At 52.0% G+C, this 56897-nt stretch carries 59 protein-coding genes and 4 pseudogenes (2 of these 63 running past the window's edge); 23 read left to right on the top strand and 40 right to left on the bottom strand.

Translation table 11 applies throughout. The features are described 5' to 3' along the window. Positions 1–229: the 3' portion of a M14 metallopeptidase family protein gene (locus tag IT774_RS16210; protein ID WP_195810690.1), read on the top strand. The gene continues 2387 nt to the left of window position 1, outside the view; 229 of the gene's 2616 nt are visible here — the last part of the coding sequence; its start codon lies beyond the left edge, outside the window; its stop codon occupies positions 227–229. Here IT774_RS16210 and IT774_RS16205 read toward each other — a convergent pair. Then, the gene (locus tag IT774_RS16205) at positions 226–948 is read right to left on the bottom strand and encodes a ComF family protein (RefSeq protein WP_195810689.1); all 723 of its coding nucleotides are present in this window, start codon (positions 946–948) and stop codon (positions 226–228) included. The two genes, IT774_RS16210 and IT774_RS16205, sit on opposite strands and share 4 nt — an antisense overlap. Positions 949–983: 35 nt before the next feature. On the opposite strand from IT774_RS16205, the gene bioH reads away from it, so the two are divergent. The 3 genes from bioH (at position 984) to IT774_RS16190 (ending at position 3024) form a co-directional block, all read left to right on the top strand. Beyond that, on the top strand, positions 984–1772 hold the full coding sequence (gene bioH, locus IT774_RS16200; protein WP_232365029.1) for a pimeloyl-ACP methyl ester esterase BioH: 789 nt from the start codon (positions 984–986) through the stop codon (positions 1770–1772). A 114-nt stretch (positions 1773–1886) separates the two neighbouring features. Continuing rightward, positions 1887–2159 carry a hypothetical protein gene (locus tag IT774_RS16195; RefSeq protein ID WP_195810687.1) on the top strand — a complete coding sequence of 91 codons (273 nt, stop codon included), beginning with the start codon at positions 1887–1889 and terminating at the stop codon, positions 2157–2159. Beyond that, on the top strand, positions 2122–3024 hold the full coding sequence (locus IT774_RS16190; protein ID WP_195810686.1) for a putative metalloprotease CJM1_0395 family protein: 903 nt from the start codon (positions 2122–2124) through the stop codon (positions 3022–3024). The genes IT774_RS16195 and IT774_RS16190 overlap by 38 nt, the downstream gene beginning before the upstream one ends. A 17-nt stretch (positions 3025–3041) precedes the next feature. On the opposite strand, the gene IT774_RS16185 is transcribed toward IT774_RS16190, so the two are convergent. Both IT774_RS16185 and IT774_RS16180 read right to left on the bottom strand, forming a co-directional pair. After that, on the bottom strand, positions 3042–5369 hold the full coding sequence (locus IT774_RS16185; RefSeq protein ID WP_195810685.1) for a Tex family protein: 2328 nt from the start codon (positions 5367–5369) through the stop codon (positions 3042–3044). A gap of 156 nt (positions 5370–5525) precedes the next feature. After that, complete coding sequence (locus IT774_RS16180) at positions 5526–5864, bottom strand: hypothetical protein (RefSeq protein ID WP_195810684.1); 339 nt, start codon at positions 5862–5864, stop codon at positions 5526–5528. A 259-nt stretch (positions 5865–6123) separates the two neighbouring features. Here IT774_RS16180 and arfB point away from each other — a divergent pair, with 259 nt between their 5' ends. Next, positions 6124–6534 carry an alternative ribosome rescue aminoacyl-tRNA hydrolase ArfB gene (gene arfB, locus IT774_RS16175; RefSeq protein ID WP_195810683.1) on the top strand — a complete coding sequence of 137 codons (411 nt, stop codon included), beginning with the start codon at positions 6124–6126 and terminating at the stop codon, positions 6532–6534. Between the two features lie 24 nt (positions 6535–6558). Here the strand turns inward: arfB and greB are convergent, their stop codons facing one another. After that, positions 6559–7044, bottom strand: coding sequence for a transcription elongation factor GreB (gene greB / locus IT774_RS16170; RefSeq protein WP_195810682.1), 486 nt, complete (start codon positions 7042–7044; stop codon positions 6559–6561). 175 nt (positions 7045–7219) lie between these two features. Here greB and IT774_RS16165 point away from each other — a divergent pair, with 175 nt between their 5' ends. Then, positions 7220–7579, top strand: a complete 360-nt coding sequence (locus IT774_RS16165; protein ID WP_218958925.1) for a hypothetical protein — start codon at positions 7220–7222, stop codon at positions 7577–7579. 158 nt (positions 7580–7737) lie between these two features. Here IT774_RS16165 and fkpA read toward each other — a convergent pair whose 3' ends face one another. Next, positions 7738–8511, bottom strand: a complete 774-nt coding sequence (gene fkpA, locus IT774_RS16160; RefSeq protein ID WP_195810680.1) for an FKBP-type peptidyl-prolyl cis-trans isomerase — start codon at positions 8509–8511, stop codon at positions 7738–7740. A gap of 267 nt (positions 8512–8778) precedes the next feature. Between fkpA and IT774_RS16155 the strand changes: the two genes are divergently transcribed. The 3 genes from IT774_RS16155 to IT774_RS16145 all read left to right on the top strand — a co-directional run bounded on the left by IT774_RS16155 (position 8779) and on the right by IT774_RS16145 (position 10835). Then, on the top strand, positions 8779–9747 hold the full coding sequence (locus IT774_RS16155; RefSeq protein ID WP_195812333.1) for a WD40 repeat domain-containing protein: 969 nt from the start codon (positions 8779–8781) through the stop codon (positions 9745–9747). Continuing rightward, positions 9740–9979, top strand: a complete 240-nt coding sequence (locus IT774_RS16150; RefSeq protein ID WP_195810679.1) for a SlyX family protein — start codon at positions 9740–9742, stop codon at positions 9977–9979. Before IT774_RS16155 ends, IT774_RS16150 begins: the two co-directional genes overlap by 8 nt. A 205-nt stretch (positions 9980–10184) precedes the next feature. Beyond that, a complete protein-coding gene (locus IT774_RS16145; RefSeq protein WP_195810678.1) occupies positions 10185–10835 on the top strand; it encodes a transposase in 651 nt (216 codons plus the stop codon). Between the two features lie 28 nt (positions 10836–10863). Here the strand turns inward: IT774_RS16145 and IT774_RS16140 are convergent, their stop codons facing one another. Continuing rightward, positions 10864–11982 (bottom strand): DUF748 domain-containing protein, encoded by a 1119-nt coding sequence (locus tag IT774_RS16140; protein ID WP_195810677.1) that lies wholly within the window; start codon positions 11980–11982, stop codon positions 10864–10866. A gap of 204 nt (positions 11983–12186) precedes the next feature. Further along, positions 12187–12393, bottom strand: a complete 207-nt coding sequence (locus tag IT774_RS16135) for a YheV family putative zinc ribbon protein (RefSeq protein WP_195810676.1) — start codon at positions 12391–12393, stop codon at positions 12187–12189. A gap of 191 nt (positions 12394–12584) precedes the next feature. Between IT774_RS16135 and IT774_RS16130 the strand changes: the two genes are divergently transcribed. The 4 genes and pseudogenes from IT774_RS16130 (at position 12585) to IT774_RS16115 (ending at position 16234) form a co-directional block, all read left to right on the top strand. Continuing rightward, positions 12585–14480, top strand: coding sequence for an ATP-binding cassette domain-containing protein (locus IT774_RS16130; RefSeq protein WP_195810675.1), 1896 nt, complete (start codon positions 12585–12587; stop codon positions 14478–14480). Beyond that, the gene (locus tag IT774_RS16125) at positions 14467–14961 is read left to right on the top strand and encodes a TIGR02444 family protein (RefSeq protein ID WP_195810674.1); all 495 of its coding nucleotides are present in this window, start codon (positions 14467–14469) and stop codon (positions 14959–14961) included. Before IT774_RS16130 ends, IT774_RS16125 begins: the two co-directional genes overlap by 14 nt. A 5-nt stretch (positions 14962–14966) precedes the next feature. Next, positions 14967–15982, top strand: a pseudogene (locus IT774_RS17950) (hydrolase). Between the two features lie 15 nt (positions 15983–15997). Beyond that, a complete protein-coding gene (locus tag IT774_RS16115; RefSeq protein ID WP_195810673.1) occupies positions 15998–16234 on the top strand; it encodes a YheU family protein in 237 nt (78 codons plus the stop codon). A gap of 41 nt (positions 16235–16275) precedes the next feature. Here IT774_RS16115 and IT774_RS16110 read toward each other — a convergent pair whose 3' ends face one another. Both IT774_RS16110 and IT774_RS16105 read right to left on the bottom strand, forming a co-directional pair. Beyond that, entirely contained in the window at positions 16276–16725 is a 450-nt protein-coding gene (locus tag IT774_RS16110) for a septal ring lytic transglycosylase RlpA family protein (protein WP_232365026.1), read from the bottom strand. Positions 16726–16742: 17 nt separating this feature from the next. Then, positions 16743–17285, bottom strand: a complete 543-nt coding sequence (locus tag IT774_RS16105; protein ID WP_195810672.1) for an outer membrane beta-barrel protein — start codon at positions 17283–17285, stop codon at positions 16743–16745. A gap of 514 nt (positions 17286–17799) precedes the next feature. On the opposite strand from IT774_RS16105, the gene IT774_RS16100 reads away from it, so the two are divergent. Together IT774_RS16100 and mdoH are read left to right on the top strand one after the other, a co-directional pair. Next, on the top strand, positions 17800–19332 hold the full coding sequence (locus IT774_RS16100; RefSeq protein WP_232365025.1) for a glucan biosynthesis protein: 1533 nt from the start codon (positions 17800–17802) through the stop codon (positions 19330–19332). After that, positions 19310–21238, top strand: coding sequence for a glucans biosynthesis glucosyltransferase MdoH (gene mdoH, locus IT774_RS16095; RefSeq protein ID WP_195810670.1), 1929 nt, complete (start codon positions 19310–19312; stop codon positions 21236–21238). Before IT774_RS16100 ends, mdoH begins: the two co-directional genes overlap by 23 nt. 86 nt (positions 21239–21324) lie before the next feature. On the opposite strand, the gene IT774_RS16090 is transcribed toward mdoH, so the two are convergent. The 3 genes from IT774_RS16090 to nudE are packed head-to-tail and all read right to left on the bottom strand — an operon-like array spanning position 21325 to position 23299. After that, on the bottom strand, positions 21325–21897 hold the full coding sequence (locus IT774_RS16090) for a YceI family protein (protein ID WP_195810669.1): 573 nt from the start codon (positions 21895–21897) through the stop codon (positions 21325–21327). A 4-nt stretch (positions 21898–21901) separates the two neighbouring features. Beyond that, positions 21902–22732 (bottom strand): 3'(2'),5'-bisphosphate nucleotidase CysQ, encoded by an 831-nt coding sequence (gene cysQ, locus IT774_RS16085; protein ID WP_195810668.1) that lies wholly within the window; start codon positions 22730–22732, stop codon positions 21902–21904. 3 nt (positions 22733–22735) lie between these two features. Then, on the bottom strand, positions 22736–23299 hold the full coding sequence (nudE, locus tag IT774_RS16080) for an ADP compounds hydrolase NudE (protein WP_195810667.1): 564 nt from the start codon (positions 23297–23299) through the stop codon (positions 22736–22738). 71 nt (positions 23300–23370) lie between these two features. Here nudE and yrfG point away from each other — a divergent pair, with 71 nt between their 5' ends. From yrfG to IT774_RS16065, 3 genes are all read left to right on the top strand, one after another. Further along, complete coding sequence (gene yrfG / locus IT774_RS16075) at positions 23371–24060, top strand: GMP/IMP nucleotidase (RefSeq protein WP_195810666.1); 690 nt, start codon at positions 23371–23373, stop codon at positions 24058–24060. Between the two features lie 4 nt (positions 24061–24064). Next, a complete protein-coding gene (yjjX, locus tag IT774_RS16070; protein ID WP_195810665.1) occupies positions 24065–24601 on the top strand; it encodes an inosine/xanthosine triphosphatase in 537 nt (178 codons plus the stop codon). Between the two features lie 193 nt (positions 24602–24794). Further along, positions 24795–26171 carry an NAD-dependent succinate-semialdehyde dehydrogenase gene (locus IT774_RS16065; RefSeq protein WP_195810664.1) on the top strand — a complete coding sequence of 459 codons (1377 nt, stop codon included), beginning with the start codon at positions 24795–24797 and terminating at the stop codon, positions 26169–26171. A gap of 54 nt (positions 26172–26225) precedes the next feature. Here the strand turns inward: IT774_RS16065 and IT774_RS16060 are convergent, their stop codons facing one another. The 14 genes and pseudogenes from IT774_RS16060 to gspC form a co-directional block, all read right to left on the bottom strand. Continuing rightward, positions 26226–26981, bottom strand: coding sequence for a type II secretion system protein N (locus IT774_RS16060; protein WP_195810663.1), 756 nt, complete (start codon positions 26979–26981; stop codon positions 26226–26228). After that, entirely contained in the window at positions 26978–27457 is a 480-nt protein-coding gene (gene gspM / locus IT774_RS16055) for a type II secretion system protein GspM (protein ID WP_195810662.1), read from the bottom strand. The genes IT774_RS16060 and gspM overlap by 4 nt, the downstream gene beginning before the upstream one ends. After that, positions 27457–28209: a type II secretion system protein GspL gene (gene gspL, locus IT774_RS17845; protein WP_269749778.1), complete on the bottom strand. Its 753-nt coding sequence runs from the start codon at positions 28207–28209 to the stop codon at positions 27457–27459. Before gspL (IT774_RS17845) ends, gspM begins: the two co-directional genes overlap by 1 nt. Beyond that, positions 28203–28655 carry a type II secretion system protein GspL gene (gene gspL / locus IT774_RS17840; protein ID WP_269749777.1) on the bottom strand — a complete coding sequence of 151 codons (453 nt, stop codon included), beginning with the start codon at positions 28653–28655 and terminating at the stop codon, positions 28203–28205. The genes gspL (IT774_RS17845) and gspL (IT774_RS17840) overlap by 7 nt, the downstream gene beginning before the upstream one ends. Then, positions 28655–29650 carry a type II secretion system minor pseudopilin GspK gene (gene gspK, locus IT774_RS16045; protein ID WP_195810661.1) on the bottom strand — a complete coding sequence of 332 codons (996 nt, stop codon included), beginning with the start codon at positions 29648–29650 and terminating at the stop codon, positions 28655–28657. The genes gspL (IT774_RS17840) and gspK overlap by 1 nt, the downstream gene beginning before the upstream one ends. Then, positions 29647–30288 carry a type II secretion system minor pseudopilin GspJ gene (gspJ, locus tag IT774_RS16040; protein ID WP_195810660.1) on the bottom strand — a complete coding sequence of 214 codons (642 nt, stop codon included), beginning with the start codon at positions 30286–30288 and terminating at the stop codon, positions 29647–29649. The genes gspK and gspJ overlap by 4 nt, the downstream gene beginning before the upstream one ends. Positions 30289–30291: 3 nt before the next feature. Continuing rightward, entirely contained in the window at positions 30292–30672 is a 381-nt protein-coding gene (gene gspI, locus IT774_RS16035; RefSeq protein ID WP_232365024.1) for a type II secretion system minor pseudopilin GspI, read from the bottom strand. Continuing rightward, a complete protein-coding gene (locus IT774_RS17945; RefSeq protein WP_332308864.1) occupies positions 30669–30920 on the bottom strand; it encodes a hypothetical protein in 252 nt (83 codons plus the stop codon). Before IT774_RS17945 ends, gspI begins: the two co-directional genes overlap by 4 nt. Before the next feature lie 41 nt (positions 30921–30961). Next, entirely contained in the window at positions 30962–31300 is a 339-nt protein-coding gene (gene gspH / locus IT774_RS17940) for a type II secretion system minor pseudopilin GspH (protein WP_332308863.1), read from the bottom strand. A 25-nt stretch (positions 31301–31325) separates the two neighbouring features. Next, complete coding sequence (gspG, locus tag IT774_RS16025; RefSeq protein WP_195810659.1) at positions 31326–31760, bottom strand: type II secretion system major pseudopilin GspG; 435 nt, start codon at positions 31758–31760, stop codon at positions 31326–31328. Next, the gene (gene gspF / locus IT774_RS16020) at positions 31760–32980 is read right to left on the bottom strand and encodes a type II secretion system inner membrane protein GspF (protein ID WP_195810658.1); all 1221 of its coding nucleotides are present in this window, start codon (positions 32978–32980) and stop codon (positions 31760–31762) included. The genes gspG and gspF overlap by 1 nt, the downstream gene beginning before the upstream one ends. Before the next feature lies 1 nt (position 32981). Next, entirely contained in the window at positions 32982–34547 is a 1566-nt protein-coding gene (gene gspE, locus IT774_RS16015) for a type II secretion system ATPase GspE (protein WP_195810657.1), read from the bottom strand. Positions 34548–34549: 2 nt separating this feature from the next. Next, a pseudogene (gspD, locus tag IT774_RS16010) lies at positions 34550–36600 on the bottom strand (type II secretion system secretin GspD). 16 nt (positions 36601–36616) lie between these two features. Then, a complete protein-coding gene (gene gspC, locus IT774_RS16005) occupies positions 36617–37573 on the bottom strand; it encodes a type II secretion system protein GspC (protein ID WP_195810656.1) in 957 nt (318 codons plus the stop codon). A 122-nt stretch (positions 37574–37695) separates the two neighbouring features. Here gspC and hslR point away from each other — a divergent pair, with 122 nt between their 5' ends. After that, positions 37696–38100, top strand: coding sequence for a ribosome-associated heat shock protein Hsp15 (gene hslR / locus IT774_RS16000; RefSeq protein WP_195810655.1), 405 nt, complete (start codon positions 37696–37698; stop codon positions 38098–38100). A 47-nt stretch (positions 38101–38147) separates the two neighbouring features. Beyond that, a complete protein-coding gene (hslO, locus tag IT774_RS15995) occupies positions 38148–39050 on the top strand; it encodes an Hsp33 family molecular chaperone HslO (RefSeq protein WP_195810654.1) in 903 nt (300 codons plus the stop codon). Between the two features lie 152 nt (positions 39051–39202). Here the strand turns inward: hslO and IT774_RS15990 are convergent, their stop codons facing one another. After that, a complete protein-coding gene (locus IT774_RS15990; RefSeq protein ID WP_195810653.1) occupies positions 39203–39706 on the bottom strand; it encodes a lactoylglutathione lyase family protein in 504 nt (167 codons plus the stop codon). 99 nt (positions 39707–39805) lie between these two features. On the opposite strand from IT774_RS15990, the gene IT774_RS15985 reads away from it, so the two are divergent. Beyond that, positions 39806–40699 (top strand): LysR family transcriptional regulator, encoded by an 894-nt coding sequence (locus tag IT774_RS15985; RefSeq protein WP_195810652.1) that lies wholly within the window; start codon positions 39806–39808, stop codon positions 40697–40699. A gap of 38 nt (positions 40700–40737) precedes the next feature. Here the strand turns inward: IT774_RS15985 and IT774_RS15980 are convergent. Both IT774_RS15980 and IT774_RS15975 read right to left on the bottom strand, forming a co-directional pair. Beyond that, a pseudogene (locus tag IT774_RS15980) lies at positions 40738–41843 on the bottom strand (NADH:flavin oxidoreductase/NADH oxidase). 75 nt (positions 41844–41918) lie between these two features. Next, positions 41919–43073: an iron-containing alcohol dehydrogenase gene (locus IT774_RS15975; protein ID WP_195810651.1), complete on the bottom strand. Its 1155-nt coding sequence runs from the start codon at positions 43071–43073 to the stop codon at positions 41919–41921. A 221-nt stretch (positions 43074–43294) separates the two neighbouring features. Between IT774_RS15975 and IT774_RS15970 the strand changes: the two genes are divergently transcribed. Next, positions 43295–44200 (top strand): LysR family transcriptional regulator, encoded by a 906-nt coding sequence (locus IT774_RS15970; protein ID WP_195810650.1) that lies wholly within the window; start codon positions 43295–43297, stop codon positions 44198–44200. Here IT774_RS15970 and IT774_RS15965 read toward each other — a convergent pair. From IT774_RS15965 to prmA, 11 genes and pseudogenes are all read right to left on the bottom strand, one after another. Next, a complete protein-coding gene (locus IT774_RS15965; protein ID WP_195810649.1) occupies positions 44183–45691 on the bottom strand; it encodes a serine hydrolase domain-containing protein in 1509 nt (502 codons plus the stop codon). The two genes, IT774_RS15970 and IT774_RS15965, sit on opposite strands and share 18 nt — an antisense overlap. An 80-nt stretch (positions 45692–45771) precedes the next feature. After that, a complete protein-coding gene (gene envZ, locus IT774_RS15960; RefSeq protein ID WP_195810648.1) occupies positions 45772–47091 on the bottom strand; it encodes a two-component system sensor histidine kinase EnvZ in 1320 nt (439 codons plus the stop codon). A 19-nt stretch (positions 47092–47110) separates the two neighbouring features. Beyond that, a complete protein-coding gene (locus IT774_RS17835) occupies positions 47111–47278 on the bottom strand; it encodes a winged helix-turn-helix domain-containing protein (RefSeq protein ID WP_269749776.1) in 168 nt (55 codons plus the stop codon). After that, on the bottom strand, positions 47278–47835 hold the full coding sequence (locus IT774_RS15955; protein ID WP_269749775.1) for a response regulator: 558 nt from the start codon (positions 47833–47835) through the stop codon (positions 47278–47280). Before IT774_RS15955 ends, IT774_RS17835 begins: the two co-directional genes overlap by 1 nt. A 915-nt stretch (positions 47836–48750) precedes the next feature. Then, entirely contained in the window at positions 48751–49653 is a 903-nt protein-coding gene (locus IT774_RS15950; RefSeq protein ID WP_195810647.1) for a phosphoribulokinase, read from the bottom strand. Between the two features lie 166 nt (positions 49654–49819). Further along, positions 49820–51108 (bottom strand): annotated as a pseudogene (gene purD / locus IT774_RS15945) (phosphoribosylamine--glycine ligase). A 16-nt stretch (positions 51109–51124) separates the two neighbouring features. Then, positions 51125–51937 carry a class I SAM-dependent methyltransferase gene (locus IT774_RS15940; RefSeq protein ID WP_195810646.1) on the bottom strand — a complete coding sequence of 271 codons (813 nt, stop codon included), beginning with the start codon at positions 51935–51937 and terminating at the stop codon, positions 51125–51127. Between the two features lie 176 nt (positions 51938–52113). Continuing rightward, complete coding sequence (gene purH, locus IT774_RS15935; RefSeq protein ID WP_195810645.1) at positions 52114–53712, bottom strand: bifunctional phosphoribosylaminoimidazolecarboxamide formyltransferase/IMP cyclohydrolase; 1599 nt, start codon at positions 53710–53712, stop codon at positions 52114–52116. Between the two features lie 84 nt (positions 53713–53796). Beyond that, a complete protein-coding gene (gene fis, locus IT774_RS15930) occupies positions 53797–54090 on the bottom strand; it encodes a DNA-binding transcriptional regulator Fis (RefSeq protein WP_018982332.1) in 294 nt (97 codons plus the stop codon). Positions 54091–54120: 30 nt separating this feature from the next. Continuing rightward, complete coding sequence (gene dusB, locus IT774_RS15925) at positions 54121–55119, bottom strand: tRNA dihydrouridine synthase DusB (protein WP_195810644.1); 999 nt, start codon at positions 55117–55119, stop codon at positions 54121–54123. Positions 55120–55338: 219 nt separating this feature from the next. Next, a complete protein-coding gene (prmA, locus tag IT774_RS15920) occupies positions 55339–56220 on the bottom strand; it encodes a 50S ribosomal protein L11 methyltransferase (protein WP_195810643.1) in 882 nt (293 codons plus the stop codon). Positions 56221–56446: 226 nt separating this feature from the next. Between prmA and IT774_RS15915 the strand changes: the two genes are divergently transcribed. Next, positions 56447–56897: the 5' portion of a substrate-binding periplasmic protein gene (locus IT774_RS15915; protein ID WP_232365023.1), read on the top strand. It continues 251 nt past the right edge of the window; 451 of the gene's 702 nt are visible here — the first part of the coding sequence; it begins with the start codon at positions 56447–56449; its stop codon lies beyond the right edge, outside the window.

Below are 56897 nucleotides of genomic sequence, written 5' to 3'. Positions count from 1 at the left end.
CTCACCGTTCACGACCCCGGCGGTTTATCAGAATGAGCCGCTGGTGGCGGGCTACAGCGCCGATGAACTGGTGTCGATGATAAGCAACAGCGCCGCCATCATTGCCGAACCGATGGGCCAGGGCCTGGTGGTGGGCTTTGTGGATAATGTGCATTTTCGCGGCTATTGGTATGGCACCGACAAGCTGATGAGTAATGCGCTGTATCATGATGGCCAGTTAAAGCGCTAACGGGCTCGTGGTGAGCGGGTGACTGCCAGCGTCCATACCTGAATATGCAGGTGTGGATGTTGGCGTCGTAGTAATCCCGCCAACGCATCGGCAGTACAGCCGGTGGTGATAACATCATCCACAATGGCGATTGAATGGACCCTGGGCAGCGGCTTAACGTTGAAGGCCTGGCGCAAATTCAGCAATCGTTGGGTACGGTTTTGCTGATGTTGCGGCTTTCCGGCCACCCGCTGCGCCCACCCGTAACCCACTTCCAGGTGCCATTTATTAGCAATGGCTTCAGCTACTATCTGCGCCTGATTAAACTGTCTTTGCCAGTAACCTGTCGCTCGTAATGGCACCGGTAGCAACAGTTGCGGACGCATACTCGCGACCTGGTGTTCAAGATATTGCCCGATAGGCCCGTTCAACCACCGACATAATGAGTCAACGCCGCGAAAATCCCGATTAAATTTAAAGCGTGGGATCAGGGTATCAAATGGCCACTCATAATAACCGCAGGCCAGTAAGCCGGTGTAGTGAGCATGACGAACATGCCGGGCTATTTCCGGGCGTAATAATAAATTAATGGGGCGCCCATCATGTTGAAAAAAACGTGTATCATGCTCACAGTAGCTACACACCGGTATGTGGCTGGGCTGTTTACACAACAAACAACACTGCCCCGGCAACAGACGTTTTAGCCAGGCTTGTGAGGCAAGATGGCATAAGTTTCTCATACTCATTGGTTCATTGTGTATTTAAGGACATGACTGTGGCTGAACAGAATAGCAATCCTCCTGCACTTATCACCCGTACCCAGGGCACAGGAAAAGATCTGGTTTTTTTGCATGGCTGGGGCATGAACAGCGGTGTGTTCAGCGAATTTGCGCCCTTGTTAACTGAGCACTTTCGGGTGACCACCATTGATTTGCCTGGGTTTGGTGAAAACCATCAGCGTGCTCCCACCTCATACACCATCGCCGGACTGGCCGACGCCATTCAACCTATGTTGCCGTCAAACAGCACCGTGGTGGGCTGGTCGTTAGGCGGTATGGTGGCCCAGCAACTGGCTCTGACTGCGCCTGAGCAGGTGCGCGCATTGGTCACGGTAGCGTCCACGGCGCGTTTTGTGGCAGGGCAGGGCTGGCCGGGGATCGCGCCTGAGTTGCTGAATCAGTTTGAGCAGGATTTGGTCAACGACTACAAAAAAACGCTGGAACGTTTTCTGGCTATCCAGGCCATGGGCAGCATCTCGGCGCGCCAGGACATCAAAACCATCAAAAGCTCCATGGCCGCTTATCCGGAACCGTCACAGCCTGCCTTAGCCGCCGCGCTGTCACTGTTATCCACCGAAGATTTGCGGAAGGACATTACCCGGATTAAACAGCCAACCCTGCGTATTTTCGGACGGCTCGACAGTCTGGTACCGGTCAGTGCCATTGATCACCTATGCGCCCTTCATCCAGCCTGCGATGCGGTGGTGCTATCTAAGGCCTCCCATGCGCCTTTTATTTCCCATCCTCAGCAGACTGCGCAGGTAATTCGCCAGTTTCTGGCCTAGCAGCGGTGGCGGCAACCCGGCTCAAACACAGATAAACTTTTACATTTTGCAAAGGCTGGTTAATAATTACACATCCACCAGGAGGATGATGTAGTGATCAGTTTAGGAACATCCATGGCCATGCCTGCCTTTGGTAGTGCACGACAGGCATTGGATAGCGCTTCACAGGAGATGTCTGAGGCGGCGCACAATATTGCCCGGCAAACCGGACAGTCCGCTGCTACAGACAGTTCGTCCGCGCCGGTCGCTGCCACCGGACCGGTAGCCGGGGGGCTTACCGACGATATAGTCGCGCTGCAATACAGCAACAGGCAGGGGCAGGCTGCCGCCCGGGTCTTAGAGGTCAGCAATGACACCCTGGGCCGACTTATCGATACGCTGGCCTGAAACGATGAATATTGTTACGCCGCTTCCCACTGCGTTGGCGTTGCCTACGGCCAATATGGCCACCGAAGCGGCGCGGCGTGACAACCTGCTGCGCGAATCGATTCCTGCCAACCCCGAGTCCGACAAAAATAACGCCCAAAAAGGCCTGGGCAGTGAGGGTGAACAAGCCCGCGCCTCCTTACAAAAGCAGGTAGCGGCGACTTATGACAAGCCGCAAAGCAACCCTGGCGCCGAGGCAAACACACCTAACGAACAACCAGAGCCAGACACTGCCGGTCAGCAAAGCAGTGGCCGTGACAGTGCCGAGCAGCGTCAGCAACAACAGGCGAAGGAGGCAAAAATAGCGGCGCTGAAGCAGCGCGATCAGGAAGTCCGGGTCCATGAACAGGCGCATGCCGTGGCGGGGGGGCAGTACGCCGGGGCCCCGAAATATGAATACACCACCGGTCCGGACAATCAACGTTATGTAACCGATGGCGAAGTGAGTATCGATGTAAGCGAAGCCGCAACGGCTCAGCAAACCATTGAAAAAATGCGCCAGGTACGCCGCGCTGCGCTGGCCCCGGCCGAACCCTCTATGCAGGATCGCACAGTGGCGGCGCAGGCGGCTGCTACCGAGCAGCAAGCACGTAGTGACCTGGCTGGTGAACTGGCAGCCAACCCGCAAAACCAGCGGCGGGCCGGGATGTTTAGTGATATCGATGCATGGGTAGACACCCTGACCCCTGCCGTCTCAGCGGCTATCTCACCAGAGCGTCCAGCTGATTATGATGAAACCAGCATGCAGGCACGGAGGCTGCTTATTCAGCAAACTTACCGCAATACTTATCAAGGGACTGACGCCGGCTTTACCGCCAGCGCCTAGAGCCTGACTACCGTGGTTTACTTGTCCTTGGCTTTAGCAAAAGCGTCGGCAAAGGCATTGCCCATCGCGCCATTACCAGGTTGACTACTACGCTGAGCTTTGGCCGCGGGCTTATTGCCACCTTTGGGTTTTTTACCTGCATTTTTGGCCGCCGGGCGTGCGGGTTTGGGCGCGCCAGGTGTGTCATCCAGGCGCATCGAAAAAGAAATGCGCTTACGGTCGGCATCCACTTCCATGACCTTTACTTTGACAATATCGCCGGCTTTGACCACTTCTCGTGGATCAGAGATAAATTTATCAGTGAGCGCAGAGATATGCACCAGACCATCCTGATGCACGCCTACATCCACAAATGCTCCGAAGTTCGCCACATTGCTCACCACACCTTCTAAAATCATACCCACGGTTAAATCAGCAATGGTTTCCACGCCTTCTTTGAAAGAGGCTGTTTTAAATTCGGGACGGGGATCCCGTCCCGGCTTGTCCAGCTCGCTCAAAATATCGCGCACAGTGGGCAGACCGAATTTATCGCTGGTAAACGCCGCGGCATCTAAACTCTTAAGCAGCTCGGTATTACCGATAAGGGCTTCCACTGACACCTGCGCTTTGGCGGTAATGGCATCGATAACCTGGTAGGACTCCGGGTGAACTGCAGATTGATCCAGCGGGTTATCGCCCTGATAAATACGCAGGAAGCCGGCAGCCTGTTCAAAGGCTTTGGGCCCCAGCCGATCTACCTTAAGCAGGGTTTTGCGGTTAGTAAACGCACCATGGGTATCACGGTACTGTACAATATTGTGCGCCAGGGTTTTGTTCAAACCCGAAACATAACTAAGCAGCGCCGGAGAGGCCATATTCAGGTCTACCCCCACCGCGTTTACACTATCTTCGATGACCCGGTCCAGCGACTTGCCCAGCTGGCTTTGGCTTACATCATGCTGATACTGGCCCACCCCGATGGCTTTGGGTTCAATCTTCACCAGTTCGGCCAGAGGATCCTGTAAGCGGCGGGCAATAGATACCGCACCGCGTAATGATACGTCCATATCCGGCAGCTCTTTTGAGGCCAGCTCGGAGGCGGAATACACCGACGCACCGGCCTCGCTGACCATCACTTTTTGGGCTTTGACGGTGTCTTCTTTTTTGAGCATTTCAGAAACCAGCTTATCGGTTTCCCGAGAGCCGGTGCCGTTACCAATACTGATCAGCTCGACCTTGTGCTGCTTACACAGATTGGCCAGCGTGCGTACTGATTTATCCCATGCATTTTGCGGGGCATGGGGAAAAATAGTATTGGTGCTGAGCACTTTGCCGGTCTTATCCACAATGGCGACCTTTACCCCGGTGCGTAAACCCGGATCCAGGCCCATGGTGGTTTTTGCTCCCGCCGGTGCCGCCATTAACAGGTCGTGCAGATTTTTGGCAAACACGCTAATGGCTTCGGTTTCGGAACGTTCGCGCAGCCCGCTAAATAGCTCGGTTTCCATATGCAGAGCGATTTTTATCTTCCACGCCCATTTTACTACCTGCTGCATAAAATCATCCGCCGGGCGGTTCCGGTGCATAATCTGATAATGCTGGGCGATAATCTGTTCGCAGTGGGAAGACGCCTGGGAATCCTGCTGTTGCGGATCGGCATTCAGCTGAATTTGCAGCACGCCTTCATTACGACCACGAAACATCGCCAGGGCCCGATGCGAGGGCACCGACTTCAGCTTTTCGGCATGGGAAAAATAATCTTTGTATTTTTGCGCCTGTTTTTCTTTACCGATGATGACCGAGCTTTCAATAAATGCCTGTTCGGTGAGGTACTGGCGGATTTTGCCCAGCAGCGCCGCGTCTTCAGCAAAACGTTCCATCAAAATAAAGCGCGCCCCTTCGAGCACGGCTTTGGTGTCAGCAAATTTTTGTTCCGGATTCAGATAGCGGGCGGCCAGCGCCTCAGGATCTTGCTGCGGATCTTCAAACAGGGTGTTCGCCAGGGGCTCAAGGCCAGCTTCAATGGCAATTTGGCCCTTGGTACGGCGACGAGGCTTGTAGGGCAAATACAAGTCTTCCAGGGTGGTCTTGCTGGCCGCATCGGTAATCTGTGCCTGCAGCGCTTCGCTCAGTTTACCCTGTTCTTCAATCGACTTAAGAATCACCTGCTTGCGATCTTGCAGTTCGCGCAGGTAGGTCAGGCGTTGTTCCAGATTACGCAGCTGGGTGTCGTCCAGGCCCTGGGTGGCCTCTTTACGGTAGCGGGCAATAAACGGCACAGTGGCGCCACTGTCCAGCAGGGATACGGCGGCGTCTACCTGAGCCGAATTTACCGACAGCTCATTGGCAAGAGTGTTTATAATCATAATGGTAATGCGATGCTCGTTTGACCATGCCAGTGATCAGCGATGCGCTGTGTCGGTGGCCCTGGTCCTGATGAATGAATGTGGCGGTCAGTATAGCATTGATGCCGGCTGGGAGAAGGGGCCGTGAAAATATCTGGTGGTCAAATCTGACCAGGACTACTTACCAAGGGAACAGGCGTGCAGATGGCGACTGAAATCGGCGGCAATGTGTTCGACCCGACTGATACAGTCCTGGGACGGAACACAGGATGTGCCCTGCAGTTGTGTTTCAAGTTCGGTCAGTGCTCGCAGAATGTGCGGTGCCGACAATGCACTGGCCACTTCTTTTAACATTGTAAGCTGGCTGCCCGCCCGCAAGCTATCCTGGTTTTTCAAGGCCAGCGTCAGGCGCACGATCAAAATAGGCAGACTGGTAGCAAACCGGGCAATCAGCTTTTCCGCCAGTTCCTTGTTACCATCCAGCCGTTGATAAAGCTCGAGGTCCTGCATGTTCATGGGTAATGTCATAAATGAGTTATCATACAAAACTATATAGATGTTTCAGCGCTTATTGCCGGCTGCCCAGTGCAACCAGTGCAGGCAAAACATTATTTTATTAAGTATATACAATATTATGAATATTGATGGTTTATCTATAGGACTTTTGGCGGTAATGACATCTTTAGTCGGCCATAGTGCGTAATAAAAGCAAATATGGGGCACTGTTCAGGCGCCGCCCCCCGCCATTGTCAGTAAGGAGTTAGCAGAAACCGTTATGATTGTGATCACGCCGTCGATTCGGTTAGAAGACCATGAAGTAGAGATGACTGCCATTCGGGCGCAGGGCGCCGGGGGGCAAAATGTGAATAAGGTCAATAGCGCCATTCATCTGCGCTTCGATATTGCGGCATCCTCGTTGTCAGACAACATCAAACAACGCCTGTTCAGTAAACACGATAACCGGGTGACGACCGAAGGCGTATTTGTCCTCAAGGCCCAAAATTACCGGACGCAGGAGCAAAACCGGCTGGATGCGGAAAACCGGTTGAAAGAATGGATCGCCAGCGCCCTGGTAGAGCGAAAAAAACGCAAGCCGACCCGCATTAGCAAAGGCGCAAAACGGCGCCGGCTGGAGGCCAAAAAACAGCATAGTCAACGCAAAGATATGCGCAAAAAAGTGCTATAGAGTCGAACGCTGAAGGGGATGGTTTCAGGCTTTATCGGTGGTGTCATACCAAATTCGTGTGATCCACCATTCAAAGGTACCTGCTTCGGTGGTCACGATCACCTCGTCATCTTCGGCTTTGCCAATCAGTGCCCGGGCCATGGGGCTATCGACCGAGATATAATCATTGCGCCCAAAAATCTCATCGTACCCGACAATGCGCAGGGTCAGGGTTTTATCCTGTTCATTTTCAATAGTGACCCAGGCCCCAAAAAATACCTTACCTTCTTGTTCCGGGTTATAGTCGACAACTTTTAAGTATTCCAGACACTTGCGTAGATACCGCACCCGCCGGTCAATTTCCCGCAGGCGTTTTTTGTTGTACTGATAATCGGCATTTTCGCTGCGATCACCCAAACTGGCCGCCCAGGTGACTTTACGGGTTACTTCAGGGCGTTCCTGACGCCACAGATAATCCATTTCTTCGCGTAATTTTAAATAGCCCTTACGGGTCACCAGCGGCGTTTTCACAATTATTTGCCAAATGTTAGTAATTCAACTAGATAGAAGATAGTAAGTGGCCCACGCTGCCGGATCAAGCTTGCTGGCTTAGAGGCGAAGCAAATGAAATGCGGAACATTCCTGTGGCGAACCGGTCTGATAAAGAGAAGATTATCTCTTAACCTCGTAAAATATGAGCATGACTATGGTGTGTGAACAATTCAAGGCTACCGGGTATCCAAAATCCCGGCCGGACCAAAAAAGTGGCCTGACCGTGATGGGCTTTGTACTGTTTTTAACCGGGGTAGTGTTTTTTGTGGCGGGGGTAGTGGATATTCTCAGTCGTATCGACAGCCTCAATACCGTCGTCCTATTGGTAGGCGGGCTGGTGTTGTACAAAGCAGGACATCGTATTTTACATCATTGCGCCACCTTGCGGGCTAAGCGGGAGCGCCGGGGCCCTCGGGCTTTAGAGCCTGCGGTAATTAGCCATTGGCTTTTTGTTCCAAAACGGTTTGAAGCAGTGCTGGTAAAGTCGTCTGGGAGGATTACACTGGTTAGGTGATTCGAAAACGGCATACGAATAGTTCCCATTACTATGGGAGCACGCGCTTTAAACCTTGTAGGCGTTTATGCACGTAGGGAACAGGCAGGCACGGATATGCCTTAAACGAAAAAGCCGACGCATGGCGTCGGCTTTTTTTCATCTGCAGCGCCTAACGATTATTCGCTGGCATTTTCTTCGCTGGCATCCTGCACCACTTCCAGCAACTCAACTTCAAAGATTAACGTAGAGTTAGGTGTGATGGCACCGGTGGCACGCTCGCCGTAAGCCAGTTCTGGCGGAATGACAAATTCATACTTTGCACCTTCCTGCATCAGTTGGACGCCTTCGGTCCAGCCAGGGATAACCCGATTCAGCGGGAACGTCGCAGGTTCGCCACGATCATACGACGAGTCAAACACCGTACCGTCGATCAAGGTACCTTTATAATGTACTTTTACCGTATCTTCCGCGGCCGGGCTCTTACCGTCACCCTGTTCCAATACTTTATACTGAATGCCCGATTCGGTGGTTTTTACACCTTCCTTATCGGCATTTTCAGCCATGTATTCCTTGCCTTTTTCAACATTTTGTTCAGCCTGCTCTTTGGCGGCAGCCTGCTGTTTTTCACGCAGGCTTTGTTCGCCTTCCTGGGCCAGCTGTTGAATTTCTTCTTTACTAAAGACCAGTGAATCTTCAAGACCGTCGTTAAAGCCTTTTTTCAGCGCTTCTTTATCAAGAGGGACACCCAGTTTTTCCTGCTGAGTTGCGCGGTTGTCAACATACAGCCCCATACTGGCGCCCATGGCATAGGCATGTTTCTGACTTGCCGTCATTTCTTCACCAGAAGATTCAGTAGCCTGTTCTTTTTCGGTTTTTTCGGCGGTATCGGGCTGACATGCAAACAGGCCCAATGCGGCAACTGTCGACAGGGCGACGAGCGACTTGCGCATAACGTTTCTCCATTTTCGTGAGTTTTATCTGCGGATCTGTCAGGTTCCTTTTGAAACGCATCAACAGACAACGCTTTTTCATACTGTTGTATACTGTGTAGGCGTGTGCGCCTGATTACAAGGGGGCACTATCATTTATCTTACCGGCCCGGTCTGTGACTCCGACTTCAAAGCTTTATTGTTGTGCTAAAAAGTCGATACACTGATGCAATACAACATTAATTCGGACGCCCTTACGACATGACTTATTTTGTTTTGTTCCCGCGAATGCTTTGGATAAGCGTATTACTGAGCTGGGTATGTGCCTGCTCAGTACCTCAAAGCGAGCCGCTGCAACAGTGGGAACATGCAGAAGCAGGAGCGTATGCAGCAGATATTTCCAGCTCGGGCCAGATCGCGGTAGTAGCCGGGATGAACAACACCATCAGTGTCTGGCAGGTGGGTGAGGCGGAGCCGGTGTATCAGTGGTCGCATCAGGGCGACACTGCCACCCTGATTGGTAATATACATATCGCCGCAGACGATTCCACGATTGTGACCGCCGACCGCGATGCCTTTGCTTTGTGGAGCATGGCCCAGGGCGACCCCATAGGGTTCTGGCGAATTGATGAGTCCAGTATCCGTGATGTTGCGGTGGCGAATCAGGGCCAGGGTGTGCTGGTGGGGCGGGGCAACGGCAAGGTGATGTATTTTGAGCCTGAAACCGGGCGGCGGATGGAGTTTTTAGGGCATCAGTCCAAAGTTAATAGTGTGGATATTTCGCCCAATGGTAAATACGCGCTCACCGGTGGTAACGACTATGTGGCGTATCTGTGGAGTACCGAAACGGGGCAGATTATTCATACCTTTAATCACCCCAGCCGGGTCACGCTGGTGGCGGTGGACGATAAGGGCCGGTACGCCTTTACGGCCGACAGCCAGCAAAAATCACAAATATGGAATTTGCAAACAGGTGCACCGGTCGCCAACTTACAGTATATTGCCCGCCAGAAAATATTTACCGATGCTGTCTTTTCTGATGACGGTCAGTATCTGTTGACCGGCTCACCGGCGCGGCGCATTTACCTGTGGGAGGTAAAAACCGGCGAACAAATCGGTGAATGGGCCGTGTCACCCCGCGACGGCGCTTCGATGCCCAGTGCCCTGGTGTATGCGGTGGCTTTTGTTAACAATAATACCGTGCTGTCAGAAAGCAGTAGCGGCTTTGCCGAGCTTTGGGAAATTGAACATGAATGAACTTAATCAGCAAGGCTTGTTGCGTCAGGCGCTACAGGCCATTGAAGATCTGCAAACGAAGGTGGCGTTTCAGGAGCATACCATTGATGAACTCAATGATGCCCTTACCAGTCAGCAATACCAAATGGAAAAGCTACAGGTACAGCTAAAGCATGTGCTGGATAAGGTTAAAGCGATGGAGCCGGACAATCTTGCCAAAATGTCTGAAGAAACCCCGCCGCCGCATTATTAATCACAGCAGCAACCGCTCAAAACCTAACAAAAAAGGCGTAGACCTAAAAAAACTAAATTAATTGCCTACAAAAGTCGCACAGGGCCATATCCTTGACTATATTTTTGTCATTCTTCTTGGATAAAAATACAAACACTATGGCCAGAAAGCTTCGCACCGCCCCCCGGGTATTCCACAGCATATTCATCGGGTTGCCCGTAGTGGGTTGGCAGTACTGGCAGATGATGATGACAAACAAATCTATCTGGCTGCTTTATCTGAGTACGCTGAACGCTACGAGGTTGCCATTCATGCCTGGGGCATGACCGCCACCCAGTTGCAAATTCTGGTTACCCCACAAACCAGTAACGGAATTTCCAGCATGCTACAGGCCACCGGGCGCATGTATGCTCAGCACTTTAATACTAAATATGATCATCGGGGCGGTATTTGGCAGGATCGTTACAAAGCGTCGCTGATTTTATCCGACGAATACTCACTGGCAGTCTATCGCTACATCGATCGGCTGATGTTTTGTTCGCAGCAATTACAGGAACAAACGCCACCTTCCCTGTATAGCAGCGCGCAGGAAAATAAATATGGTAGCGGTCAGTCCATCGTAACCCCTCACCCCAGTTATCAGGCCTTAGGCGACACGCCGTCACAGCGTCAGCAGGCTTACCATGCTTTATGCGCTACCCTGTTGCCGGCCGAACAGGTAGCCCAAATTGAAAAGGCCCTGCGTATGAGTCTGGCGTTAGGCGATGAGCACTTTATCAAGCGTCTGGAACATGTCACTGGCCGGCGGCTACTAGAGGGAAAACCCGGTCGGCCGCGCAAAACTCCGGCACGCAATAAGGTGCAGAACATCGCCTAGCCTGTAAACCAATATCCGCCCCCTGCCATCAGCTTTTGTCCGCAGGGGGTTGATTTTCAGACTCCTGTTTTTGCCTGGTGGCGTCTTCTAATTCTACCGATCCTTCTACCGTACCCTGGATGGCATTGATAAAAGCATTTTCAATAATAGCGCCAATGGCAGGCAGAATCGGGGTGTCAGGATCATCCAGGTTTCCACTGAGCTGGATTCTGGTGGCAATCTGCTCTTCTGACTGATTTTCAAAAATCTCGGCAATAAGCGCCGACCCCGCTTCTACGATGCCGGCAAAAAAGCCGTCATCGTCTTCAACGATATCGCCTTTCCAGGAAAACACGGTGACGTCATGCAAAATGGGCTTGATGTAGCCTTTAAGGTGACCATCGTCACTGGCCAGCTCGGCCGCCAGCTCCAGGGAGCCGGCTTCCAAATCAAATGGGGCATACGTATCCAGCAGGTTTTTGAAATTGACCAGTGCCACATTTTTGGCCTGCACATCAATATCAAAGGTGGGCTTGCGGGTGCTTGGGTCAAGCTTTGCGTTAAGCGCAAGGGTGCCCTGTTCGGCCGTGTTGGCCTGAAACTGAGCCCGGGCTACTAAGTCTTTTGACAGATCCCGGCTATTCACCAGATTAAACGCGGCGCCGTTAATGGCGTGCAGCGCCACTTCAATAGGTGGTGCCGTGTCGGGATTGTAAAAACCAATTCGGCCATTGATGATTTCCAGCTTATCAATTTGTAGAGGGAACAGCTGACTGGCCAGATTAAGCCAGTTTTCCGAAACACCCACCTGATCCTGGGAATCATCAGTGGCATCAATGAAATTAATTTCCGGCCGCCGCAGCGTAACGGTGCCCACCACGGCGCCATCCATCAGCGCCGACCAGAGCAGACTGAATTCTATGCTATCGGATTGGAACAGGGGGCGGGACAGTGAGCCACCCTGCTTGATAATGAGAAGGTTGTCGAGGCTGTATGCACCTTTCCATAGCATCAAATCAACATCGCCAACCCGACCCTGATACTCCCCAGGCTGGCTCAGCGTGCGGTTAATGTACCACTGCGCGGCATACGGTAAGGCTATCCGAATGGCCAGCACCACCAGCAGCAACCCTAACAATCCCTTTACCCAGCCGGAAACCCGTACCATGGCGTATGCCTTCAATAAAGCCTGTCTTGTTCGGATAAAATAGAAAGATACGTGCCAATTTGCCGTCACAGGGGGCAGCGTAGTAGCGACGATGCCTGGGATGATTTTACTCACGGCGCCGCCCCCTGAAGGTTGGCTCCAGCTGGGAGATAAGCGGCCCTCTGCTTGCAAAAATTACGTATTGCGAGCCTGCATGCGAAGGGGTTAACCGGGTTTGAAAATACCAATCACATCTTCGTTTTCACGGGTCGAAGACTGTACTTTTTCATCGGTCTGATTTTCCTGATAATCGCATTCCACACATTTTATTTTTTCCATGTTGTTTTCAAAATACAACATGATGGTGTCCAGCGCTTTGCAGTTAGGGCAGGTGGCCCCGGCAATAAAGCGGCGGCGATTTCGATTGGTCATAATGCCTCGGTAGTTATTTATTGCTGCCCAATTATACCGAAAACAACACGCGGATGCAGGGCCGATGGCATTAATCCTGAGTAACCTGGGTCACCGATGCATCCAATCTGGCACTACGGTGTATAAAACAAGCGTTTCCAACGGATTTTTGCTACGCTATTGCGCCCAAAATCCAGCAACCCGAATGGTTTATGATAAAGCTTTCTGATGTCACATTGATGCGAGGCAGCAAGGTTTTGCTTGAGCAAGCCAATGCCCAGATATTTCCCGGCCACAAAGCGGCGTTGATCGGCAGTAATGGCTGTGGAAAATCCAGCCTGTTTGCCTTATTACGTCATGAGCTGAGTCTGGATGCGGGCTCGTGCGATGTGCCTGCCCACTGGCGGGTGGTGAGTGTGGCTCAGGAAACGCCGGCGACAGAGCGGGCGGCCATCGACTATGTTATCGATGGCGACCAGCACCTACGCACACTACAGGCTCAGCTGGCCCAGGCCGAAAGTGACCACGACGGCGTGGCCATTGCCGCGTTGCATGGTCAGCTTGAACAAGCCGGCGCCTACGATGTTCAGGCCCGTGCCGCTACGATCCTGGCTGGACTGGGGTTTGCTAGCGAGCAATTACAAGCCCCGGTGACCGCTTTTTCCGGTGGATGGCGCATGCGCCTGAACCTGGCCCAGGCACTGTTGTGCCCCTCTGATTTGTTGTTACTGGATGAGCCCACTAACCACCTTGATTTAGATGCGGTTATCTGGCTGGAAAAATGGCTGCAGCGATACAGCGGCACCTTGCTGTTAATTTCCCACGACAAAGCGTTTATCGATACCACGGTGGGCCAGATCATCAGTGTTGAACATAAGCAGCTGGTGGCCTACACCGGTAACTACTCTTCATTTGAAGTGCAACGCGCTGAACGCGCCCGGTTGCAGGATATTGAATACAGTAAGCAGCAAGACAAAATCGCGCATCTAGAGTCGTTTATAAACCGCTTTAAAGCCAAGGCCAGTAAGGCCAAACAAGCCCAGAGCAGAATCAAACAACTGGAAAAAATGGAAACCCTGTTACCCGCGCACGCGGCCAGTCAGTTCAGTTTTGCTTTTGCCCCACCCACCGATCTGCCTAATCCATTGATTGCGATGGAACATGTGCAGCTTGGGTACGATGAAACCATTATTTTGCAGCAGGTGAAGCTGAACCTGGTACCCGGCAGCCGTATTGGTCTGCTGGGGCGAAATGGCCAGGGCAAGTCAACGCTGATCAAGTTGCTGGCAGGGGTACTTGACCCTATGCGCGGCGATTTCTCTATCGCCCAGGGGCTGAAGGTGGGATATTTTGCCCAGCATCAGCTGGAATATCTTGATCCTCAGGCGTCGCCGTTGTTGCATTTACAGCGCCTGGATAGCCGTGCCACCGAACAGCAGCTACGTAACTTTTTAGGGGGATTTGGTTTTAACGGTGATGAAGCGCTGAGTACCGTAGCCCCCATGTCCGGCGGTGAAAAAGCCCGCCTGGTGCTGGCGTTGATTGTGTATCAAAAGCCCAATTTATTGCTACTGGATGAGCCCACTAACCATCTTGATCTGGAGATGCGCTACGCCCTGAATGTGGCCTTACAAGGCTTTGAAGGGGCCATGGTGCTGGTCTCGCACGATCGCTATTTGCTGTCCTCTGTGTGTGAGGACTTTTATCTGGTGGACCGCGGTGAAGTGTCTTCTTTCGATGGCGACCTGGATGATTATCGCGACTGGATTTTAACCCAGCAAAACACCGAGACCCCGGTCAGCGACAAACCTAAAGAAGATCGCAAAGCCACCAAACGCAAAGAAGCCGAGTTCAGGCAAGCGGTGGCGCCCTATAAAAAAGCGCTTAAGCTGCATGAGAAAAAAATGGAAACCTGTTCTGAAGCGCTGCTTGAGGTTGAAGAGGCGCTAGGTGACAGCAGCTTGTATGACGACGACAACAAAAAGACGCTGATGCAATTGCTCGACAAACAAACGCAGTTGAAGCAAGCTTTGGAAGAACATGAAATGGCCTGGCTGGATGCTCAGGAGGCCATTGAAACCGCAAGGCAGGACTATGACACAGAATAATAATCTGACCGCCACCGATTTTTGGCGTTATTCCACCGGCGTTTATCGGGCGCCGCAGGCAGAAGCATTATGCCTGCGGCTGCAAGACACCGCGGGGGTCAATGTCAATATGCTATTAATGTTGTGCTGGTGCCTGGACCATCAGAAAATTGTGGTGTTAAAACAATGGCAGATTCTAAAAGCCGCCATTGCCCACAGTGAAGAGGGCTTGCAAAAGCACCGGTTGCATCGTAAGGCGGCTAAGGCCCCGTCGCATCCGGACCACGACAATTATGGCCGCTTAAAAGAACAGGAACTGGCGCTGGAGTCTGAACAACAGGCTGAACTGGTAAGCGCCTACAATAATATGACGGTGGAAGAGTCTGACATAACAGGAATTAATGTCAGTATCGTGGCATTTATTCATGCCTATCAACTGCGCAACAACGAAGCGGCCATCGATGATATTCGTGCTTTGCTTAAACTGGCATTGTCAGAATAGGTCCTATGCAACGAAAAAAACACCATCATGGTCACATCCATAAAAGCAGTTTTCGGGCCCCATGGTGGGCGCGTAACCGCCACTTGCAAACCATTTGGCCGCGGTTTATCCAAAAGCGGCTGCCCCTTGAATACACCATGGAACGGGTAACCTTACCCGATACCGACTTTCTCGACCTGGCGTGGGGGCCTGAACCGGCTCGTACCACCGGGGTGGTGGCAATGTTTCATGGTTTAGAAGGCAGTATCAGGTCGCACTATGCAAACGATATGATGGCAGCACTGAGCCAGTCAGGCTGGCAAGTAGTGATGATGCATTTTCGTTCCTGCAGTGGTGAGCCCAATCGGTTGCCCCGGGCCTATCATTCCGGGGAAACCGAAGATCCGACCTTTTTTTAGAACTGCTACAGCAGCGGTTTCCGGGGATTCCCAAGGTGGCGGTGGGGTTCTCACTGGGCGCCAATATGCTGTTGAAGTTATTGGGCGAAAATCCGGCACAAAAATGGCTGGATGGCGCGGTAGCGATTTCGGCGCCGCTGAAGCTGGATGAGTGCGCACGCAGCATTAACACCGGTTTTTCGCGCATTTATCAAAAATATTTGCTCAACAGTATGAAGCACACTCTGAAGCAAAAAATGGCGTTTATCGATTATCGTAGCCTTATTCAGCTGGGGCCCGATGAAGTAGATGCCATTGACAGCTTTGCCCGCTTTGACGATAAAGTCACCGCGCCCCTGCACAATTTTACCGATGCCCAGGATTATTACGAAAAGTGCAGTGCGTTTCACTACCTAAGCGCGATTCACTGCCCGACGCTGGTACTGCATAGTATTGACGATCCCTTTATGAATCATCTTATTGTGCCCCGGGAAGAAGAGCTGGCCAGCGCGGTGTCGGTAGAGCTTAGTGACCGGGGCGGCCATGTCGGCTTTATGCAGGGCAACATTTTGCGTCCCCAGGTATGGTTACAACAACGGGTGAAGCAGTTTTTTGAACAGTTTTTACCTACTCAGTCTGATTAATTAAGCAGGAGTTTTATGCTGATTCCCATTGATGAACTGTCGGCAGAAACGCTGCACAGTATTGCAGAATCATTTGTTCTTCGTGAAGGTACCGATTACGGCGAAGTGGAAGCCAGTTTTGACGAAAAAGTGGCGCAGGTGCTGGCGCAGTTAAAGGCAGGCGACGTGGTATTGGTTTACTCTGAACTGCATGAAACTGTAGATATTCGCTCTAAAGATGCCCTGCCGTTACCCGATGATGAAGACGCGTAACGTTTAATTATCCAGCGAACCACCTATTTATCCAGAGGGCATTAATTATCCAATGGCATAAGGGTGACCGGGATAACGCCCGCGCCAAGGGGACTTAACTGTGAAAAAGCGGCGCTGGATAAATCAATTATCCGGCCCGACACAAACGGTCCACGGTCATTAATACGCACCACCACACTGTTGCCATTGTGCGCATGGGTAACCCGGACCCGGGTGCCAAAAGCATAGGTTCGGTGGGCGGCGGTGAGTTCGCAGTGGTCAAACCGTTCACCACTGGCGGTGGTTCTGCCTTCAAAATAATGCGCATAATAACTGGCCTGACCCTGCTCAGCGTTAGCCGGAACAGTGACAGCAGAGGGTGATGAAGAGGCTGTGGACGCGGAGGACGCAGAGTTATAGGTGCTGCAGCCGCCGACCACCAGCATAGCAAGAAGGGCGGGTAACCGTAAGATGGTAATGAAGGTCATTGGCAATAAAAAGGCCGGTAGCATACCGGCCCCGACCTATTTTAGAAGGTGTAACGTGCGGTGACCTGAGTCATATCGACACTATCGATTTTTTCGTAGCTCACACCGGCCGCCCAGCGTGGCGCAAAATAATAATTGGCGCCGACTTTCACGGTGACATCGCCATCATCCACATCGTAGTAGCCGATTTCACCCATCAGCTCGACATCCTGAGCAACCATAGAACGCACACCGGTATTGACGCTATACCCATTTTCATCGTGCGCATCGGTATCAATGCGTTCGAAGTTGGCGCCGACATAGGCATCAGTGTTGCCATTTAACGGCATACGGTAACCCACACCGGCGGTCGCCATATTAATATCAAAGCCATTATCAGTGACATTGCTGTATTCACCGTTCAGATAAACATTATTTTGCAGCAAGTATTTAGCGTTTACGCTGGCACCGTCAAATTCGGTCGCATCCGTATCCAGAATGGTATAGCCACCTTCAACATAGCGCCAGTCTGGTGAGTCGGCCAGGGCAGAAAAAGACATAGAGCCCGCGATAAGTGCCGAAGAAAGCAAAATTGATTTGCGCATAACTACTCCTGAGAAAAGTGTCGTGTGTACTACACGAGTGAGTGTGTTGAAATAATCTAACAACCGATAGACCTGCAAGCAGTTTGCCAGCTTGCCTGACAGCGGTTTTTCAGCCCGTTTATATATAAATCAACTACATGAAATTCATCGTTATTTCGTTATCTTACGTATTCATCCCTAAATTGTAATTAATCGGTTTCCGGAGCTGACCGGCGCGCGAAAAGGTGTGTAAAGCTGTCGCTTATTTTCTACGTATTTTCATGGTTTTTGCAAAAGCATCAATAAGATATCGCTAATGCGTCAGACTCTGGAGGGGGCTATCAGACTCACCTTACTGATAGTTAACACATAACCATATTAAAGGCATAAATGCAGATTCAGCATTTGCACTATCGGTTCAGGCCATACAAAGGAGATTTCCATGCTGCGAAGCTTTTTCTCAGACATACCTGGTGTGCAGGGGCGCACAGTCCGCCAACAGTACCGCCAACCTCCGCCGCTAGCGGGGCTTGTTATGTTAGCGCTATGGGTCTGCGGGATGGGACCCGTCGCCGCCCAGAACGAGGAGGCGCTTAAACTGCCAACCAACCGACCGATCCTGATGTCAGTTATTGAACAGGCGAAAGCCTCGGCAGCTAAAGACTATCAGCCAGATGATCACGGACTGGATGAAAAGCTGAAAAATATGGATTACCAACCCTACCGCTCCATTCGTTTTGAGGCGGACAAAGCCTTGTGGCATGGCAAAAATGATTATGAGGTTCAGTTTTTCCATCCGGGTTTTTTGTATGACCAGCCGGTCACTATTAATGTCGTAGAGTATGATAATAGTCAGCATCAGCTTGATTTTGACCCTGCTATGTTCCGGTACGAACAACAGGCAAAACAATACAAAGGGCTGACCGATAAAGACAGTGGCTTTGCTGGCTTTCGGGTGCATTACCCTATTAAAAGCGATGAATATAAAGATGAGTTTGCGGTTTTCCAGGGCGCTTCTTATTTCAGGCTGGTAGGGAAAAATCAGGTCTATGGTATCTCTGCTCGTGGGCTGGCCATCGATACCGGTTTGCCCAAAGGCGAAGAATTTCCCAGCTTCACCCATTTCTGGCTCATCAAACCTCGCCCCGGACAACCCATCACGGTCTATGCACGCCTTGAAAGTCCTTCTGTAACCGGTGCCTATAAATTTGTGCTGGAGCCTGGCAAAGACACCCGCGCCCAGGTGAGTGCCTGGTTATTTGCTCGTCAGGATATTAAGAAGCTGGGGATTGCGCCCTTTACCAGTATGTTTTTGTATGGCGAGAATACCGAGCAGCGGCCGGATGATTACCGCCCAGAGGTGCATGACAGCGATGGGGTGTTGATGATCAACCATGACGGTGAGCAAATCTGGCGACCGCTGACGAACCCCGCCCGCCTGCAAATTACCTCGCTGGCAGATGCCCGGCCCAGAGGCTTTGGTATGTTGCAACGTGACGGTAACTTTGACAGCTATCTGGATGCCGAAGCCAACTATCATTTGCGGCCCGGGCTCTGGGTTACCCCCAAGGCCGGCTTCGAACAAGGCCGGTTAGAGGTGGTGGAAATTCCCACTGATGCCGAAATCCATGACAATATTGTGGCCTACTGGGTGCCGGAAAAGCCGCTTAAAGAAGGGCAAAGCCGTTACTTTTCCTATTCGCTTCGCACTGTAGAACAAGAGCCGATGCACTATGATAAAGCCGTGGTCACCCGTACCCGGCAGGGGGTCAGTCATCTGCCCGGTTTTGAATCTTCTGAAGAGCAAACCGTACGGCGGTTTGTAGTCGATTTCACGCTGCCCAGTGGCTTTAATCTGGCAGTGGACGATCTTAATCTTATTCTGGATGTAAATGGGGGCTCGGTAAAGCAGGCCCGCTTATTGAAAGTCAATAATAACAAGGCTATACGAGCCACATTTTTGCTGTTGCCCGACACCAACAAGCCAGTGGATATGCGTTTGTTTTTAAATCATAACAAACAGAAGATCAGTGAGGTCTGGAATTATGTCTACCAGCCGAAAAACTAAACCAGGCCAGTTCCGGGTACGCGGCCGGGGCTGGCGTATCGGGTTTATGACCTTGCTGACCCTGCCCACAGCCGCTTTGGCAATGTGGGCTCTGTTCGAGATATTTCGACCCAACCAGCTGACCTGGCTGGAACTGGGTCAGTTAGCCTTGTCACTGCCTTTGTTTGTGTGGCTATCGATGTCGTTCTGGACCGCGGTAATGGGGTTTGGGTTGAAGCTGTTCCATATTGACCCTCTGACACTGGGTCGTGCGCAGCCGTCACCGGCGGCTGACAAACCCCTGGCACATCGGCACGCGATAATAATGCCGGTCTACAATGAAGATACCGCGCGTATCATGGTGGGGTTTGAAGCCTGTGTCAGAGAGTTATTAGAGACTGACGAGGCGCAGCAGTTTGATTTTTACATGCTCTCAGATACTCGCGACCCGCACAAAGCCGAAGCCGAATTAAAAGCCTGGCAGCGGCTGTGCGAGCGGTTACCAGCGCATCAGCAGCAGTTATTTTATCGGCGCCGTGAAAAGAATATCGGACGCAAAGTTGGCAATATTACCGAGTTTTGTGAGCGCTGGGGCAGTTATTACGAAGCCATGATAGTGCTGGATGCCGACAGTGTGATGTCGGCCACCCGTATGCTGGATTTAGCCCGTCGAATCGAAATGAATCCTGACACCGCGCTGATTCAGACGATTCCCATGCCGGTACGCCAGCATTCATTTTTTGGCCGGTTTGTGCAGTTTGCCGCGCATTTGTACAGCCCCATGCTGGCCACCGGTCTGTCCTTCTGGCAGACCGACAGCGCCAACTATTGGGGGCACAACGCAATTATTCGTATTGCGCCGTTTATGCAGCATTGCGGCCTGCCCCGGGTACCCGGTCGCGCGCCGTTTGGCGGTGACATCCTCAGTCACGATTTTGTCGAAGCGGCGTTATTAAAACGGGCCGGCTGGCAGTGTTTTTTGCTGACCGACACCGATGGCAGTTATGAAGAAGTTCCGGCCAATATGATTGATTATGCAATTCGTGATCGCCGCTGGGTGCAGGGCAATATCCAGCATTTAGGATTGCTTGGGGTAAAGCAGCTAAAGCTGACTAATCGTCTGCATTTTTTATTTGGTGCCTTTGCGTATATTTCGTCTATTGTGCTGTTTGGCGTATTGGGGCTGGGCACCGCCAGAGCGCTGGTGCGCGCGCTTACGCCGCCGGATTTTTTTCTCTCGCCGTACCAGCTTTTTCCCACCTGGCAAATTGCCAAAGAAAGCATCATGCTGGCGACCCTGTGGGGGACCATTGCGCTGTTGTTTATGCCTAAATTGCTGGGCATAGTACTGGCGCTTATCCAGCGGCGAAAACACTTTGGCGGGGTGCTGCGGCTGCTCAAAGGCAGCCTGGTGGAAGTGTTTATGGCCATCTTAATTGCCCCCATTATGATGTTTTACCATAGCTTCTTTGTGCTGAGCGTCTTGATTGGCCATAAGGTGCGTTGGGAAGCCCAGGAGCGTGAAGGCCGCATGGTGCCGTGGCGGGATGCGCTGACCTATACCCGCTGGATGACCCTGCTGGCGCTGGCCTGGGGCGGTCTGACCGCCTGGTTTACCCCGGTTTTGTTCTTATGGCTACTGCCGGTGCTCACCGGCATGTTCATCGGAGCGGCAGTGATTCGTTATAGTAGCAGTGATGGACTGGGATTATGGAGTGAGCGCCACGGGGTGTTTGTGATTAAAGAGGAGCTGTCGCCTGATGGTTGCCTGCAACGGGTCGCTGCTGATTTGCCCGGGTTTTCACTACCTGACCAGCCAGCACGGGAACCGGCTTTACCTGCTGATCGCCGGCAATCTATGCCATTACAAAATCTGAATGCGGCGCCCCAGCCGATGCGGGCACCTGAAACTTCCCGACAGGCATAAAAAAGGGCCGGCTAAGCCCTGTCTAAGTCCCGGCCCTGATCTCGTGCGCCCAACCTTGGTGGGGCGTTATGTCATCTGTCTATGTGTTATTGCTGAGTAAAGGTCGCGGCAAAGGTCACCGGTACCGTCATGGTAATGCTTTCAAGCCCGGCGATGGACTGTAATGTTTTAACACCTTCGGTCAGTCCAAAGTCGCCCGCGGCCAACAGCGTGGGTTTTACCGTGGCCACCGTGAAGGTGGTGTCAGTCAAACGATTAATCATGACCGTAAAGGTCGTGGCTACATTTTTGCCTTGCAAATCAATGGCGCCTTCAATGGTTTTGATGGCACTGGTACCGGCAGCCATGGTTAAAACCGTTTCAGGTAAGGTGCCACTAAAGGTGGCGCTGGTATACTCGCTGGTATTAAACAACTTTGTTTGCATACGGGTATCGCGAATGTCGATGCCGGTCGCCACGGAAGCCAAATCGACCTGAATTTTCAGCGCGCCAGAGTCATCAACCGACCCTTCAAGCTGTTTAAACTCGTGTATTTCGGTTACCTGAGCATTTTTGGTGGATAAAAAATGCAGTTGCGAGTCATTGCTGTCGAGCTGCCAGGCAGCCAAAGCGGGTAAGGCGCTCAGGGTGCCCACGGCCACCATCAAGGATTTTAGCATAACGTTATTTCTCCTTTGTATATTGTACAATTTCCTGCCAGGGTACCCGCTGGTCCCCCATCACCACAAAGTCCGGGTTCTCCAGAGAATGGCGCTGATTGTAAGTTAGTGGCTCAAAATTCGCCGCTAAAATACGGCCGCCCGCTTCTTCTATGATACATTGTGAGGCGCCGGTGTCCCATTCGCCGGTAATACCAATGCGCATAAATACATCGGCTTTACCCTCGGCAATAAAACAGGATTTCAGGGAGCAGCTGCCCAGCGGCAAGGTTTGATAGGTCCGCTCCCGGGTCAGCTTTGATAAAATTTTGTCCCGCGACTGGCGCCGGCTAATGGCAATTTTCACCACGCTGCTGCCTGGATCATCAAGCTCACGAACCCGTATCTGACATTCCTTTTCCGGCGAGGCTTTAAACGCGCCCTGATCTTTGCTGGCAAAATACAGGGTCTGGCCCGGCGGCCAGTAGATCACACCGATAATCGGTTCATTGTTTTCAATCAAAGCGATATTAATGGCGAAATCACCGCTGCGCGCGATAAATTCCTGGGTCCCGTCAATGGGGTCAATCAGCCAGTATCGCGACCACTGTTTTCGTTCAGCCAGGCTGGCATGCATGTTTTCTTCGGACAAAATAGGAATGTCCGGGGTAGCTTCTTCTAACCGTTGGGTAATAATATCATTGGCTTTGTAATCGGCACTGGTGACCGGAGAATCATCCTGTTTTTGATACGCGCTAAAATCGCCTGAGTCATAAATATTCAGCACTTCGCGACCGGCTTCCACCGCCGCGGATTTAGCCAAATCCAACAATGTCTGCAGGGTATAGTCGGGCATAGGTTATTGCTCCTTAAGCCATTTTTTTGCTAAAAACAGCGCGGCGATGCAACGGGCTTCAATAAAGTCGGGGCGTTCAAGTAGTGCATCGAGGTCGCTGAACTTCCAGGTGACCACTTCCAGCGGTTCGGGTTCGTCGCCTTCTAACGATTTTTCATACAAATCCCGGGCCACCACAATGCGCATTTCAGAATTGAAAAAATTGGGAGCCATATTGACCGTGTGAATTTCCTGTAACTCATGGGCTCCGTAACCGGCTTCTTCCATCAGTTCACGATTGCCGGCTTCGATAGCATCCTCACCAGGATCGATCAGCCCTTTTGGAAATCCCAACTGGTAAGAATGGTTTCCCGCCGCGTACTCACGCACCAGAATAAAGGTGTCATGGTCGAGCATTGGCACAATCATTACCGCGCCGCGATGAGAGCCGGCCATGCGTTCGAACTGGCGGGTGGCGCCATTGGAAAACTCCAGGTCAACACGCTCAACCTTAAACAGATTACTTTGCGCCACAATTTCGCGATGATGAATGCGTGGCAGCACTTTGTCGGGATCAATTTTACTCATGTTTATCGTGGCTATCTTTCGCTATTATATGAAGGTCAGTTTAAAGCTTAATGTATCATAAGGAAAACCGCTTGCCATTTCTGCCCTGGAGCCAAATCGACACCGTTTTGCTGGATATGGACGGGACCCTGTTGGATCTGCATTTCGACTCATTTTTCTGGAAAGAACATCTGGTCCAGAAAGTCGCGCTTGCCAACAAACAAACGGTGGCGCAAGCAAAAGCCCGCCTGAGCCAATATTACCAGCAGGTCAGCGGCCAGCTACAATGGTATTGTCTGGACTACTGGGCCGCCAAACTCAATATAGATATTATGGCGGCAAAACACGAAATTGCGCATTTAATCAGTATGCGCGATGACACCATTCCGTTTTTAAACGCACTTAAGCAAAGCGGCCGCGAGGTGGTGCTGTTAACCAATGCCCACCCCGATAACCTGGCGCTGAAAGTAGAGCGAACCCAGTTGGATACGCATCTTGATACGCTGATATCGACCCATGAGTTTGGTGTCTCTAAAGAATCTCAGCAATTATGGCAAAAAGTTCAGCAGCGACTGCAGTTTGACCCCGCCCGGACGCTGTTTGTGGATGACAGTTTGCCGATACTTGCTGCCGCCCGCCAGTTCGGTATTGCTCATCTTCTAGCGGTGGCAAATCCAGATAGCCAAGTACCAGCCCGCACCATTACTGAATTTCCGGCCACCAGCGATTATCGTGAGCTGCTGGTGGATATTGTGCCCAGAGCAGTACCCACCAAGGTTTGACGTTATGCATTGTATTGTTGGCTCGGCCAATCCGGTCAAAGTAAATGCAGCCGCCGCTGCCCTGGAAAAAGTCTTTGAACAGAGCGTCACCACCGAGCGCCGCCCGGTAAGCAGTGGCGTATCAGATCAGCCTTTGAGTGAAGCCGAGACCCGTGAAGGGGCTCTGAACCGGGTCAAAGGGTTGCTACAGCAGGCGTCTGCACAAAGCTTTGACAATGACTGGTTTGTGGCCATTGAAGGTGGCGCTGCCGAGTTTACCGACGGGCCTGCTACCTTTGCCTATATGGCGATTTATCACCAGAGCCAGTGGTCGGTAGGTCGCAGTGCCAGCTTACCGCTTCCCCCTGCGGTATTTCAGGCGCTGCAACAGGGTGAAGAGTTGGGTGATGTCATGGATCGGCTGTTTCATACTACCAATATTAAGCAACAGGGTGGGGCGATCGGGTTGTTGACTCAGCATCAGGCCACCCGACAAGGTGTTTATGAAATGGCCATGATTCTGGCGCTGGCGCCCTTTACCCAGCCCGCCTTTTTTCTATGAGCTGTCGCCCCGGCGTGTGATATTTGCCTGTGGGTGTGAAAATCTGTCTACGCGCATGCTGGTTCAGGCGCTACTTTAATCGCTTTTTCACATTTAACTAGTTGATATTGAGAGGGTATTCCAATTGTCAGCGCAGTTGGTTTCGATGTTGCACCGTTATTTGATACATATTTTCCTAACAGGAGGCAAAACTATGTCAAATACCGTCGAAACCATTAATCCGGCGACCGAAGAGAAGCTGCAGTCTTATACCTTGCTTAGCAACGATGAAGCAAAACAGGCTGTAGATAATGCCCATGAGGCGTTTACTCAGTGGCGCAAAACATCAGTGTCGGAGCGCAGTAAATTATTAAACGCGCTGGCCGACAAAATTGATGAGCGGGCCGATGACATCGTAGAGCTGATGATCCAGGAAATGGGCAAGGTCAAAGCACAGGGCTATCAGGAAGTGGAGCTGTGTGCCAATATCTGTCGTTATAGTGCCGAACACGGTCCTGAGCAACTTAAAGATGAAAAACGTGCATATGAAGGCGGTAACGCCATTATTTCCTATCAGCCCACGGGTGTCATTCTGGGCATTCAACCGTGGAATTTCCCACTGTATCAGGTGATTCGTTACAGCATTCCCAATGTTATGGCGGGCAACACCACGGTACTTAAACATGCCGATAATGTATTTGGGATGGCCAAACTAATTCAGGAATTGTATGAAGAAGCCGGCTTTCCAAAAAATGTGTATCAGTCACTGATGATAAGTGGCGAGACGGCCAGCGAACTTATCAAGCATGACAAAATACGCGGTGTGACCTTCACCGGTTCCGACAAAGTTGGCAAAATGGTAGCAGAAAATGCCGGTAGCCAGTCGAAGAAAACCGTACTGGAATTAGGCAGTAATGATGCCTTTGTGGTCTTGGAAGATGCCGACATTGAGACAGCTGTACAGGCCTGTGTTCAGGGTCGTGTAATCAATAATGGTGAAACCTGTGTATCGGCCAAGCGTTTCATTGTGGCGGACAAGGTTTATGATGAGTTTCGCGATGCGTATGTAAAAGCATTCAAGGATCTTAAAGTAGGCGATCCACGTGATGAAGATACCGATGTGGGTCCAATTGCCCGTAAAGATCTGATTGATAAGCTGCATGACCAGGTTCAGCAGTCGATTAAAAACGGCGCAACCTGCACCATGGGCGGGGATTTATCCGGTGGTAAAGGCTACTTTTACCCACTAACCATTCTGGAAGACGTGAAACCCGGAATGCCGGCTTACGATGATGAGTTGTTTGGTCCGGTCGCTTCCCTGATTCGTGCTAAAGACGATGAAGATGCCATGCGTATCGCCAACGATTCTCGCTACGGCCTGGGTGGCGGTATCTTCTCAAAAGATACCGAACGTGCCATCGAACTGGCGCGCACTGAATTTGATACCGGCATGGTCAACATTAATGGGTACTCGCTGGCCCAGCCAAATCTACCCTTTGGCGGCGTAAAGGAAAGTGGCTATGGGCGTGAACATGGCGGTTTCGGTATTAAAGAGTTTGTGAATATCAAAACCATCTTTGTGGCAGACTAAGTCCCATCGAAGCATCCAAAAAAAAAGCACCCTCGGGTGCTTTTTTTATGCTCGCTACAACTGAAAAGTGGTATAGCCCTGACTATTGGGCTGGCCAAATAGTCGCGCCGCCTGATGCACTTCTGCAGGTAGCGAGTCGTCAGGCTTAAACTGGCCTTTCACCGCCACCTGATCAAACTGTGCGCCTACCTCGGCCGCCATGGATAACCCCAGTCGGTTAGGCTCACTCACCTCGATGGCAAAGTTGCCATCTTTGCAGCTTAGGGTGGCGGTGTAAGTACCGAAATCGATAGGCCCCTGGGTCCCGGATACAGCGGCGTTTAACCAGTTGCCACGGCCATCCAGTGCTTCGCAGCGACCTTCATAATTGAGGGTGCGGATGTGCGCTCTGAAGCGGCCGCTGGCGTTGACGGGAAGGGGTAAAGGCACTTTTGCCAGCACCCTGTCTACCGGCAGATACAACTGAAAATCACTGGCCCTGACATTATCCTGGCTAAACACGCTCATGCTCACCGGGCCTGCAAAAGAAATCGCCTGTGGATCACGATCATTGCCCCCGGTCACCTCCAGACTCAGACGGCCCCATAGTAAAGCCAACGGATTGATTTCCCAGCGTACCTGCGAGACCGGCAGTTGATTAAAATCCACCTGTCGGGCTTTGCCCTTCCACACAGTGCCGCTTACGCCATAAACCTCAATCTGGGGCGGTAGGGTGATGCGCCCGATAACCTGATTAGCAGGCAGGTACCACACCATCAAAAATAACCACACCAACAATGCTGCCAATAGCCAGCCAATACGAAACTTCATGACATCCCTAATTGTAATCGACGTATTTTAATCATACCCGGCGTGCCCGCCTCGGTAATATCAACCTGCAAAATAACAATCCCCATTTGTTCCAGTGCCTTTAACCATTCCAGCACCTCATCAAAGGCAGCTTCATCTACCCACACCTGCAGTTCATCATCTTGTGGCTGAAGCCGCGAAACCGGAATGTTGTAGCGGGCGGTGGACTGGTTTACCGCCTGAGTTAACGATCCTGAAAAACCGCTACCAACGCTACTGCTTTGGCGCAATCGGCGCGCCTGCCGGGCCTTGTCTTCAACCCAGTTTAACAATTGCTGCTGGCTTTGCTGTTGGCTACGCGCGGCTTCCACGCCGTTGGATAATGGCGCCCAGGCACCAAAATAAAAAATCGCAATCCCGATGGCCACGGCTGCCACCAGCAGTAACCGTTGTTCACGCTCACTGAGCGCCTGGTATTTTTGTTTAAGCATATTCATTACGATTGGCTCCGGATGGTGACATTGCCAATAACCTGATCATCCCGATTATTAATGGCTCCCTGGACCACTTCAAAACCGGCGTTTTGTGCCAGCCGCCGAAATTGCTCCAGAGCCTCAAAATTGGTGCCGGTGGCCTGCATACGCAGTTCGACCCGGTTGGCATCAAAGCGCAGTGTCTGGGGGCGCACGCGGGTGCTGGCAAAGGCTGGCGACAGTTGTTCCAGCATAACCAGCATTGAGGCATCCCCCCCGCTTTGTTGTAAACGCAGCATTTCGCTTTGTATTTTACGACGGACATCGCGGTAAACCCCCAAATCAGGAAAGCCAGCTTTCACCGTCTGGTCTATCTGAGCTGCCAGCTGCGCGTTTTGCTGGTTTAACTGATAAAGCGTCATCCCTCTTTCGGCCAGCGTCGCCCCAATAGCCATGACCGCCAGCACCGCCGCCACTTTCCATTGCTGCCAGTGACCATGGCGCTGACGTTTGACCTTAAACTCCCCCTGCAACAAATTGACTTTTTGACGCAAGGCCTGCGCCGCCAATACCTGCATAGGCAATTCCAGGGGCGCACGTTCCACCTCTACATTAGGAAGCGGGTCTTGCGGCTGGTCGCAATAACTGATTAATCTGACCGGCTCGGGCTGCTGGCGAGCCAGATGCGCAAAGGCCGGCAATATCCAGCTTTGTTCGCCCTGTAAGCCTTTCCACTGGGCTTCTCGCAGTAGCACATCGTCGCCAATGCTCAGCATCGCCCAGCCGTCATCACAAGGGGTACGGCCAGCACATCCGGCATAATGGTGTCACAGAACAGCCCGGCGGTTTGCAGCCACTGCTGCCATTGCTGCAATTGCTGGCGGGCGACTACCGCGACGGCCTGGTGGTCACCGGTTTTAGGCCCCAGCGCAAAAAACTGCTGACTGATGTCTGACGCCAGTTCGTCTTCCAGCATAAAGGGAATGGCGTTTAGTACCTTGCGGCCGGCCCGGGGGGGTAATTCAACCCAGGTCAACAGAATTTCGCTGGTGGGCACCAGCGCAATTACCGGGCGCTGACCGGCGCGCAAGGTCAGCGAGTCCAGGTCTGCTGCGCCGGGCAGTTCTCCTGAAGCAATAACCTCGTCATTGTCGGGCGCGTAGACCAGCCACTGCACCGGTTGTTCGGGGCGCGCACCAAGACGTACCAGTAATTGTTCCATTAATTTACTCCTGCGAACTCGCGCCGGACCACCGTGACCGGACTGTCTGCTGCCGTTTTTAAAACCGAGGTCATTGTAAAGCGGGCGTTATTGTAGCGAGTCTTGCTATGTAATATAAAATATTCTGTGGTAACACTAAACCAGCTCTTTTGTTCAGCGGATAAATTGAGGGCGCTTAAGGCTGGTTCGGCCAGAAAGGCACTGGCGTTGTCCCAGCCCTCGGCCGGACGCGAGCCGATAAGATTCTGCGCTGCATCCAGGCTCAGGCCGGTGGTGCCGGCCAATACCGCCGCCCGCTCCGGGGGCAGGGTATTGACATTGATAGTCAGGGTGCTGGACTCAGGCACCACACACACCAGGGGTAATAATTTATTGAGCCAGGCGGGACTGACGCCGTTGATAAGTCTTAATTCAGATTGGGAGCTCAGCAGGCGGTTAGCGGCCAGATAAGGCGGACTCTGGGATTCATACGTGCTGTCCTCAGCGCCATAGGAACGCATCTGGCTGTCGTTATCCAGCCAGTCCGCCAGACTGTCTCGCAGGGTGTCGGCATCGTAACTGGTCAACTCCAGGTCCGCGGCCAGCAGCATCTGATGAAACGCTGTCATTGTCGCACTAACGGTGCTGGCCTGATTGCGGGCACCCTCGCCAGCACTATCAGGCTGCACAGCGTTTAGATTGAAACAGCTTTGCATATCTTCCAGCCGGGCCTGAATCACACCATTATCCACCGGGTAAGAAAAGGCCTGCGCCCAGGGCTGGTCAAGGGCGATTTTATCCCGGTTTTCACGCATCAGGGTCTGCAGCGAGCGCCGCGCCAGCGACTCGGCGCCCATGGCGTACCAGTAAGCCTGGTTATTATCTTTTAAATTCACGGTGCGCTGTATATTAAGCTGCAATCGGGCGCCCATTTCTGTCGCCAGCACCGTGACCAGCGCGACAATCAGTAGCACAATCAAAAGCGCTACGCCCCGTTGTGATGACCAGCGACTCACAGACCATCACTCCACAAAGTAAACTCACGACGAATTGTCCCAAAGTCCCGGGTTTGCAGGGTGATGGCAATTGCTTTGGGTAACGCCGCCCCGGTATAAGTATCATTCCAGGTAACAGACGTGTCGTCCCCGGCCTCTGTGTTGTCAGACTGGACCACAAACTCCACTTGAAAATCGGTTACGCCTTCCAGTAATACCCGCACTTTAGGTTCATAGCCAATCACATTATCAACATAGTTCGAGTAAAGCCGTTCCAGTTTGTTATCAGAGAGTCGGTAGGCCACCGTTTGCTGAGTACTTCGCGCCAGCATCATTTGCGGGTTGTGCCAGCCTCCGCGTACAAACGCCAGACCATCAGCGTCACTGTCCTCAAGCTGGCCGCCGCGCATCACCACATCGGTTTTTTCACCATTAATCCGAACCGGTCGGGCAATCGCCTGCAGCACATCCCGTTCAATGGTGATCATGGCCCGCTGTAAGGTTTGCAGCTGGGCAAAGCGTTCCTGAGAAATTTGGTTACTATTGATGACTGAGGTCAGCACGCCGGTGGACGCCAGACCGATCATCGCAAAAATCGCCATGGCGACGAGGATTTCAAGCAGAGTAAAGCCGCCGGTACCACGTGAATTGCGGGTCATCAGCTAACCCTCGGGCTGGGTGACATAGCTTATCACCGAGGTCACACTGGACTGGTAGTTTTCATCCAGACCCACCTTAACTTCTACCTGGCGCAAACCGTTGTCGTTGGTTTTTTTGATAAACTGTTGCCAGTACCAGGTGCGATCAGCCATCTCAATACTGCCTTTTTGGTTGTTTTTGGGCGGCCATTGCGTAGTCAGCTTTAGCTGATTCAGGCGATTAGAGGCAACCCAGGTGGCAAAGGTGACTTGTTCGATGTCACCGACACTGGATAAATGTTCGGTCGCGGACTTCATCACTGCGGTGCCGGCCATGGCAAAAATAAACAAGGCGACCATGACCTCCAGCAGGGTCATGCCGCGTATTCGACGCAGGCGTTTCATGGGGTCAGCTCACGCAATGGCCCGTCCAGCCTGACCGGGGGGAAATCCTGATTCTGCAACTGAAAATACGCTGGGTCGTCATTGCCAAACGCGGGCTCATAAGCAAAGGTTACAATAAATGGCGTAATTTCACCGCTCGACATAATCAGTATCTGCGGCGGCGGCAGGGGTTTATCGTCTTCGTTGCCGACATTGATGTCGCTATCATCCAGCGAAAATTGTTCGTCGAAGATTTCACGATCAAACAATTGCGCATCCTGGTCCCAGGGCAGATCATCCAGATTCAGAATCAGCGAAAACGCTTCAGGTAACTCACGGGGGCATAGACCTCCACCCCCTCCAGCTGCTGCCAGCGATTGTCCTCATCCAGCGCCATAAAAAAATAGCCGTTGGCCTGCGGGTCAATGCGAATGCCCAGTTGTTGCTGGTTCATCACTGCGTAGTCAGAAGCCATATCGGTAAGCACCTGAAAACGCCGGGCCTGTTGCTCCAACTGCTCGGTTTTGTCGGTGCTAAAGCCATTGAAGATTACCACGCTGGTGGCCAGCCCCATCAACAGCAACACCAGCATGACTTCAAGCAGGGTAAAGCCACAGGCGCGGACGCGCGATGGCCAGGCCGGTCTCATTTATGCCCCTTCCCGAGAGAGAAACTTACAGGTATTCGTCAAGATTCCAGTTGCCAATATCATCATCGGTACCAGGCTGTTGATCCGGGCCATTAGAAAAAATGTCGATTTGTCCCATTTCCCCCGGGCTGATAAGGACATAAGGGTTGTTCCAGGGGTCTTCAGGCAAGCGTTTGATAAAGCCGCCTTGCGGGTAATTGCGTGGCAATGGTTCAATGGTGGGCTCGGTCACCAGCGCTTCCAGGCCCTGTTCCGTAGTGGGAAACTGGCTGTTTTTCAGTTTGTACATTTCCACTGCACTTTCGAGCTGCTGAATATCCACCGCAGCTTTTTGCAGTTTTGCATCTTCCTGATTACCCATAATATTGGGGGCCACAATCGAAGCCATAATGCCGATAATCAAAAGTACGACCATTACCTCAATGAGGGTAAAACCAGCGTGACGGGCAGAATGTCTCATTATAAGTTCACCGTTTTATTAAGTTCTAAAATAGGTTGTAAAATCGCAATAACAATAAACAATACCACGGCAGCCATGGTAACAATCAACATAGGTTCGAACACTTTCAGTGAAATACTGACCAGTGATTCAAATTCGCGATCCTGATTGTCAGCGGCCCGGCCCAGCATGTTTTGCAGCTCTCCGGATTTTTCACCAGAAGCAATCATGTGCATCATCATCGGCGGAAACATGCCGGTGTTGTCCAGCGCGGCGCGCAGGCTGCTGCCTTCTTTAACATTCATGGCTGCGGCCATGATCTGTTGTTTCATGTACTGATTTTCCAGCACATCGGCAGAGATACGCATGGCTTCAAGTAGCGGCACGGCACTGGAAGATAAAATACTTAACGTGCGGGCAAACCGGGACGTATTCAGGCCGCGGCTGACCTTACCTATCAGGGGGACTTTTAACAGCCACTGATGATATTTAAGCTTCAGTGCCGGTCGCTGCAGCAGTCTGGACACCACCACCGCCAGCAGCACCAGCACGATGAGCAGATAAAGCCCGTAATTTTGCAGCCATTCACTGATGCTGATAAGCAGCTGCGTAATGCCGGGCAGTGCCTGGCCCATATGGTCGAACTGGTCGACAATTTTGGGTACCACCACCGTCAGCAGCAGCAACACAATACCGATGGCAAAAAACATCATCAACGATGGATAAATGAGGGCCTGGGTAATCTGGCTGCGGGTCTGCTGCCGACGTTCGGTATAATCTGCCAGGCGATTGAGTACGGTATCCAGGTGACCGGACTTCTCCCCGGCAGCTACCATGGCCCGGTATAGCTCATCAAAAATGCTGGGAAACTCTGCCATCGCATCGGCCAGCCCATGGCCTTCCACCACCTTACTGCGTACTGCCATCATCATATTACGCTGACTGGGCTTACTGCTTTGTTCCGCCACCGCCAGCAGTGCTTCTTCTATCGGCAGAGCCGACTCCACCAGGGTCGCCAGCTGGCGGGTTAGCAACGCCAATTCTGAAGCGGAAATACGCGGGCGGAATAAGGTCATCCGGGTTTGTTTCTGCCGGTGCTTTTCGGCTACCTGCTCTACTTCAACTGGAATCAGTCCTTTTTCGCGCAACTGCTGACGTATCTGGCGTGCGTTATCGCCCTCCAGTACGCCGCTGGCATTACGGCCTTTGGCATTAACAGCCTTGTAGGAAAACGCCGCCATATCAGTCTTCCCGTGTAACCCTAAGCACTTCTTCTAATGAAGTGGTGCCAGAAAGTACCTTGCGACAACCATCTTCGCGAATACTGGGTGTAAATTCCCGAACATAGCGCTCTATGGCCTGTTCGCCTCTGGCCTCATGCATCATTTCCCGAATTTTTTCATCAATAATAAGCAATTCATGAATACCGGTACGGCCACGATAACCTGTCTGGTTGCAGGCCGCACAGCCATGCGGGGCATAGATATGCGGCACCGAAGCCAGTTCACTGACGCCTAATATCAGGGCCTCCTGCTCAGAAGGCGCATGGGCCACTTTACAGTCATTGCACAGGGTTCGCACCAGGCGTTGGGACAACACCGCCAGCAGACTCGAAGACAATAAAAACGGCTCAATGCCCATATCTTCCAGACGGGTAATGGCCCCGGCGGCGGTATTGGTATGCAGCGTGGATAATACCAGGTGGCCGGTCAAACTGGCCTGTACGCCGATTTGCGCGGTTTCGATATCGCGGATCTCACCCACCATCACCACGTCGGGGTCCTGACGCAAGATAGCCCGCAAACCCCGGGCAAAGGTCATATCCACTCTCGGGTTAACCTGTGTCTGACCAATGCCCTGTAAGTCAAACTCGATGGGATCTTCAACCGTCAGGATATTCCGGTCTTTGCTATTTATTTCGCTAAGCCCGGCATACAAGGTGGTACTTTTACCAGAGCCGGTGGGGCCGGTCACCAGGATAATCCCGTGGGGCTTACGAATCAGCGTGGCAAAATGGTCGCGATTGGCCTTGGTCATGCCCAAATCTTCCAGATTCAGACGCACATTGTTTTTATCCAATAACCGCAGCACCACCCGTTCGCCGTGACTGGAAGGCATGGTAGAAACCCGCACATCAACTGCGCGGCCGGCGATTCGCAAGGTTATGCGACCATCCTGGGGCACCCGCTTTTCAGCGATATCCAGTTTGGCCATCACTTTTATACGTGACACCAGCATTGATGAGAGCTTGCGGTTTGGGCGTAAAATTTCACGTAACACTCCATCGACCCGAAAACGCACCACCAGCTGATTTTCAAAGGTTTCTATATGAATATCAGAGGCGCCTTCTTTAATCGCCTCACCCAGCATCGCATTGATAAGCTTGATAATGGGGGCGTCATCTTCGCTGTCGAGCAGATCTTCGGTGTCGGGCAGCTCATCGGCCAGCGCAAACAGGTCGCTTTCGTTACCCAGATCTTCCATCAGCTGCTTGGCCGCGGAGGAGTCACGCTGAAAGGCTTTGGTCAGTAAACTTTCAAATTCATCGGTAGGTATCTCCGATAAGGTAAATCCCTCACCATAAAAGCGTCTGACTTCGGCAAAAACATTAAAGGGCGTGTCGGGCGTGTAATACAACAACGCCGGCTCACGGTTGGTTTCCAGCAGCACCCGATTTCGTTTGGCAAAGCTAAAACTTAGCTGGCGCGGATCCTCAGGGGTAACCTCGTCGTCCAGGGCGCCGGCTTCCAGCGCCTCTTCCTGAGCCTGTAGGGCAGCCTGTTGCAGCTGCTCATCATGACCGGCCATACCTAGTTACTTTCCTTGTTCTGTTGTTCCAGGATGTAATCCTCAAAAGACGGCGGTAAGGCTAAAGAATCGTCCCATTTGGGCATCGACGGTTGCTCGTCTTCGGTTAAGAACGACGCGCCTTCCTGTTGATGACGAATTTGCTGGGCCCGAATGTAGTTGTATTTACGATGGCTGATTTCATTCATGGTGACCCCATCGCGGACAATCTTAGGCCGTAAAAATACCATCAGATTACGTTTGCGTTTGCTGGTGGAAGTGGATTTAAACAGATGGCCGATAATCGGGATATCCCCTAGCAGCGGCACCTTCGAGACACTTTCCTGCACGTCCTCATCAATGAGGCCGCCCAGCACTATGGTTCCGCCATCATCTACAATCACGGTGGTTTTGATTTGACGTTTGTTGATGGAAATATCTACTGAGGTGGCGCCACTGACACTGGAGACCTCCTGTTCAATCGTCAGCTGCACCGCGTCGCCCTCATTAATTTGCGGGGTGACTTTGAGTTTGATCCCCACTTCCTGACGCTCAACGGTCTGAAACGGATTGGAGTTATTGTCGCCGGTACTGGTACCGGTGATAATCGGTACTTCCTGACCCACGATAAAGAAGGCTTCTTCATTGTCCATAGTGGTTAAATGCGGGGTCGCCAGAACATTCGAATTAGTGTCGGTGCTTACGGCCTGGACCACAGCGCCCCAGCCATTATCAATCACCCCGGCAATCAGACCGTTGGCATTGGAAAGCAGATTGGCCAGGGGGTTAAGTTACCTTCATCCCGGGACGTCACTTCCACCACATTGCCTTCATCGGTAATAAAGGCTTCGGTATCGGTTTCATCCTCGGCTTGTTTGAGCGCCACACCCAGCGCCCCTACCGGCACCACCCCGTTGTTAAACTGGGTACCACCGCCTTGCTCTGAAACCCACTGCACCCCTAAGGTGGTGCCATCACCTTCAAAGACTTCAACAATAATGGCTTCAACCTGGACCTGGGCACGACGGACATCAAGCTGACGAATCACCTCTTCCAGAGACTGCAGCATATCGGGTTCGGCCGTGATCACCACCGCATTAGAGGACTCGTGGGCATCAATGGAAACATCGCGACTGGAAGTGCCGGCGCCGCCCCGGCGGGTCTGACCATTACCGCTTTCTTCGGCCTGAATACTGGCAGATACGCCCTGCAGCACATTGACTAAATCTTCGGCTTTCGCATAATTTAAAAACACCACGCGGGTATTACCATTGGTTTCCAGCTCCTGATCCATCCGCTGAATCAGATTCACAATACGCTTACGGCCTTTTTCATCACCACTGACAATAACAGAGTTGGTTCGATCATCGGCCACCGCCCGCGGGGCAGATTTGGCTCCGGCGGTCGCTTTGCCCTGGGACTTGTTAATGCTGTCAACAATTCGCACCATTTCCGAGGCTGAGGCATAGCGTAGCTTTACAATTTCGACTTCTTCATCGCCCGCCTGATCGACCCGTTCGATGATCTCTACCAGCCGGTTTACCACCGCGGCGCGTCCGGTTAGCATCATCACATTCGACGGGTCATGACTGACCACATTACCGCCGCCGGCCTGATCATTAAGCTGGCGTAAAATCGGCGCCAGTTCACGGACCGGAACATTGTAGACCGGCACCACCCGGGTGATCATTTCATCGCCATCCAGTAACGCCCCTTCCATCACCGGCAGGTTTGAGGTTTTGGCATCTTTGGAGCGCACAATCTTCAGCACCCCGTTGGGCATTTCCACCACGGCGAAATCATAGACCTGCAGGACATTCAAAAAGAACTGGTAATACTGCTCTTCATCCAGCATATCGTAGCTGCGCACACTGATTTTACCGCGGACATTCGGGTCCACGATGATGGTGCGCTCTAAGTTCTTACCGACAATATTGATAAATTCATTGATATCGGTGTCTTTGAAGTTGGGCATGTATTCTGCTGCGGTCACCGACACACTAAGTGTCAGCAATGCTGCACAAACCGCAGCACTCAATTTTGACAGCAATGTACGACTAGCTCGCCTCATGATGTATGTCTTCCTATTCTTATTCTTCGCCTGGTGCGGGCATATCCAGATAAACGGTCTGATATTCGCCGTCCCGGGTTAATGTCAATTCGATGCTTTGAGCCGAGCGCAGAGCATTCATGGCTTCCATAGACTGTTGGGTGTCGGTTAGATCCAGCCCGTTGATCTGTATAATAATATCGCCAGGCTGAAGCCCGGCTGAATCAAACAACGCCGGATTTTTACCCGGTTTTACCTGATAGCCTACCAATTGGCCATCGGCAGTCTGGGGTGAAATAGAGATAAAATCAGTGAAATCCCCTGGCTGTTCGCGCAAGGCATTGGTGGCTTCTGCGGCTTCCTCATTCAGTCTGGTGGAGGGGTTGTTGCTGGCAATCTGTCGCTGCGCGCCTGAATTTTGCAGGGTGCGACCCCGACGATTACTCGCCATCCGGCCAGCATCACCGGACTCTTCGTAATCCAGTCCGTCCAGCATCAGGGTTTCATGCTGAGCGCCATTTTTAATAATGACCCGGTCCGCCTGAACCTGTTTGAGAATAGCATTGGTGCCGTCAATTTTTTCACCCAGCCCATACACCATCTGGGTGCCTTTGTGTTCTATAATAGCGGTAGCATTATCCACCACTGAGCTGGCCACCACTCCGGTTAATATCAGGTTTAGCTTGGTTTGAGGGGCATCGGTGACCTCCTGCTGCACGGGGGCTGTAGGGGCCTGGTTTGGCTTTCCAAATAAATTTAACTGTTGTATTTGGGCCAGGTTGACCCCACCTTTGGCAGCAGAGCCAACGCCTATGACCGCGGTCTGTTGTGACGGCGGGGCGGTATTGGCAGGTGCCGGCACAAGTTGCCAGATCAGGCGCGCCAAAAATGCCAGTAAGTAGATACTCAATAGCACGACCACGGTGTTCCGTAGTGTTTTTTGATGCTGACCCCAAAAAGTGGTCAGTGAATGGTAATTTATTTTTTCGAATGTCATGCTATTAACGGTGCACTGTTTGTAATAGTTAAAATAAGGTAAACCGTACGCTGGCAAAATCATAATAGCCTAGTCGGCAAGGCGCTCACAACATTAAAACGTAACAGTGGCAAAATTATTACATGAGTAATCCAAAGCAATCCCAGAAATCAGAAAATGTCAGACTGGACAAATGGCTATGGGCCGCCCGCTTTTTCAAAACCCGGGCGCTGGCACGGGATACGGTGCAGTCTGGCAAGGTGCACTATAACGGTCAGCGAGCCAAACCCAGCCGCGCCGTGGAAATCGGCGCCATGTTGGTGATACCCGCCGGCTACGATAGCAAAGAAATTGAGATTACGGCGTTAAGTGATAAACGTCTGAGTGCGCCACTGGCACAACAACTTTACAAAGAAACCGAGCAAAGCATTGCTAAACGCGAAGAGAATAAGCTCGCCAGAGAGCTGCATTCTTTTCACAGTCCCAAGCCTGATGGGCGTCCGGACAAAAAACAGCGACGCCAAATTATTAAGCTAAAGCACAGTTAGCCGCCCCTTCAGCGGGTAACTGCAAAACCACAGGATCTGCCTTGATTATGAAAGACTTTGACCAACTGCATCGTTTTCTGTTTAACCGTGCCAATGTTCGCGGTGAGCTGGCCCGCCTGGATGACAGCCTGCAGCAAATTGTGCACAGCTATGAATACCCGGTGCAGATTCAGCGTTTGCTAAGCGAAATGGCCGCAGCCACCTGTCTGTTAACCGCCATCTTAAAATTTAAAGGTGAGATCAGCCTGCAGGTGCAGGGTCAGGGCGCGGTCAAATATGCGGTGATCAGCGCCACTGACGATCATACCTTGCGAGGCGTGGCACGATGGGATGAAACCCTGACCACGTTACCGGAAACCTTTGATGAGCAAATTAAAAAAGGCGTGCTGGTGATCACGATAACGCCCGACGAAGGCGAGCGTTATCAGGGCGTGGTGGCCTTAGATAAGCCCACCCTGGCAGAATGTCTGGAAGGGTATTTTGCTCAGTCTGAGCAGCTTGCGACCAAGGTGATGCTGTATACCGATTTAAGTCAGCCTGAGCGTGCCCGCGCCGCAGGTATTCTGTTACAAGTCATGCCCACCCAGGCCAGCAATACCAATGTGAATGAAGATACTGAGTTTGAACATCTGGTGAAAATTAGCGAAACCCTGTCCAATGAAGAAATGTTCAGTTTGCCGGTACACGACATTTTATATCGCTTGTATCATCAGGAAGACGTGGAAATGTTTGAACCTGCTGCCATTCAGTTTGCCTGCTCATGCTCACGAGAGCGCAGCGCCGAGGCGTTGCGTAATGTGGAAAAAGACGAGCTTCAGCAAATTGTAAAAGAAGAAGGTGCGGTGAAAATGAATTGTCAGTATTGTCATACCGAATACCGTTTTGACAGCATTGATATTGAAGCGATTCACGCAGGGCGCTTCGACCAAACCCCTTCGCAAGAGCAATAGCCATCATTTCAACTGGCACGGTGTCAGATAGTACGGCTCTTGGATAGAACGCAGCGCCCGGACGGCGCCATTGATTGACCAGGTACGCCAGGGGTCAAAAGGCCAACAAAAAAGCCCGTCTATCGACGGGCTTACTTAATTTTTTCAAGAGCTTATTCGTAAGCACCACTGGAATAGGTTAGTTCATAGCTGTGGCTATAAATTTCCAGGATATTGCCAAACGGGTCTTCCATATAAATCATCCGGTAAGGTTTTTCGCCCGGATAATAGTAGCGCGGCTCTTTCATGCGGCGCTTACCACCTGCTTCTTCAATCTTAGCCGCCAGTCCCTCGACATCCGGATCCTGCACACAAAAATGAAAAATTCCGGTTTTCCAGTACTCGAAGTTATTTTCGGGATCTTCCTGATTTTTAAACTGGAAAATCTCAACGCCGATACGGTCCCCGGTGGATAGATGGGTAATTTTAAACTCGCCCCAGCCAGGTCCGAAGACATCGGTACACATCTGCCCGATGGGGCTGTCATCTTCTTCAATGGTGGTAGGCTTCATAATCAAATACCAGCCTAGTACTTCGGTATAAAATTTTACCGCCGCGTCCAAATCAGGCACAGATAAGCCAATATGGCTGAATGTTCTTGGATAAGGTGTGGGCATTACAGGCCTCGCTTGTTCTGATGAATTCATGAATAAGCGTACGCCATTGCTGCTAAAATGATAAATTATGATTTATTAGCAAAATAATAATATACCGTTATGAAACTGAATCCTGTGTGGCTTAAAACCTTTCAGATGCTGGTGGATACCGGCCACTTTACCCGTACCGCCGACAACTTATTTATGACGCAACCCGGGGTAAGTCAGCATATTAAAAAGCTGGAGACGGCCTGTGGCCACACCTTACTCAAACGCAAAGGTAAAAGTTTTACCATCACCGCTCAGGGCGAGCAGCTGTACGACTATGCCAGACAACTGCGCGAGGCCGAACATCAATTGCTAAACCAGATGGGCGCTGAAGATCCCTTTGCCGGGGCTTGCCGGCTGGCGTGCTCTGGTTCAACCGCCATTCGTCTGTACGGTCACTTGCTGGACTTACAACAGCAGCATCCTGCACTCACCATACATATGGAAGCTGCGCCTTACCGCAGTATTTTGCAAGGCATTACTCAAGGGGATATCGATTTAGGTATTGTGTCAGAACAGCCGGACTCACTGTATTTTGCTGCTAAGCCCATCGGCAGAGAAGCCATTGCGCTGATGGTGCCAGCCCATCGACCCCAGGGGGCGCAAAATCTGAATTCGTACCTTTACGGGCTGGGTATGATTCGTCATCCAGACAGCGATTATTATACCTCGCTGTATTTAGGCAGTAGCGCGTCGGCCACATTACGGGCGGTGCCTTTTGCGCAAATTCCCACCCAGGGGTTTATCAATCAGATCCACGACATCTTATTGCCAGTGGCTCGGGGCCTCGGCTTTACCGTGTTACCGCGCAGTGTGCTGGAAAAGAGCAGCTACAGCGATAGGGTGTCAGTGATGGGGAATATTCCGCTTATTGAGGAGCCGTTGTTTTTAATCTACCGGCAAAACCGGGAGTTGCCGGCGCGGTTTAATACACTGATTCCTTTGCTCAAAGACCAGTTGCAATAAAAAAAGGCGCTGTGGTTACAGCGCCATGTGGTTAGGTACTAACGTTCAGTGGCCGGGGCATAGCGATGCAGCCAATGCGCATAGGGGGCGGGCAGCACCCATGACGGATCCGCTTTGGCCAGTTGTTTGGCCGCATAATAGGTCCAGTGCGGATTGGCTAAATGAGCCCGACCCACCATCACCACATCGATTTGCTCATTGGCGATGGTGTCATTGGCCAGCTCGGGGGTATCGACGCCCCAGGCGGTAGCCACCGGTATCTGAGCTTCATCACGAATATGTTGTGCCACCGGCGCCAGAAAGGCTGGGCCCCACGGAATATCTGCTTCGGGGGTATTAAAACCAATGCTAACACTCACCAGGTCGGTACCGGCTTGCTTAAATTGTTTAACCAGCGCCACGGACTCGCTTAGCATTTTTTCGTCATCACCGGCGTACTCAACCACCCCAGGCGCACGGTAAAAGGCAGGTGCTGGGGCCAGACTTCACGCACAGCCTGCAGGGTTTCGATTAAAAAGCGACTGCGCCCGGCAAAATCACCGCCATACTCATCAGTCCTTTTGTTGGCATGCTCTGAAAAAAAGCTTTGCGCCAGGTAGCCGTGAGCAAAATGCAGCTCCAGCCACTCAAACCCGGCTTCCACGGCCCGGCGGGCAGCATCTACAAAATCCTGTTTAACCCGTTCAATGTCGGCTTTGGTCATGGCCTGGGGCGTGCGCGGCAAATTCGCCCCAAAGGCATCGGCCGAAGGACCAATGGGCTGCCATGCAGTAGGATCGTCTTCGCGCAGGTGGTCATCACCTTCCCACGGCTTGTTGGCACTGGCTTTACGACCAGCGTGCGCCAGCTGAATTCCGGCCACGGCGCCACCTCGTTTGATTTTATCGGCCACGGCGGTCAGACCGTCAATGTGTTTATCATCCCACAAGCCCAGGCATCCCGGGGTGATACGACCTTCTGGCGAAACCCCTGTGGCCTCGACCACCACCAGGCCCGCGCCGCCGCGAGCCAGAGTCGCATAGTGCGCCTGATGCCACTCATTGGTCAGGCCATCTTCAGCGCTGTACTGGCACATCGGCGGCACCGCAATACGGTTGCGCAGGGTAATGCCTTTTACGTTCAATGGTTCAAATAATGCTGTCATGAAGATAACTCCTTCAAAAAATAAGGTTATCGCCGGTGCTGGCAAACACAGGGGGCTTGCGGCCGGCGATAAGAATTACGCCGCCAGATTCAGAATCTGGCGGGCTTTGGCTAAATCGATGTCGCCATGTTCGCCCAGGGCGGTCATGCCGTTTTTCTCAAGGTTGGCGACAATGTCGTCAATACTGCGTTTCTCAATCTGATAATCGGCCAGGCGGGTTTGCACCTGCATAGCTTCAAAAAAGTCCTGTACCGCTTTGATGGTCAAATCAAGACAGCGACCTTCGTCTTCGCCGGTGATGCCGAATACCCGCTCGCCCAGCTGCAGAATTTTTGTTTTTTTCTGTTCACGTTGAACAAACATCAAAGACGGCAACACAATGGCCAGGGTTTGGGCATGATCCAGGTTGTACAGCGCAGTGAGCTCGTGGCCGATCATGTGAGTCGCCCAGTCCTGGGGCACCCCTTTGCCAATTAAACCATTCAATGCCATGGTGGCAGACCACATCACATTGGCCCGCACATCGTAATCCTGCGGCGTACTTAAGGCTTTGGGGCCTTCGGTGAGCAGCGTGTGTAAAATCCCTTCGGCAAACCGATCCTGGAGGGGGGCGTTTACCGGATAGGTCAGATATTGCTCGATAACATGTACAAAGGCATCGATCACCCCGTTGGAAACCTGTCGCGGGGGTAATGAGAAAGTGTACGTGGGATCAAGAACCGCAAACATCGGCTGCACTGAGTCAGAGCCAAATGCCCGCTTTTGGGCGGTTTCCCTCCGATTTACCACGGAATTGCCGTTACTTTCTGAGCCGGTAGCAGGCAGGGTCAGTACTGCGCCAATAGGCAGGGTTTCCGAAAACTCTGCGCCACTGACCAGGATATCCCAGGGGTTGCCATCAAAATTGACCGCCGCAGCAATAAATTTTGCGCCATCAATAACACTGCCACCGCCTACCGCCAGAATAAAGTTAACCTGGTTGTCACGGGACACCTGCACCGCCTGCATCAGGGTTTCATACTCAGGATTGGGCTCTACCCCTGCAAACTCTGTCACCGTGGCGCTCTGTAATACCGCGCTCACATCATCAAAAATGCCGTTTTTCTTAATGGAGCCGCCGCCGTATAAAAACAGCACCCTGGCATTTTCTGGCAGCCGGCTGGCCACTTCCTGGATCTGGCCTTCGCCAAACAAAATTTCAGTTCGGTTTTTAAAGGTAAAATTCAACACAGGGTCGTGCTCCTTAAATTATAATTGCTATGCCTGCTAAGACCTGACGATAGAGGGACCGGCCCGCATCGATTCGACGGGTCCAGGGTGGTCTAAGCCTCTGATCAAAAGAGGGGTAGCCAACCCGCAGCCATGTAGTGAGCGCATCCTAGCGATATTGCGTGATAAGCAGAAGTCAGATAAATTGCACGGAGCCATAAATATTCTGATGGGTCTACGCTATGTCGCATCTCACCCAGTTAAAAACCTTTGTTGAAGTTTATCGTAGCGGCAACATCACCCGGGCCGCGGCCAATCTGCAAATGTCCCAGCCTGCCGTCTCCTCACACATCCAGATTATGGAGACCGTGATTGGCAAAGAATTGTTTGTTCGTAAAGCCAGGGGGGTGGAACCGACCAGCGTTGCCCATGATCTGGCCCTACAGGTGTCCTCACACATCGATATTCTTGAACAAAAAATTGCGTCGATACGCAGTCGGGCCGCCACGGTATTTGGCACTTTAAATCTGGCGGGGCCTGCTGAGTACCTGAGCTTTGTGGCGGGTCCGCAATTGGCAAATTTACTGCAGGCTGAACAGGTCAACCTGGTGCTTCATACCGGCAACAAAAACAATACCTATACACTGCTTGAAAATCAGACCGCGGAGCTGGCGATCACCGCTTCGGTACCGGACGCCGGCCGCTATGAATGGCAGGTGCTGGATAAAGAGTCGTTATTGCTGGTGATGAATCGGGTGCAGGGGCGTGAGCTGAAAGGTCAGCCGATCAGCGCTGAGTTGCTGAACCAGTACAAGGCGGTGGCCTACGATGAACAGCTGCCGCTCATACGACAGTATTTTCATGCGGTATTTGATGCCACCTGTCGGTCGCCGGTGGCGGCTATATGCCCCGATATTCGCGCGATCGCATCAATTGTGCGCTCGGGTATCGGCTATACCGTGCTACCGGACTATTTGTGTAAAGGCGCCATAAAAGCGGGTGAACTGATACAGCTGGGCGAGCCCGGTCCACAGAATAATGTGTACCTGGTGTGGAAAAAAGGGGCGTTGCGTCATCCACGCATCGCCTTTGCCAAAGATGTCATTATGGCCTTTGCGAATATTAATTATTTAACCGGCACTGACTGACGAGACCGAAATAGCGGCTTTTTGGCGTAACTTTATATGTTCCAGCTTTTTACGCGCATTAGCACACCAGTAACAGTGTTTATCCGGCGCCAGTGCCAGGGCTCTGGCAAAGCTCTGTTTAGCGGCCTGCAACTGATTGCTGGTGAGCTGGGCTTCACCCAGGCTGTCCCATAAATTGCCATCATCGGGAAACTGTCGGGTGTTAAGCTGCAGCAGCGCAATCGCTTTTTTATGGTAACCCGCTTCAAGCAACGCCAGGCCAGCCCGGTTCAATACGACCGGCTCGGTAAGCGCCTCGGCAAAGTTTTTGGTTAAGGCCTGTGACAGACTGGTCTCTGACAGTCGGTAATTCAGGGCAAAGCGTAGTACCTGCGTCACTGGCCCGGGGGCGAATTCCGGAGGGTTGTAAGTGTCATCGGCCAGCATCAGTTCAATATCTTCGCTGATGGCCGGGGTGGGGCGCATCAGGGCGTTGGAGGCAAAAATAATGACCTGCTGCTGTTCAGGCTGCCAGCGAAAGTCAAAATAAAACACGCCGTCCGAACCATTGTGAGTGATTAGCCGGCCGCCACCTGGGGCCGGGTACAATGACCAGCCGTACCCATAGTGTTCTTTATACTTTGCATTGGCCAGCACATGAGGATGGCTTAGTTGGGCCCATTCTGACGCACTGATAATGGTTTGTTGCTGCAAAGCCTGATACCACCGGTACATATCATCCACTGATGAGATTAACCCCCCATTACCTTTGAGCGCCCAGCTCACCTCGCCGTCCTGCCGATAGCGCGCCAGATTCGGCAGGGTGCGCAACACCCCGGCCTTATAGCCGGGGGCAACCTGTTGTTGGTGCGTGTCCAGCTGCAAATAACCGGTATACTGCATGCTGGCGGGATCTAAAAGATGGTGGCGTAATGCCGCTTCATAGGATTGTCCGCTGGCCAGCTCTGCCACCCGGGCCAGCACACTGTAGCCCACATTGGAATAGTGAAACTGTTCACCGGGGGTATCCAGCAGCTCGGTGCTAAACAGCTGATCGAAAAATTCCTGGGTGCTAACGTTATCAAAATCCCCCAGACCGATACCGCCGGGTAGCCCCGAGGTGTGGGTAAGCAGCTGGTGTAGGGTAATACCCTGTTTATCGGCGGGAACCTTGGGGAAATAACGGGCCAGAGTATCCTGCACGCTTAATTTTTCTGCGCTTTGCAGTTTAATAATCAGGGCTGCCGTAAATTGTTTGGTCACCGAGCCAATATCGAACAAGGTCGCGGTGGTGATGGGGGACGGTGTATTGTGTTCGGCCTGGCCGTAGCCTTTTTTCAGCAAAATACGATCATCGTTCACCACCATCACTGCCCCTGAAAAGCCATTTTTGACACTGCGGGTTAAATGGTTGTCGATACGTTCGGTGGCCCAGTGTTCGCCGGTTAACACCGGCTGGGCGAGTACAATGGCGCTCCAGCCCAGTAAAACAGATAAGATAAGTGTTCGCATAATAAATCCTTAAACCAGCGAAGGGCTGTGGTTAACAGTATAGAAAAAACCACCCCGGCATGCTGGTCAATGTGGTTGAGTCAGCTGAATAGGGCGGGCAACCAGAATTCGGCAATAAGACCTTGTTGCGGGTGGTTGCGCAAGCTTATTTCCCCATTGTGACTATTTATAATACGACGGGTGATGGCCAGGCCCAGGCCCGAACCGAGACTTCCTCGCGCGGTGTCGGCCTGGGTAAATGGCTGAAACATATTCGCTAGCGCGGCTTCAGGGATACCCGGGCCAAAATCTCGCACCTTACAAAATATCCGTTTGTGTTTCTGGTCAAAAAAACTGGTCACGGTAATTTTGTCGCTGCCATATCGAAATGCGTTTTCTATCAGATTATCCAGCACCCGTTTAATGGCCACCCGCCCCAGGGGGATTTGGGGTAGCGGGGTAAGTTTGAGCTCAATCTGATGGGTCTCTTCGATATGTCGCACCTGGGCCTGCTCCGCAATCAGCTGGTTCAGATCAGTCAGTTCCTGCTGGCCCACGGTATCCATGCGCGCATAATCAATAAACTGGTCGATAATGGCATTCATGTCTTCAATATCGTGCACAATACCTTCGCGCACCCAGTCGCTTTCTGGTGGCAGCATCTCGGTAGCCAGCCGGATGCGAGTGAGGGGCGTGCGCAGGTCATGAGAAATCCCCGCGGTCATCAAAGTGCGATCATGTTCAAGTTGTGCAATCCCCTGATTCATCCGGTTAAAGGCCCGGGTCACTTCAATCAGCTCGGTACTGCCCTGTTCTTTGAGCGGGGCCGGAGTCTGGCCTTTGCCTACCTGCAAGGCCGCGCTTTGCAGCGCATGCAGCGGCCGGTTCAGTCGCCGGACAAACAACCAGCCGCCAAGTACACTTAAGCTACCAATCACCATCAGATAAACTGTCAGTGGCGAAATGTTTGCCTCGGCCCAGCCTGACAAAGGAATGCTGATCCAGGTATCCGGGTGACTGCTCAAAGATATCCATACCAGGTAGGGCCGCTTACTGTTTTGCTCTGGCGCAGGGGTGCTGATACGCACCTCGACCTTTTGCGCCAGCTGCGCTGACACCTGATTAGACATAAACTGGTAACCGGTGGTCTGCACCAGGCCTCTTTGCATGGCCTGCTCAGTATTGAACACACTGATACCAGTGGTCTCGGTATAGGCACGGCGTTCGCTCACCGGGCTTTGCAGAATATCCTGGGCCAGCATGCTTTGCACCTGAGTCGCCAGCAGGCTGTTAATCTGCGCCGAGGTGGGCCGGATAAAATAATAAGTAACTGATAAATACGAGACCACCTGGTTTATCAGTAACAGCAAACCAATTAATAATACGGTTTGTCCAAACGCACTTTTGGGTAAGATTCGCATACGTCAGCTATTCTGCCGATCAGGTCTGGGCTTCGCCGTCGGGTACAAATACGTACCCTAAGCCCCATACCGTTTGGATATAGCGCGGCGCGGCCGGATCTTTTTCCAGCATGCGGCGCAAACGTGAGACCTGCACATCAATACTGCGCTCCAGTGCACTGTAATCGCGCCCGCGGGCCAGATTCATCAGCTTGTCTCGTGATAGCGGTTCCCGGGGTGGGTCACCAGTGACTTCAACACCGCAAATTCGCCGCTGGTGAGCGACAGTGGTTTGCCTGCATCTGACATTTCGCGGGTCGCCAGGTTCAGGGTGTAACTTCCAAATTCGACAATTTGTTCGCCCCGGCTGGGTGCACCGGGCGCATCGGCAATTTTGCGGCGCAGCACCGCTTTGGTGCGGGCCAGTAATTCTCGTGGGTTAAAAGGCTTGGGCAGATAATCATCGGCGCCCATTTCCAGTCCGATAATACGATCTACCTCGTCGCCTTTGGCGGTCAGCATAATGATGGGCATATCATTTTGTGACTGCCGCAGACGCCGGCAAATCGAAAGGCCGTCTTCACCGGGTAACATCAAATCCAGTACCATCAGATGAAAGTTTTCACGTTCTAACAAGCGGTCCATCTGATCAGCATTGCCCGCGCTGCGCACCTGATAGCCTTGTTCTACCAGATACCGCTCTAACAGAGCTCGCAGGCGCATATCATCATCAACAACCAAAATTTTCGATGTTTCGTGACCCATAGTGACGTACTCGCTTTTTTCTTTCACTATAACCACAAACCGTCGAGGCTCCAATATTTAAGCACCATGTCGCGGCACAGGAATGTTACAAATAATGTCAGTCAGTTACATCGCCAACGGTGCGCTGTACCTATGGGGTGATGTGCCGCATCATGCCATAGCGTGCCCCATCACACTGTGCTACCAGTCTTTATTTACCGCGCGTCTAACTTATCTCAAGTGCTAATGGTCAGAGCCTGTTCTCTGGCGCTGGAAACGATGGCTATCAGGTTTGCTGAAACCTGTGGTGCTAGCCGATACCAGTGACTGTCCAAGCGAGTGGGTGCCCATACAAGTGAGTGTCCATACAAGTACATATTCAAACAAGTGACTGTCCATAACGGTGTGGTCCATAACAGTGTGTGTCCAAACGAGTGGGTGTCCAAACAAGTGACTGCTAGCCGATACCAGTGACTGTCCAAGCGAGTGGGTGCCCATACAAGTGAGTGTCCATACAAGTACATATTCAAACAAGTGACTGTCCATAACAGTGTGGTCCATAACAGTGTGTGTCCAAACGAGTGGGTGTCCAAACAAGTGACTGTCCAAGCGAGTAGGTGCCCATACAAGTGCATATCCAGACACGCGCTGCTTGTCGCCGCGGCAGATATTGGCGACCAGGTATTGATCTTATTATTTACCTTAAGGCAAGTTCGCGGAATAAAGAAGCTTGTAAGCAGGCGCGGGCCGGGCTTTGGTATCGGCAGCGATGGGGTGAAATACGGCAGTAGGGAGCAGCGTATTGGGCTACTCACGGCTCCAGGTTTTCAAGGACAAAGTTTTCACGGATTAGGGACAAATGTGGCTAACGGGGGATAACCCCTGGCCGTTAGTTAGTCCCCGAAGATGGGCCGGTCACTAACAACATCCGACGGTTTAATCGGTACTGATCCAGTCCATCTGATGCCCGGCACGACGTTTTTTGTCCAGAATTTCTTCAATCAACGGGGTCAGAATCAATTCCATTGCCAGTCCCATTTTGCCACCCGGCACCACCAGGGTGTTGATGCGGGACATGAACGAGCCGTCGATCATCTGCAACAAGTAAGGAAAATTCACATTACGCATCTCACGGCGAAAACGCACTACCACAAAGCTTTCATCCTGTGAGGGAATTTCCCGGGCACTGAATGGGTTTGAGGTATCCACGGTGGGTACCCGCTGAAAGTTTACATGGGTACGTGAAAACTGTGGTGTAATATAATGAAAATAGTCATCCAGACCACGCACAATATTACTCATTACTGCTTCGCGAGAGTGTCCGCGATCAGTGGTGTCCCGCACAATCTTTTGAATCCATTCCAGATTCACAATGGGTACCATTCCCACCAACAGATCGACAAACTGAGACACATCATTGTCTTCGGTTTTCACCCCGCCATGGAGGCCTTCGTAAAACAGCAGATCGGTACTTTGAGGTAACTCCTGCCAGGGCGTAAAGGTTCCCGGCATCTGGTTAAATGGCACCGCCTCATCAAACGTATGCAGATACTGCCGGTATTGGCCCTGCCCGGTATGACCGTATTCGCGAAACAGGGTTTCCAGTAGATCAAAATCGTTCGCCTTGGGACCAAAGTAGCTGATGTGCCGGCCTTGCTCCTGGGCTTTGCGAATTTCAACTTCCATTTCGGGGCGGGTAAACCGGTGAAAGCTATCACCGCCGACCACGGCTGCATCGACATTCAGATTACGAAAAATATGCCGGATCGCATTGGTGGTCGTAGTGGTGCCGGCACCGGATGAACCCGTGATGGCAATAATAGGATGTTTTACAGACATACGGTGTTGTGTACTCGAAGCCGGACACTAGTTATAAGCTGGCTGACAAGATTAATCAAGCGGCGCCACTGACGAAAATACGTAAAACAGGCGGCTATCTTGTCAGAACATGCCGGCAAAGCGGTTAAAAAAAGCGGTGCTTTCACACCGCACTTAAGGCTTGCTTTCACGCCTGACTTTCGCGCTGAATCGCCCGGTGGGCAATATCGGTGCGAAAGTACACATCCTGCCAATGGATATGATTAACCAGCTCATAGGCCTGTTGCTGGGCAGCGGTAACATTGCTGCCCAGGGCGGTGGCGCATAATACGCGGCCGCCGCTGGTGACGACATCGCCATGGTGCTCTGCGGTACCGGCATGAAACACTTTGCCCGGTTGCCCGGCAGCATCTTCCAGCCCGCTGATAACCTGACCTTTGACATAGCTGCCCGGATACCCCCGGCAGCCAGCACCACACCTACTGCGGCGCGTTCATCAAACTCAATCTTCTGGGTATTCAGCGCACCGTCGCAGGCGGCCTGGCACAATGCCACCAAATCAGATTGCAGACGCAGCATAATAGGCTGGGTTTCAGGATCGCCAAAACGGCAATTGTACTCAATGACCTTGGGGGTACCTTCGGCGGTGATCATCAGGCCTGCATACAAAAAACCTTTATACGGATGCCCTTCATCAGCCATCCCTTTGACGGTAGGCAGAATGACCTCATCCATGACCCGCTGGTGAATTTGCGGGGTGACCACGGGCGCCGGAGAGTAAGCCCCCATGCCACCGGTATTCGGGCCTTTATCGCCATTGGCCGCGCGTTTATGATCCTGGCTGGTGGCAAAAGGCAACACATGCTGGCCATCCACCATCACAATAAATGAGGCTTCTTCGCCCTCCAGAAACTCTTCAATCACTACCCGGCTGCCGGCTTCACCAAAGGCATTACCTGCCAGCATATCGCGAATAGCATCTTCGGCTTCAGCCTGGGTCATGGCCACGATGACACCTTTGCCGGCGGCCAGACCATCGGCTTTGATGACTATCGGCGCGCCTTGTTGCTGCACATAGGCCAAGGCCGGCTCCACCTCGGTGAATTTTGCATAGGCCGCAGTAGGAATGTGGTGCCGGGCCAGAAAATCTTTGGTAAAGGCTTTTGAACCTTCAAGTTGTGCTGCAGCCTGGCTGGGGCCAAAAATAGCCTGCCCGGCAGCTTCGAAAATATCTACCACACCAGCTACCAGCGGCGCTTCAGGACCTACAATGGTAAGCGCAACCTCATTTTGTTGCGCAAACTCAAGCAGCCCGTCGATGTTTGTGGCGTCAATATCAACATTTTGCAGACCCGCTTCGCGAGCGGTGCCGGCATTACCCGGCGCTACAAATACCGTGTTGACGGAAGAAGACTGCGCCGCTTTCCAGGCCAGCGCATGCTCGCGGCCACCGCCGCCGATAACAAGTACGTTCATTAAACGATTCCGTTAATTATTCAGGTTTGACAAATTTTAGGGTCATGCGATTACTCTCGCCGATAGCAAGGTACTTGGCACGATCCTGTTCCCCAAGACGCAATGATGGCGGCAGGGTCCATACTCCTTTTGGGTGATCCGCATTGTCCATGCTGTTGGCATTGATGTCGCTTTGGGCTACCAGTTCAAAACCGGCGGCTTTCGCTGCCTCAATGACAACAGAGCGTTTCATATAGCCGCTTTTTTCCATTTTACTGTCGGCTGCCGATTCTGGCAGTTCGTGTTCAACCACGCCTAATACACCACCGGGTTTCAGAGCCTGGAAAAAGGCACCAAAGGCATTCTCCAGGGCTTTTTCCGCCGCATTGAAATACCAGTTGTGAACATTTCGAAAGGTCAGCACTACATCGGCGCTGCCTGCTTCAGCAATCTCCAGGGCCTTGGTGGGGTGAAATGCGGTGAGTTTGATGTTTTTGTAAGGGGGATGATTGGCGACTTTTTGTTTGAAATTTTTCAGCGATTTTTTGTAATAGTCATTAGAGTCTTCCTCTACAAAAAAATGCGCAGCAATCAGCTGGCCCTGCTCATCGAGCAATGGCGCCAGAATGTCGGTGTACCAGCCACCGCCTGGCGATACTTCAACTACCGTATCAGTCGGCTTGATCTCAAAAAAGCGGAGTGTTTGCTGAGGATTTCGGTATTCATCGCGTAATTTCGCTTCGGCAGAACGATGTTCGCTTTTTACCGCCTCGCTAATGGGGTCGGCATACGTAGCGGTGGCAGACATTGCCAGTAATGATGCTGCAACTAAACGCAGAGTATGTTTCATGGTTGTTCCTTATCTCATTGTTGTGAAAGTACTTAGCCTAAATACTGCGGGTTGGCCAAAGCAGGTTTGCTACAGAGTACCCTAGCCCCGCCGTGGGGGAAAGCACGTAGCAGAAGGTTATTTCCACTACGTGCTTCATCACAAAAATGATTTTATATGGACAGCCCGGTCCTTAATTAATGACGAAAATGGCGCATGCCGGTAAAGACCATGGCAATGCCATGCTCATTTGCCGCCTTAATAACTTCTTCGTCGCGCATCGAGCCGCCCGGTTGAATGACTGCTTTAATGCCAGCTTCAGCGGCGGCATCGATGCCGTCGCGAAACGGGAAAAAGGCGTCAGAGGCCATCACCGAACCCGCCACCTGTAGGTTCTCATCACTGGCTTTAATGCCCGCCACCTTGGCCGAATAAACCCGGCTCATCTGGCCGGCACCCACCCCAATGGTCATACCATCTTTGCAGTAAACAATGGCGTTGGATTTCACATATTTAGCGACCTTCCAGCAAAACAGCAAATCCTGGAGCTCTTCAGCACTGGGTTGACGCTCAGTAACCACCTGCAGGTCATCTGCTTCGACCATGCCAAAATCACGTTCCTGCACCAGCAAGCCGCCGTTGACCCGTTTAAAGTCGTAACCTTCAGTAAGCTGACCCTGCCAGCTGCCGCAGGCCAGCAAGCGTACATTTTTCTTGGCGGCGATAATGTTCTGAGCTTCTTCAGAAACCGCTGGCGCCACAATCACTTCAACAAACTGACGATCTACAATCGCCTGAGCGGTGCTGGCATCCAGGCTGCGGTTAAAGGCTATGATACCGCCAAAAGCTGAGGTGGGGTCGGTGGTGAAGGCGCGGTTATAGGCGCTTAGGATATCCTCGCCAATCGCCACCCCGCATGGATTCGCATGCTTAACAATGACACAGGCGGGCTCTTCAAATTCTTTTACGCATTCAAGGGCGGCGTCGGTATCGGCAATATTATTGAACGACAATGCTTTACCCTGTAACTGCGTGGCCGTGGCTACCGAGGCTTCCTGTATCTCATTTTCGACATAAAAGGCAGCTTCCTGATGACTGTTTTCGCCATAGCGCAAATCCTGCTTTTTGGTCATCTGCATATTGATGGTACGGGGGAATTCACTGTGATGGTGCGTACAGTCGGCCTCGCATTCAACCGAGTCCAGCCGGGCCCCAAAATAGTTTGCAATCATGCCATCATACTGGGCAGTATGCTCAAAAGCTTTAATCGCCAGGTCAAAACGGGTCTGATAATTCAATGAACCGTCGTTTTCGCTCATCTGTTCCAATACCACCTGATAATCATCGGTGTTCACCACAATGGTGACATCTTTATGATTTTTGGCTGCGGCGCGCACCATGGTCGGCCCGCCGATATCGATATTTTCAATGGCGTGCTCAAGGGTGCAATCCGGATTCGCCACGGTTTGGGCAAACGGGTACAGATTCACCACCACCAAATCGATAGGCTTGATCTCATTTTGCGCCATAGTGCTTTCATCCTGGCCCCGGCGGCCCAGGATGCCACCATGAATTTTAGGGTGCAGCGTTTTTACCCGGCCATCCATAATTTCCGGGTGCCCGGTATGTTCTGATACTTCAAGCACCGGCAGACCGGCATCGCTGAGTAATTTTGCGGTACCGCCGGTGGAGAGCAACTCCACCCCTGCCTGATGCAATGCTTCGGCAAATTCAACAATACCGGTTTTATCCGAAACACTTAATAGCGCGCGTTTAATAGGTTTTGGTGTATGCATAGTGATGTCTTGATAGTTAGGTAGAGGTGAAACAAAAAGAGCACCGTGAAAAGGTGCTCTTTGGTGGGCGAGGCCCGTCGTATTTTAGTTCATGCCGTACTGTTTCAGCTTCTTGCGAAGCGTACCGCGGTTGATGCCCATCATGATGGCCGCGCGGGTTTGGTTGCCGCGGGTGTAAGTCATGACTTCTTCCAGCAGCGGCGCTTCCACCTCAGCCAGCACCAGTTCATAAAGATTGTCGATGTTCGCGTTGTCTAGCTGCTTCAGGTACTTATTAACCGCTTGTTTAACCGAATCACGCAGCGGCTTTTGAGCTTGAGTTTGAGAAGGCGTTGTTACTGTCGTAGTAAATGGTGAAGTCACATTTTGATCGAACATAATACATTCTTGCTCTTAAGTTAGTCATCACTATGCTGCAGGAGAAATCTGTCGGGTTTCCCGTTTCTGCAGCGATTGAAAATAATCGTCAAGTGCGTTGAGCTGTTTATCAGCTTGCTCAATACCATTGAACGTTTTACGAAACTGACGATCCGTATCGTGTTCCGCTAAATACCAGCCCACGTGCTTTCGGGCAATTCGAACACCCATTACTTCGCCGTAAAAGGCCTGCACGTTGGCAACGTGTTCATGCAACACCTGATGCTGCTCTGACAAAGGCGGTGCTGATAATATCTCGCCGGTTTCAAGAAAATGCAGTATTTGCTTGAAAATCCAGGGATTGCCCTGGGCGCCGCGACCTATCATCACCCCGTCTGCGCCGGTGTGCTCCAGCACGTATCGTGCTTGCTCCGGAGAAGTAATATCGCCATTGGCAATGACCGGAATGGATATCGCTTCCTTAATTGCCTTAATGGTGTCGTATTCGGCTTCTCCTTTGTACATACAGGCGCGCGTTCTGCCATGAACGGCCAACGACTGAATGCCGTTTTGCTCCGCAATTTGTGCAATTTCTACACCATTGCGATTATCCGTATTCCAGCCTGTTCTAATTTTCAGGGTGACCGGTACGTCAACCGCCTCAACCACAGCCTGAACAATAGATTCGACCAGCGCCGGATATTGTAATAACGCTGACCCAGCCAGTTTCTTGTTAACCTTTTTTGCCGGACAACCCATATTGATGTCGATGATCTGTGCACCATTGGCCACATTAAACTGGGCCGCCTGTGCCATCAGATCGGGGTCAGCCCCGGCAATCTGTACCGAGCGAATACCTTCTTCGCCGGTATGATCCATACGATGCATGGATTTGGCCGTGTTCCACACCTTTGGATTGCTTGATAGCATTTCGGAGACCACCAGACCTGCCCCCATTCGACGACACATTTGTCTGAAGGGACGGTCAGTGACACCTGCCATCGGCGCCAGCATCAAATTGTTATCCAGTTTATACGGACCTATTTGCATGGTTAACAATCCAGTAGTTGCGCGGAATTTGAACACTTGGCTAAAACGGGGCGCTAAGTGTACGCATTTTGCCTACCCTTGAAAAGGCTAAAATTCACACAAAATGTCACTTTTTGCTATTGACAGTTTTTGATGGATTTGCCTTGCAGGGCCTATCTGATAAGGGGTGAGTCTGAATAGCTCAGACTCTGACCAAAAAATTAGCGGTAGATTAGACAATTAGCGACGACGGGTACCAGAGACACGGGCCCAGTCACCTTCAATTTCACTTTTATCTAATATAAAGTCGCGGGCGTAGGCCTGTTCAATTTTTTCGACCTGTTCGGCCAGAATCCCCGATAAAACCAGGCGCCCACCAACCCGACAATAGCCGGTAATCACCTCCTGCAGCTCCAAAAGCGGGCCGGACAGAATGTTTGCCACCACCATATCTGCCTGCATCTGCGGTTGGTTTGCCGGTAAATACACCTCCAGGCGATCAGCAACCTGGTTACGCCGGGCATTTTCTTCGCTGGCTTCCAGCGCCTGAGGGTCGATATCGATGCCCACTACCCGGCTGGCGCCTAATTTTAAGGCCGCCAGCGCCAGAATGCCGGAGCCGCAGCCAAAGTCGACCACCGTTTGTCGGTCGAGGGTTTCATTGTCCAGCCAGCGCAGGCACAGCGCTGTGGTCGGGTGGGTGCCGGTGCCAAACGCCAGGCCGGGGTCCAGCATCACATTCACCGCATCCGGGTCGGGGACGTCGCGCCACGATGGGCAAATCCATAGCCGGCGACCAAACTGCATGGGATGAAAGTTGTCCATCCACTCCCGTTCCCAGTCTTTGTCTTCCAGCGGGTCCAGCTTATAGGAAAAATCAGGGCCCAGAATGCGTGCCTGGCCCAGACGTTTGATGACGTCCTGCATATCGTGGGCGGCATCAAATAAACCCACCACCTGGGTGTCGGGCCATAACATGGTTTCACCAGGCTTAGGCTCATACATGGGTGTGTCTTTGGCATCTAAAAAGGTCACTGCCTGCGAGCCATTGGCCGAGAGCATACCGCCCACCTGCTCGGCCAGCTCAGAAGAAGTGTTTATTCGTAATTGTAACCAGGCCATGATGTTAATCTGTTAAACCATAATGTGGCTATAATAGCAGTTATCGGTATGGCGGCTCCAATCGGGTTTATGCCAGCGGTAGCGAGGGTCGCTAAATTTAACCGGTGCGGCTTGGAAATGGCTCGCAAAAAGTGCTAGTTTTTAAGTTGTCCGTAGTTACTCAGATAGTTTGCATAATATGATTCGTCGCTTATTGTTCTGCGTGTGGTTCACTGCCAGTTTTACTGTGAGTGCAAAAGAGTTGACGGTAGTCGCGGGGTGGGACAAGCCACCTTATGTTATTACTGAAACCCTTAGCGGTTTTGAGCTGGACCTGGTCAACACGATACTGACCCGGCTGGGACATACGATGACCCCGGTGTTTGTCCCTTTTGGGCGCAGCGCCCGGCAGCTGGAAAATGGTGTTGCCGATATTGTACTTACCTTAAGTGCTGATCACCTGGTGCCAAACGCGCTGTTAAGCGATGTCTATGTGGCTTATCAGAATTCGGCAATATCGTTGGCCTCCAGGGATTTGACGATAGAGCAACCAGATGATTTGTTCCCATATACGGTGTTAGCGTTCCAGACCGCTCAGGATGTGTTGGGCCCGGCGTATCAACAAGCAGTAGCCGGTCACAAAGGCTATATTGAGATCGCCGCGCAGCAGCGCCAGGTGAAAATGTTGTTGCTGGGAA

Origin of the sequence: Salinimonas marina (genome assembly GCF_015644725.1) — a bacterium.
Taxonomy (GTDB): domain Bacteria; phylum Pseudomonadota; class Gammaproteobacteria; order Enterobacterales; family Alteromonadaceae; genus Alteromonas.
Note: the sequence above shows the minus strand (reverse complement) of the source record. Positions and strands in the feature narration are given on the sequence as shown.

Coding starts and splice junctions, on each gene's coding strand:
- hslR (WP_195810655.1), top strand. CDS start 37,696: ATGAGTAATCCAAAGCAATCCCAGAAATCAGAAAATGTCAGACTGGAC.
- arfB (WP_195810683.1), top strand. CDS start 6,124: ATGATTGTGATCACGCCGTCGATTCGGTTAGAAGACCATGAAGTAGAG.
- gspL (WP_269749777.1), bottom strand. CDS start 28,655: ATGGAACAATTACTGGTACGTCTTGGTGCGCGCCCCGAACAACCGGTG.
- envZ (WP_195810648.1), bottom strand. CDS start 47,091: ATGCGAATCTTACCCAAAAGTGCGTTTGGACAAACCGTATTATTAATT.
- hslO (WP_195810654.1), top strand. CDS start 38,148: ATGAAAGACTTTGACCAACTGCATCGTTTTCTGTTTAACCGTGCCAAT.
- dusB (WP_195810644.1), bottom strand. CDS start 55,119: ATGCAAATAGGTCCGTATAAACTGGATAACAATTTGATGCTGGCGCCG.
- prmA (WP_195810643.1), bottom strand. CDS start 56,220: ATGGCCTGGTTACAATTACGAATAAACACTTCTTCTGAGCTGGCCGAG.
- IT774_RS16060 (WP_195810663.1), bottom strand. CDS start 26,981: ATGAAGTTTCGTATTGGCTGGCTATTGGCAGCATTGTTGGTGTGGTTA.
- gspI (WP_232365024.1), bottom strand. CDS start 30,672: ATGAAACGCCTGCGTCGAATACGCGGCATGACCCTGCTGGAGGTCATG.
- IT774_RS16135 (WP_195810676.1), bottom strand. CDS start 12,393: ATGACCAATCGAAATCGCCGCCGCTTTATTGCCGGGGCCACCTGCCCT.
- IT774_RS15990 (WP_195810653.1), bottom strand. CDS start 39,706: ATGCCCACACCTTATCCAAGAACATTCAGCCATATTGGCTTATCTGTG.
- IT774_RS16125 (WP_195810674.1), top strand. CDS start 14,467: ATGACACAGAATAATAATCTGACCGCCACCGATTTTTGGCGTTATTCC.
- IT774_RS16130 (WP_195810675.1), top strand. CDS start 12,585: ATGATAAAGCTTTCTGATGTCACATTGATGCGAGGCAGCAAGGTTTTG.
- gspM (WP_195810662.1), bottom strand. CDS start 27,457: ATGAATATGCTTAAACAAAAATACCAGGCGCTCAGTGAGCGTGAACAA.
- IT774_RS16090 (WP_195810669.1), bottom strand. CDS start 21,897: ATGCTAAAATCCTTGATGGTGGCCGTGGGCACCCTGAGCGCCTTACCC.
- IT774_RS15940 (WP_195810646.1), bottom strand. CDS start 51,937: ATGAAACATACTCTGCGTTTAGTTGCAGCATCATTACTGGCAATGTCT.
- IT774_RS15985 (WP_195810652.1), top strand. CDS start 39,806: ATGAAACTGAATCCTGTGTGGCTTAAAACCTTTCAGATGCTGGTGGAT.
- gspJ (WP_195810660.1), bottom strand. CDS start 30,288: ATGACCCGCAATTCACGTGGTACCGGCGGCTTTACTCTGCTTGAAATC.
- IT774_RS15970 (WP_195810650.1), top strand. CDS start 43,295: ATGTCGCATCTCACCCAGTTAAAAACCTTTGTTGAAGTTTATCGTAGC.
- IT774_RS16150 (WP_195810679.1), top strand. CDS start 9,740: ATGAATGAACTTAATCAGCAAGGCTTGTTGCGTCAGGCGCTACAGGCC.
- IT774_RS15955 (WP_269749775.1), bottom strand. CDS start 47,835: ATGGGTCACGAAACATCGAAAATTTTGGTTGTTGATGATGATATGCGC.
- cysQ (WP_195810668.1), bottom strand. CDS start 22,732: ATGCCCGACTATACCCTGCAGACATTGTTGGATTTGGCTAAATCCGCG.
- gspE (WP_195810657.1), bottom strand. CDS start 34,547: ATGGCCGGTCATGATGAGCAGCTGCAACAGGCTGCCCTACAGGCTCAG.
- IT774_RS15950 (WP_195810647.1), bottom strand. CDS start 49,653: ATGTCTGTAAAACATCCTATTATTGCCATCACGGGTTCATCCGGTGCC.
- IT774_RS16115 (WP_195810673.1), top strand. CDS start 15,998: ATGCTGATTCCCATTGATGAACTGTCGGCAGAAACGCTGCACAGTATT.
- IT774_RS16195 (WP_195810687.1), top strand. CDS start 1,887: ATGGCCATGCCTGCCTTTGGTAGTGCACGACAGGCATTGGATAGCGCT.
- gspC (WP_195810656.1), bottom strand. CDS start 37,573: ATGACATTCGAAAAAATAAATTACCATTCACTGACCACTTTTTGGGGT.
- IT774_RS16065 (WP_195810664.1), top strand. CDS start 24,795: ATGTCAAATACCGTCGAAACCATTAATCCGGCGACCGAAGAGAAGCTG.
- yjjX (WP_195810665.1), top strand. CDS start 24,065: ATGCATTGTATTGTTGGCTCGGCCAATCCGGTCAAAGTAAATGCAGCC.
- IT774_RS16140 (WP_195810677.1), bottom strand. CDS start 11,982: ATGGTACGGGTTTCCGGCTGGGTAAAGGGATTGTTAGGGTTGCTGCTG.
- IT774_RS17835 (WP_269749776.1), bottom strand. CDS start 47,278: ATGAATCTGGCCCGCGGGCGCGATTACAGTGCACTGGAGCGCAGTATT.
- IT774_RS15965 (WP_195810649.1), bottom strand. CDS start 45,691: ATGCGAACACTTATCTTATCTGTTTTACTGGGCTGGAGCGCCATTGTA.
- IT774_RS16110 (WP_232365026.1), bottom strand. CDS start 16,725: ATGCTACCGGCCTTTTTATTGCCAATGACCTTCATTACCATCTTACGG.
- gspG (WP_195810659.1), bottom strand. CDS start 31,760: ATGAGACATTCTGCCCGTCACGCTGGTTTTACCCTCATTGAGGTAATG.
- IT774_RS16155 (WP_195812333.1), top strand. CDS start 8,779: ATGCTTTGGATAAGCGTATTACTGAGCTGGGTATGTGCCTGCTCAGTA.
- purH (WP_195810645.1), bottom strand. CDS start 53,712: ATGCATACACCAAAACCTATTAAACGCGCGCTATTAAGTGTTTCGGAT.
- fkpA (WP_195810680.1), bottom strand. CDS start 8,511: ATGCGCAAGTCGCTCGTCGCCCTGTCGACAGTTGCCGCATTGGGCCTG.
- IT774_RS16105 (WP_195810672.1), bottom strand. CDS start 17,285: ATGCGCAAATCAATTTTGCTTTCTTCGGCACTTATCGCGGGCTCTATG.
- mdoH (WP_195810670.1), top strand. CDS start 19,310: ATGTCTACCAGCCGAAAAACTAAACCAGGCCAGTTCCGGGTACGCGGC.
- nudE (WP_195810667.1), bottom strand. CDS start 23,299: ATGAGTAAAATTGATCCCGACAAAGTGCTGCCACGCATTCATCATCGC.
- IT774_RS16100 (WP_232365025.1), top strand. CDS start 17,800: ATGTTAGCGCTATGGGTCTGCGGGATGGGACCCGTCGCCGCCCAGAAC.
- IT774_RS16205 (WP_195810689.1), bottom strand. CDS start 948: ATGAGAAACTTATGCCATCTTGCCTCACAAGCCTGGCTAAAACGTCTG.
- IT774_RS16185 (WP_195810685.1), bottom strand. CDS start 5,369: ATGATTATAAACACTCTTGCCAATGAGCTGTCGGTAAATTCGGCTCAG.
- IT774_RS16180 (WP_195810684.1), bottom strand. CDS start 5,864: ATGAACATGCAGGACCTCGAGCTTTATCAACGGCTGGATGGTAACAAG.
- IT774_RS16165 (WP_218958925.1), top strand. CDS start 7,220: ATGGTGTGTGAACAATTCAAGGCTACCGGGTATCCAAAATCCCGGCCG.
- fis (WP_018982332.1), bottom strand. CDS start 54,090: ATGTTCGATCAAAATGTGACTTCACCATTTACTACGACAGTAACAACG.
- IT774_RS16190 (WP_195810686.1), top strand. CDS start 2,122: ATGACACCCTGGGCCGACTTATCGATACGCTGGCCTGAAACGATGAAT.
- gspL (WP_269749778.1), bottom strand. CDS start 28,209: ATGCTGAGCATTGGCGACGATGTGCTACTGCGAGAAGCCCAGTGGAAA.
- gspF (WP_195810658.1), bottom strand. CDS start 32,980: ATGGCGGCGTTTTCCTACAAGGCTGTTAATGCCAAAGGCCGTAATGCC.
- gspH (WP_332308863.1), bottom strand. CDS start 31,300: ATGAGACCGGCCTGGCCATCGCGCGTCCGCGCCTGTGGCTTTACCCTG.